50 protein-coding genes (2 of these 50 only partly in view) are annotated in these 57,671 nt (G+C 53.6%); 14 read left to right on the forward strand and 36 right to left on the reverse strand.

The genetic code is table 11. The features are described 5' to 3' along the window. From glgC to asd, 4 genes are all read right to left on the reverse strand, one after another. On the reverse strand, positions 1-1,272 hold the 5' portion of the coding sequence (glgC, locus tag KUE00_RS17160) for a glucose-1-phosphate adenylyltransferase (protein WP_246761201.1). It extends 18 nt beyond the left edge of the window; 1,272 of the gene's 1,290 nt are visible here — the first part of the coding sequence; its start codon is at positions 1,270-1,272; its stop codon lies off the left edge, out of view. A 12-nt stretch (positions 1,273-1,284) separates the two neighbouring features. Continuing rightward, positions 1,285-3,270 carry a glycogen debranching protein GlgX gene (gene glgX, locus KUE00_RS17165; protein WP_246761203.1) on the reverse strand — a complete coding sequence of 662 codons (1,986 nt, stop codon included), beginning with the start codon at positions 3,268-3,270 and terminating at the stop codon, positions 1,285-1,287. Next, a complete protein-coding gene (gene glgB / locus KUE00_RS17170) occupies positions 3,267-5,453 on the reverse strand; it encodes a 1,4-alpha-glucan branching enzyme (protein ID WP_246761205.1) in 2,187 nt (728 codons plus the stop codon). The genes glgX and glgB overlap by 4 nt, the downstream gene beginning before the upstream one ends. A gap of 502 nt (positions 5,454-5,955) precedes the next feature. Beyond that, the gene (asd, locus tag KUE00_RS17175; RefSeq protein ID WP_246761206.1) at positions 5,956-7,065 is read right to left on the reverse strand and encodes an aspartate-semialdehyde dehydrogenase; all 1,110 of its coding nucleotides are present in this window, start codon (positions 7,063-7,065) and stop codon (positions 5,956-5,958) included. A gap of 257 nt (positions 7,066-7,322) precedes the next feature. On the opposite strand from asd, the gene KUE00_RS17180 reads away from it, so the two are divergent. Together KUE00_RS17180 and KUE00_RS17185 are read left to right on the forward strand one after the other, a co-directional pair. Further along, entirely contained in the window at positions 7,323-7,916 is a 594-nt protein-coding gene (locus KUE00_RS17180; protein WP_246761207.1) for a YhgN family NAAT transporter, read from the forward strand. Between the two features lie 12 nt (positions 7,917-7,928). Beyond that, on the forward strand, positions 7,929-8,933 hold the full coding sequence (locus KUE00_RS17185; protein ID WP_246761208.1) for a helix-turn-helix domain-containing protein: 1,005 nt from the start codon (positions 7,929-7,931) through the stop codon (positions 8,931-8,933). On the opposite strand, the gene KUE00_RS17190 is transcribed toward KUE00_RS17185, so the two are convergent. The 6 genes from KUE00_RS17190 to KUE00_RS17215 form a co-directional block, all read right to left on the reverse strand. Further along, on the reverse strand, positions 8,845-9,924 hold the full coding sequence (locus tag KUE00_RS17190) for an alpha/beta hydrolase family protein (protein ID WP_246761209.1): 1,080 nt from the start codon (positions 9,922-9,924) through the stop codon (positions 8,845-8,847). The two genes, KUE00_RS17185 and KUE00_RS17190, sit on opposite strands and share 89 nt — an antisense overlap. A gap of 181 nt (positions 9,925-10,105) precedes the next feature. Continuing rightward, positions 10,106-11,446, reverse strand: coding sequence for a gluconate transporter (gene gntU, locus KUE00_RS17195; RefSeq protein WP_246761210.1), 1,341 nt, complete (start codon positions 11,444-11,446; stop codon positions 10,106-10,108). 10 nt (positions 11,447-11,456) lie between these two features. Next, positions 11,457-11,990, reverse strand: coding sequence for a gluconokinase (gene gntK, locus KUE00_RS17200; RefSeq protein ID WP_246761211.1), 534 nt, complete (start codon positions 11,988-11,990; stop codon positions 11,457-11,459). A 348-nt stretch (positions 11,991-12,338) separates the two neighbouring features. Further along, positions 12,339-13,334: a gluconate operon transcriptional repressor GntR gene (gntR, locus tag KUE00_RS17205; RefSeq protein ID WP_246761212.1), complete on the reverse strand. Its 996-nt coding sequence runs from the start codon at positions 13,332-13,334 to the stop codon at positions 12,339-12,341. A 94-nt stretch (positions 13,335-13,428) separates the two neighbouring features. After that, entirely contained in the window at positions 13,429-14,124 is a 696-nt protein-coding gene (locus KUE00_RS17210) for a pirin family protein (RefSeq protein ID WP_246761213.1), read from the reverse strand. An 845-nt stretch (positions 14,125-14,969) separates the two neighbouring features. After that, positions 14,970-15,737 carry a Fic family protein gene (locus KUE00_RS17215; protein WP_246761214.1) on the reverse strand — a complete coding sequence of 256 codons (768 nt, stop codon included), beginning with the start codon at positions 15,735-15,737 and terminating at the stop codon, positions 14,970-14,972. Positions 15,738-15,951: 214 nt separating this feature from the next. Between KUE00_RS17215 and KUE00_RS17220 the strand changes: the two genes are divergently transcribed. Beyond that, entirely contained in the window at positions 15,952-16,449 is a 498-nt protein-coding gene (locus KUE00_RS17220; protein WP_246761215.1) for a GNAT family N-acetyltransferase, read from the forward strand. A gap of 45 nt (positions 16,450-16,494) precedes the next feature. Here the strand turns inward: KUE00_RS17220 and ggt are convergent, their stop codons facing one another. Beyond that, on the reverse strand, positions 16,495-18,237 hold the full coding sequence (gene ggt, locus KUE00_RS17225; protein ID WP_246761216.1) for a gamma-glutamyltransferase: 1,743 nt from the start codon (positions 18,235-18,237) through the stop codon (positions 16,495-16,497). Between the two features lie 156 nt (positions 18,238-18,393). On the opposite strand from ggt, the gene KUE00_RS17230 reads away from it, so the two are divergent. Further along, entirely contained in the window at positions 18,394-18,684 is a 291-nt protein-coding gene (locus tag KUE00_RS17230) for a DUF2756 domain-containing protein (protein WP_246761217.1), read from the forward strand. A 192-nt stretch (positions 18,685-18,876) separates the two neighbouring features. Here the strand turns inward: KUE00_RS17230 and ugpQ are convergent, their stop codons facing one another. From ugpQ to KUE00_RS17290, 12 genes are all read right to left on the reverse strand, one after another. After that, positions 18,877-19,650, reverse strand: a complete 774-nt coding sequence (ugpQ, locus tag KUE00_RS17235; RefSeq protein ID WP_246761218.1) for a glycerophosphodiester phosphodiesterase — start codon at positions 19,648-19,650, stop codon at positions 18,877-18,879. Continuing rightward, entirely contained in the window at positions 19,647-20,714 is a 1,068-nt protein-coding gene (locus tag KUE00_RS17240; protein ID WP_246761219.1) for a sn-glycerol-3-phosphate import ATP-binding protein UgpC, read from the reverse strand. Before KUE00_RS17240 ends, ugpQ begins: the two co-directional genes overlap by 4 nt. A 1-nt stretch (position 20,715) precedes the next feature. Beyond that, positions 20,716-21,564 (reverse strand): sn-glycerol-3-phosphate ABC transporter permease UgpE, encoded by an 849-nt coding sequence (ugpE, locus tag KUE00_RS17245; protein ID WP_246761220.1) that lies wholly within the window; start codon positions 21,562-21,564, stop codon positions 20,716-20,718. Beyond that, positions 21,561-22,448 (reverse strand): sn-glycerol-3-phosphate ABC transporter permease UgpA, encoded by an 888-nt coding sequence (ugpA, locus tag KUE00_RS17250; protein WP_246761221.1) that lies wholly within the window; start codon positions 22,446-22,448, stop codon positions 21,561-21,563. The genes ugpE and ugpA overlap by 4 nt, the downstream gene beginning before the upstream one ends. Positions 22,449-22,537: 89 nt before the next feature. Next, on the reverse strand, positions 22,538-23,857 hold the full coding sequence (gene ugpB, locus KUE00_RS17255) for a sn-glycerol-3-phosphate ABC transporter substrate-binding protein UgpB (RefSeq protein WP_246761222.1): 1,320 nt from the start codon (positions 23,855-23,857) through the stop codon (positions 22,538-22,540). 240 nt (positions 23,858-24,097) lie between these two features. Then, positions 24,098-24,511, reverse strand: coding sequence for a lysozyme inhibitor LprI family protein (locus KUE00_RS17260; protein ID WP_246761223.1), 414 nt, complete (start codon positions 24,509-24,511; stop codon positions 24,098-24,100). Then, positions 24,508-25,116 carry a pesticin C-terminus-like muramidase gene (locus KUE00_RS17265; RefSeq protein ID WP_246761224.1) on the reverse strand — a complete coding sequence of 203 codons (609 nt, stop codon included), beginning with the start codon at positions 25,114-25,116 and terminating at the stop codon, positions 24,508-24,510. Before KUE00_RS17265 ends, KUE00_RS17260 begins: the two co-directional genes overlap by 4 nt. A gap of 235 nt (positions 25,117-25,351) precedes the next feature. Then, positions 25,352-26,059: a high-affinity branched-chain amino acid ABC transporter ATP-binding protein LivF gene (gene livF, locus KUE00_RS17270; RefSeq protein WP_246761225.1), complete on the reverse strand. Its 708-nt coding sequence runs from the start codon at positions 26,057-26,059 to the stop codon at positions 25,352-25,354. 1 nt (position 26,060) lies between these two features. Continuing rightward, positions 26,061-26,825: a high-affinity branched-chain amino acid ABC transporter ATP-binding protein LivG gene (livG, locus tag KUE00_RS17275; protein ID WP_246761226.1), complete on the reverse strand. Its 765-nt coding sequence runs from the start codon at positions 26,823-26,825 to the stop codon at positions 26,061-26,063. Then, complete coding sequence (locus tag KUE00_RS17280; RefSeq protein ID WP_246761227.1) at positions 26,822-28,093, reverse strand: high-affinity branched-chain amino acid ABC transporter permease LivM; 1,272 nt, start codon at positions 28,091-28,093, stop codon at positions 26,822-26,824. The genes livG and KUE00_RS17280 overlap by 4 nt, the downstream gene beginning before the upstream one ends. After that, the gene (livH, locus tag KUE00_RS17285; protein WP_246761228.1) at positions 28,090-29,016 is read right to left on the reverse strand and encodes a high-affinity branched-chain amino acid ABC transporter permease LivH; all 927 of its coding nucleotides are present in this window, start codon (positions 29,014-29,016) and stop codon (positions 28,090-28,092) included. Before livH ends, KUE00_RS17280 begins: the two co-directional genes overlap by 4 nt. A 51-nt stretch (positions 29,017-29,067) precedes the next feature. Next, on the reverse strand, positions 29,068-30,180 hold the full coding sequence (locus tag KUE00_RS17290; RefSeq protein ID WP_246761229.1) for a branched-chain amino acid ABC transporter substrate-binding protein: 1,113 nt from the start codon (positions 30,178-30,180) through the stop codon (positions 29,068-29,070). 379 nt (positions 30,181-30,559) lie between these two features. Here KUE00_RS17290 and panM point away from each other — a divergent pair, with 379 nt between their 5' ends. Next, positions 30,560-30,955 (forward strand): aspartate 1-decarboxylase autocleavage activator PanM, encoded by a 396-nt coding sequence (gene panM, locus KUE00_RS17295; protein ID WP_246761230.1) that lies wholly within the window; start codon positions 30,560-30,562, stop codon positions 30,953-30,955. Positions 30,956-31,010: 55 nt separating this feature from the next. On the opposite strand, the gene rpoH is transcribed toward panM, so the two are convergent. The 4 genes from rpoH to ftsY all read right to left on the reverse strand — a co-directional run bounded on the left by rpoH (position 31,011) and on the right by ftsY (position 35,400). After that, positions 31,011-31,865: an RNA polymerase sigma factor RpoH gene (gene rpoH, locus KUE00_RS17300; protein ID WP_246761231.1), complete on the reverse strand. Its 855-nt coding sequence runs from the start codon at positions 31,863-31,865 to the stop codon at positions 31,011-31,013. A 262-nt stretch (positions 31,866-32,127) separates the two neighbouring features. Beyond that, positions 32,128-33,111: a permease-like cell division protein FtsX gene (gene ftsX / locus KUE00_RS17305; protein ID WP_246761232.1), complete on the reverse strand. Its 984-nt coding sequence runs from the start codon at positions 33,109-33,111 to the stop codon at positions 32,128-32,130. After that, positions 33,101-33,769 carry a cell division ATP-binding protein FtsE gene (gene ftsE / locus KUE00_RS17310; RefSeq protein ID WP_246761233.1) on the reverse strand — a complete coding sequence of 223 codons (669 nt, stop codon included), beginning with the start codon at positions 33,767-33,769 and terminating at the stop codon, positions 33,101-33,103. Before ftsE ends, ftsX begins: the two co-directional genes overlap by 11 nt. A 5-nt stretch (positions 33,770-33,774) precedes the next feature. Next, positions 33,775-35,400 (reverse strand): signal recognition particle-docking protein FtsY, encoded by a 1,626-nt coding sequence (gene ftsY / locus KUE00_RS17315; RefSeq protein ID WP_246761234.1) that lies wholly within the window; start codon positions 35,398-35,400, stop codon positions 33,775-33,777. Between the two features lie 165 nt (positions 35,401-35,565). Here ftsY and rsmD point away from each other — a divergent pair, with 165 nt between their 5' ends. Together rsmD and KUE00_RS17325 are read left to right on the forward strand one after the other, a co-directional pair. Next, the gene (rsmD, locus tag KUE00_RS17320) at positions 35,566-36,171 is read left to right on the forward strand and encodes a 16S rRNA (guanine(966)-N(2))-methyltransferase (RefSeq protein WP_246761235.1); all 606 of its coding nucleotides are present in this window, start codon (positions 35,566-35,568) and stop codon (positions 36,169-36,171) included. Next, entirely contained in the window at positions 36,161-36,430 is a 270-nt protein-coding gene (locus tag KUE00_RS17325) for a DUF1145 family protein (protein WP_246761236.1), read from the forward strand. Before rsmD ends, KUE00_RS17325 begins: the two co-directional genes overlap by 11 nt. Before the next feature lie 35 nt (positions 36,431-36,465). On the opposite strand, the gene KUE00_RS17330 is transcribed toward KUE00_RS17325, so the two are convergent. Next, positions 36,466-36,816 (reverse strand): DUF2500 domain-containing protein, encoded by a 351-nt coding sequence (locus tag KUE00_RS17330; protein WP_246761237.1) that lies wholly within the window; start codon positions 36,814-36,816, stop codon positions 36,466-36,468. A gap of 144 nt (positions 36,817-36,960) precedes the next feature. On the opposite strand from KUE00_RS17330, the gene KUE00_RS17335 reads away from it, so the two are divergent. Both KUE00_RS17335 and KUE00_RS17340 read left to right on the forward strand, forming a co-directional pair. After that, positions 36,961-37,587 carry a lysoplasmalogenase gene (locus KUE00_RS17335; protein WP_246761238.1) on the forward strand — a complete coding sequence of 209 codons (627 nt, stop codon included), beginning with the start codon at positions 36,961-36,963 and terminating at the stop codon, positions 37,585-37,587. Positions 37,588-37,670: 83 nt separating this feature from the next. Beyond that, positions 37,671-39,917: a zinc/cadmium/mercury/lead-transporting ATPase gene (locus KUE00_RS17340; protein WP_246761239.1), complete on the forward strand. Its 2,247-nt coding sequence runs from the start codon at positions 37,671-37,673 to the stop codon at positions 39,915-39,917. A 292-nt stretch (positions 39,918-40,209) separates the two neighbouring features. Here the strand turns inward: KUE00_RS17340 and tusA are convergent, their stop codons facing one another. Further along, on the reverse strand, positions 40,210-40,452 hold the full coding sequence (tusA, locus tag KUE00_RS17345; RefSeq protein ID WP_246761240.1) for a sulfurtransferase TusA: 243 nt from the start codon (positions 40,450-40,452) through the stop codon (positions 40,210-40,212). 196 nt (positions 40,453-40,648) lie between these two features. On the opposite strand from tusA, the gene KUE00_RS17350 reads away from it, so the two are divergent. Next, positions 40,649-41,314, forward strand: coding sequence for a 7-cyano-7-deazaguanine/7-aminomethyl-7-deazaguanine transporter (locus KUE00_RS17350; protein ID WP_246761272.1), 666 nt, complete (start codon positions 40,649-40,651; stop codon positions 41,312-41,314). A gap of 88 nt (positions 41,315-41,402) precedes the next feature. Continuing rightward, positions 41,403-41,960 carry a DcrB family lipoprotein gene (locus KUE00_RS17355; protein WP_246761241.1) on the forward strand — a complete coding sequence of 186 codons (558 nt, stop codon included), beginning with the start codon at positions 41,403-41,405 and terminating at the stop codon, positions 41,958-41,960. A gap of 125 nt (positions 41,961-42,085) precedes the next feature. Here the strand turns inward: KUE00_RS17355 and iolE are convergent, their stop codons facing one another. The 4 genes from iolE to iolD form a co-directional block, all read right to left on the reverse strand. Further along, positions 42,086-42,982, reverse strand: coding sequence for a myo-inosose-2 dehydratase (iolE, locus tag KUE00_RS17360; RefSeq protein WP_246761242.1), 897 nt, complete (start codon positions 42,980-42,982; stop codon positions 42,086-42,088). Between the two features lie 103 nt (positions 42,983-43,085). Further along, positions 43,086-43,970, reverse strand: a complete 885-nt coding sequence (locus KUE00_RS17365) for a sugar phosphate isomerase/epimerase family protein (protein ID WP_246761243.1) — start codon at positions 43,968-43,970, stop codon at positions 43,086-43,088. 58 nt (positions 43,971-44,028) lie between these two features. Further along, complete coding sequence (iolG, locus tag KUE00_RS17370) at positions 44,029-45,042, reverse strand: bifunctional inositol 2-dehydrogenase/D-chiro-inositol 1-dehydrogenase (RefSeq protein ID WP_246761244.1); 1,014 nt, start codon at positions 45,040-45,042, stop codon at positions 44,029-44,031. Positions 45,043-45,118: 76 nt separating this feature from the next. Beyond that, a complete protein-coding gene (gene iolD / locus KUE00_RS17375; RefSeq protein ID WP_246761245.1) occupies positions 45,119-47,059 on the reverse strand; it encodes a 3D-(3,5/4)-trihydroxycyclohexane-1,2-dione acylhydrolase (decyclizing) in 1,941 nt (646 codons plus the stop codon). A 529-nt stretch (positions 47,060-47,588) separates the two neighbouring features. On the opposite strand from iolD, the gene KUE00_RS17380 reads away from it, so the two are divergent. Continuing rightward, positions 47,589-49,508: a bifunctional 5-dehydro-2-deoxygluconokinase/5-dehydro-2-deoxyphosphogluconate aldolase gene (locus KUE00_RS17380; RefSeq protein WP_246761246.1), complete on the forward strand. Its 1,920-nt coding sequence runs from the start codon at positions 47,589-47,591 to the stop codon at positions 49,506-49,508. A gap of 253 nt (positions 49,509-49,761) precedes the next feature. Further along, complete coding sequence (locus KUE00_RS17385; RefSeq protein ID WP_246761247.1) at positions 49,762-50,601, forward strand: MurR/RpiR family transcriptional regulator; 840 nt, start codon at positions 49,762-49,764, stop codon at positions 50,599-50,601. 65 nt (positions 50,602-50,666) lie between these two features. Here KUE00_RS17385 and fdhF read toward each other — a convergent pair whose 3' ends face one another. Genes fdhF through KUE00_RS17400 form a run of 3 tightly spaced genes read right to left on the reverse strand, consistent with a single transcriptional unit; the run spans position 50,667 to position 55,256 of the window. Further along, positions 50,667-52,817, reverse strand: a complete 2,151-nt coding sequence (gene fdhF, locus KUE00_RS17390) for a formate dehydrogenase subunit alpha (protein WP_246761248.1) — start codon at positions 52,815-52,817, stop codon at positions 50,667-50,669. Continuing rightward, positions 52,810-53,334, reverse strand: a complete 525-nt coding sequence (locus tag KUE00_RS17395; protein ID WP_246761249.1) for a 4Fe-4S dicluster domain-containing protein — start codon at positions 53,332-53,334, stop codon at positions 52,810-52,812. Before KUE00_RS17395 ends, fdhF begins: the two co-directional genes overlap by 8 nt. After that, the gene (locus tag KUE00_RS17400) at positions 53,331-55,256 is read right to left on the reverse strand and encodes an FAD-dependent oxidoreductase (RefSeq protein ID WP_246761250.1); all 1,926 of its coding nucleotides are present in this window, start codon (positions 55,254-55,256) and stop codon (positions 53,331-53,333) included. The genes KUE00_RS17395 and KUE00_RS17400 overlap by 4 nt, the downstream gene beginning before the upstream one ends. Before the next feature lie 368 nt (positions 55,257-55,624). Here KUE00_RS17400 and KUE00_RS17405 point away from each other — a divergent pair, with 368 nt between their 5' ends. After that, positions 55,625-57,671 carry the 5' portion of a molybdopterin cofactor-binding domain-containing protein gene (locus tag KUE00_RS17405; RefSeq protein ID WP_246761251.1) on the forward strand. 1,184 nt of this gene lie beyond the right edge of the window, so only the first 2,047 of its 3,231 coding nucleotides appear in the window; it begins with the start codon at positions 55,625-55,627; its stop codon lies beyond the right edge, outside the window.

Here is a 57,671-nt window from a genome sequence, read left to right on the forward strand (position 1 = left end):
CTTTGCCAGCATGGTACGAGTGACCAGCACAATGCCTTCTTCCGAACGGTAAAAACGACGCGCATCATCATCCGGGTTCTCGCCGATTACCGTTCCTTCGGGCAGTTCGCAGGCACGATCTATCACGCAGCGGCGCAGGCGACAGGAGCGCCCCACTACCACGTCCGGCGACAGCACAGAGGATTCGATATTGCAGAAAGAATTGATTCGAACGCGAGAAAACAGCACAGAATTCACAACTACCGAGCCAGAAATAATGCAGCCGCCCGACACTAAGGAATTCATCGTCATGCCATGGCTACCTGACCTGTCCTGCACAAATTTTGCCGGCGGCAGCGGCTCCATATGCGTACGGATAGGCCAGTTACGGTCGTACATATCCAGTTCCGGCGTCACCGACGCCAGATCGAGATTCGCTTTCCAGTAGGCTTCCAGCGTACCGACGTCGCGCCAGTAAGGCGGCGCGTTATCGTCGCTTTGCACGCAGGAAACGCTAAAGGAGTGCGCCAGAGCTTCGCCGGTGGCGACAATCTTTGGCAGGATGTCTTTGCCGAAATCGTGGTTAGATTCCGGAATTTTTAAATCGTCTTCCAGCAGCTGATAGAGATAGTCGGCATTAAAGGTATAAATGCCCATGCTGGCCAGCGCCTGGGTGTCATCGCCCGGCATCGACGGCGGATCGGCCGGTTTTTCCAGGAAATCTACCACCTTGTTTTCAGCGTTGACGGCCATTACGCCGAACGCGCTGGCCTCTTCAATCGGCACAGGCAAACAGGCGATGGTACATTTTGCGCCGTTTTCAACGTGGTCCAGCAGCATGCGCGAGTAGTCCATCTTGTAGATATGGTCGCCCGCCAGGATCACGATATATTTCGCCTGATAGCGGCGGATAATATCGAGGTTTTGCGTAACGGCATCCGCCGTGCCCCGATACCAGTGTTCCGTAGAGAGACGCTGCTGGGCGGGCAGCAGATCGACAAACTCGTTCATCTCCTCGTTTAGAAATGACCAGCCGCGCTGGATATGCTGCACCAGCGTGTGCGACTGATACTGCGTGATCACCGCGATCCGCCGGATCCCGGAGTTCAGGCAGTTCGACAGGGCAAAATCGATGATGCGAAATTTCCCGCCGAAGTGGACGGCTGGCTTGGCGCGTTTCGCGGTGAGATCTTTTAACCGCGTGCCGCGTCCGCCCGCCAGGATCAGGGCTACAGTTTGCGACGGCAATTGTCTTGCCAACATCAGAGGGTCGTTCTTATCTAAAGTGGCCATGCCTGACTCCTGTTATGGTTGTTCCTGGAACACGCACACGCCGTGTGCGGCGCCATGCCAGACAGTTAACAGAATCGGGTTATCATCCCCGGCGAAGGGCGGAACAGCATGCCAGCGCCCCGGTGGCAGTTTGATATCGCACACTTCTTCGGTGGCGTTAAGCGTAACCAGCCAGTTATGCGACAGCCTGATCTGGAGTCGGCGCACGCCCTGCCGCCAGTCACTGGCGGTCATCGGCTTGCCTTCCGGCCCCAGCCACTCCACGTTGCCGTCGCCTGGCTGCCACCAGCGATCCGCCTGTAGCGCCGGAATGCGCTTGCGCAGATGGATTAAGGCGGCAGTAAAATTGAACAATCCACTGTTGTTGTTTTCCCAGTCGAGCCAGGTCAGCTCGTTATCCTGACAGTAAGCGTTGTTGTTGCCGTGCTGGCTATGGCCGTGCTCGTCACCCGCCAGCAGCATCGGCGTGCCCTGCGAGAGCAGCAGCGTGGTCAACAGCGCATGCACGCTGCGTAGCCGATGCTCCGCCACCAGCAGCGGCGCGTTCAGTCCTTCCACGCCGTGGTTGTAACTGTAGTTGCTATTGTGGCCATCGCGATTATCTTCACCGTTGGCTTCGTTATGCTTGTTGTTAAAGCAAACCAGATCGGTAAGCGTAAAACCGTCGTGCGCGGTAATCAGATTGATAGTGGCGGAGGGCAGTCGGCCTTCCTGCATAAAGATGTCGCTGGAAGCCGCAAAGCGCGTGGCAAAATGGCCGTTGCTGATATCGCCGTGCAGCCAGTAACGCCGCATCGCGTCACGATACTGGTCGTTCCATTCGGCAAAAGGCGCGGGAAAATTGCCGACCTGATAGCCATCCGGGCCGATGTCCCAGGGTTCTGCAATCAGTTTGCACTTTGAAAGCAGCGGGTCTTCCTGTAGCACTTCAAAGAATGATGCGTGCGGATAATATTCCGGCGTGCGGCCCAGTACCGTCGCCAGGTCAAAACGAAAACCATCAACGTGGCAGACTTCGACCCAATAGCGCAGACACTCCAGCGTCCAGTTCATAACGTTGGGATGGCTGATATTCAACGTATTGCCGCAGCCGGTCCAGTTTTCGTATTTGCCCTGCTCGTCTACCCAATAGAAGCTTTTGTTATCCACGCCGCGCTTGTTAAGCGTAGGCCCGTTTTCATCCAGCTCGGCGGTATGGTTAAACACCACGTCCAGAATCACTTCGATCCCTGCCGCGTGCAGCGCTTTTACCGCCTGCTGAAACTCATCGCGCGGATGCAGGCTGTCGACGCCGGACGCATAGCGCGAATCCAGCGCATAGGTTGCCAGCGGGTTATAGCCCCAGTAATTGGTTAACCCGAGCCGTAACAGCCTGGGTTCATGCGCAAAGCAGGCAACCGGCAGCAGTTCCAGCGTCGTAATACCAAGGCGCTTGAAATAATCGATCATCACAGGATGGCCGAGTGCGGCATAGGTGCCGCGCAGCTCCGGTGGAATGCCGGGGTGCCGCCTGGTCAGGCCGCGCACGTGGGCTTCATAAATCACCGTGGAGCCCCACGGTACGCGCGGCGGCTGGTCATCTTCCCAGTCAAAATCGTCCGCCAGCACCACGCTTTTCGGCGCGATGGCGGCGCTGTCCGACGTATCCATCTCTTTTACGCCACACTGGAAACGCGGATCGTCCGTTACTTCGCCCACCACCTCGCGAGCGCAGGGATCGATCAGTAGCTTATGTGGATTAAAGCGATGCCCGGCTTCCGGCTGCCACGGCCCGTAGACGCGGTAACCATAGTGCTGCCCTTCTTTGATGGCGGGCAGATAGCCGTGCCAGATATCGCCAGTTCGCGCCGGAAGCTCAATGCGCGTTTCGTGGCCTTTATCGTCAAATAAACAGAGTTCGACCCGCTCGGCATGCTGGGAAAACAGCGTAAAATTGACGCCTTTACCGTCGTACGTCGCGCCCGAAGGCGTTGGCTTACCGGACTGCACTGAACTCATGAAGCCTCCCTGACCAGCCAGACCGTCGCTAACGGTGGCAAAGTCATACTGACTGAGTGTTCACGGTTATGGCTTGGCAGCGCCTCGCTTTCAATCACGCCCAGGTTGCCCACGTTGCTGCCGTGGTACCAGGCCGAATCGGTGTTCAGCACTTCCCGCCAACTGCCCGGCTGCGTCACGCCGAAACGATAATCGTGACGCGGCACCGGAGTGAAGTTACTGGCGACGATCAGCTCATTGCCTTCACGATCGCGACGAACAAAAACAAACACGGAGTTTTCAAAATCGTCCACCACCAGCCACTCAAAGCCCATCGGATCGAAATCGAGCTGGTAGAGCGGCGCGTGACTGCGATAGGTGTGGTTAAGATCCTTCACCAGACGCTGCACACCGTGGTGCCAGCCGCCTTCCTCTTCCAGCAGGTGCCAGTCGAGGCTGATGTCGTGGTTCCACTCTTTGCCCTGAGCGAATTCATTGCCCATAAACAGCAGTTTTTTGCCGGGGAAGCCAAACATCCAGCCGTAATAAGCGCGCAGGTTGGCAAATTTCTGCCAGGTATCGCCAGGCATGCGATCCAGAATCGAGCGCTTGCCGTGCACCACTTCGTCATGCGACAGCGGCAGCACAAAGTTTTCGGTCGAGTTATACAGCATGCCGAACGTCAGGTTGTTGTGGTGATGCTTGCGGTAAACCGGGTCAACCTGCATATAGTTGAGCGTGTCGTGCATCCAGCCCAGATTCCACTTGTACCAGAAGCCCAGACCGCCGGTTTCCGCTGGACGAGAAACACCGGGGAAATCGGTGGACTCTTCCGCTACGGTGACGGTGCCAGGTGCGGCGTTACCCAGCGTACGGTTGGTATAGCGCAGGAAGGCGATGGCCTCCAGATTTTCACGGCCGCCAAAATGGTTTGGGATCCACTCGCCTTCTGCACGGCTGTAGTCGCGATAAATCATGGAGGCGACGGCATCCACGCGCAGGCCGTCAATGCCAAAACGCTCAATCCAGTACAGCGCGTTGCCGGTCAGATAGTTGCTGACCTCACGACGGCCAAAGTTATAGATCAGCGTATTCCAGTCCTGGTGAAAACCTTCGCGCGGATCGCCGTGCTCATAAAGCTCGGTGCCGTCAAATTTGGCCAGGCCAAAATCATCGGAAGGAAAATGGCCGGGAACCCAGTCCAGCAGCACGTTTAATCCGGCCTGATGCGCCACGGCGATAAAGTTGCGGAACTCGTCGCGCGTGCCGAAGCGGCGGGTTGGCGCATACATGCCAGTGGGCTGGTAGCCCCAGCTGCCGTCAAACGGATGCTCGTTAATCGGCATCAGTTCAAGGTGGGTAAAGCCCATCTCTTTGGCATAGGGCACCAGCTGCTCGGCCAGCTCTTTGTAGCTTAGCCAGTAATTGTTATCGGTGTGGCGACGCCATGAGCCAAGGTGCACTTCATAAATGGAGATGGGCGCGTCGAAATCATTCGCGCGCTGGCGCTCTTCGGGCATGGTAGTTTTGGGCGGAATGCCGCAGATCATGGAGGCGCTGTCCGGCCGCATTTGCGCTTCAAAAGCGTAAGGGTCGGACTTCAGCCGCAGCTGGCCCTGCGCGTCGATAATTTCATATTTATAGAGCTGCCCATGAACCGCGCCAGGAACGAACAGCTCCCAAACGCCGCTTTCCTGGCGCAGCCGCATAGGATGGCGACGTCCATCCCAAAAGTTAAAGTCGCCCACCACCGAGACGCGGCGAGCGTTAGGTGCCCAGACGGAAAAGCGCGTGCCGATAACGCCGTCAATCACGTCTGAATGCGCGCCCATGGTTTCATAAGGGCGCAGATGCGTACCTTCTGCCAGCAGCCAGCTGTCCAGTTCTTTCAGCAATGGCCCAAAGCGATAGGCGTCATCAATTAAATTCTGCTGTCCGTGCCAGGTGACGGCCAGCTGATAGCGAAACATGTTTTTGCGACGAGGGATCACACCCTGGAAAAAGCCACGTGAATCAATGCATTCCAGCTGGCCGCACTTGCGTCCGGTGCTGGTTTCAATTACCCATACTTCAGTAGCATCCGGCAGCAGCGCGCATACCGTCAGACCTTGTTTGGTCTTATGCATGCCAAGAAGCGAAAAAGGGTCTGCGTAATGGCCGGAAATTAACGCGTTAATTAACCGGCGATCCGTAAGCTCCGACATGACTGTACCTGTAATGTATGGCAGGCGATCCTTTTTTAGAAAAAAATGAATGCACTGCTCTTCATTGAGCCAAAAACACGCTGTCGGGTGTAGCCATCCAGTGGGAAAGATCCGCCGCAGCGTGCGACAACTTCAGTTAGATACTCAAAACACGATTGCGCAGGAAAGCTGCTCCGGCATTCTGCGATCGGCCGATACAGCTAAGCATAGCCAGGGCGCAACTAAAGCCCGCACCGAATGCAGAAAAATATTGCTTTGAGATCAAACTTTCACAGATTGACAAACTGAAAAGCAGCCCGGCGGGGGAAAACAGGCGGAAAAAAGCGTTGAGTGATTGATTATCTGACGGACTTTACGGGTTTACGGAAGTGAAAAATCAGGTTTGACGAAGAAAATAGCGCGGGGAGATCGATAAACGGTGGCGGTTGATAAAGCCAGGTCTGGCAGAAAAGTTGGCAATAAAAGCCCGGCGCAATGTCTCCATCACGTCGGGCTAACTTATTTAGTCCACCAGCAGACGCAGCATACGGCGCAGCGGCTCGGCAGCACCCCACAGCAGCTGATCGCCAACCGTGAAGGCGGAAAGATATTCCGGCCCCATGTTCAGCTTGCGCAGACGGCCAACCGGCGTTTTCAGCGTGCCGGTAACGGCCGCTGGCGTCAGTTCACGCATGGTCAGCTCGCGGTCATTTGGCACCACGGTAGCCCATTCGTTATGGGCAGACAGCAGCTGTTCGATTTCCGCCAGCGGCACGTCTTTTTTCAGCTTAAGGGTAAACGCCTGGCTGTGGCAGCGCAGCGCGCCGACGCGGACGCACAGGCCATCAACCGGAATGGTTTGCGCCGTTTGCAGAATTTTGTTGGTTTCCGCCTGGCCTTTCCACTCTTCGCGGCTCTGACCGTTTTCCAGCTGCTTGTCGATCCACGGAATCAAACTGCCCGCCAGCGGAACGCCGAAGTTATCGGTCGGCAGAACGCCATTACGGCTCATTTCGGTAACTTTACGTTCGATGTCCAGAATAGCGGAAGCCGGGTTTTGCAGCTCTTTTGCGACGTGATCGTGCAGCATGCCCATCTGCGTCAGCAGTTCACGCATGTGGCGCGCGCCGCCGCCGGAAGCCGCCTGATAGGTAGCAACCGATGCCCATTCCACCAGATCGTGCGCAAACAGACCGCCCAAAGACATCAGCATCAGGCTAACGGTACAGTTACCGCCCGCGAAGGTTTTAATGCCTTTATCCAGACCCTGGCGAATAACCTGGTGGTTAACCGGATCGAGAATAATCAGCGCATCGTCCTGCATGCGCAGCGTAGAGGCCGCATCAATCCAGTAACCCTGCCAGCCCGCCGCGCGCAGCTTTGGATAGATCTCACTGGTGTAGTCACCGCCCTGACAGGTGATAATGATATCGAGCGCTTTTAGCGCCTCCAGATCGTACGCGTTCTGCAGCAGCCCCGGCGACTGGCTACCGAACTGCGGCGCGGCCTGGCCATGCTGAGAAGTAGAGAAAAACACCGGGCGAATGACGTCAAAATCGCGTTCTTCCATCATGCGCTGCATCAGCACGGAACCCACCATACCGCGCCAGCCAATAAGTCCTGTTGATTTCATGTTGCACCTGTTTCAGGCTGGTTCACTCATTTATACCGTTCTGACAGAGAAATATGTCGGATACGGCACCCGGCAGAAGGCAAACCGTCTGTGATTTATCGCCTGACCTGTTAGAGTGAAAGTGATAAGAAAGAAATATGGCTATCACCTTACAAAATGCTGGAAAAGTGGCAAGTAAATTAAATCGATTAGTCCCGCTTTTTTAGCAGTAATGCTTATAACAGGCGGCAAAATCCGCGGAGCGATGAGAACAAACGATGACAGAGATGATTTCGGTAACCGTATTATTGCTGCTTATTATGGACCCATTGGGCAATTTGCCGATTTTTATGTCGGTTTTGAAGCATCTGGAGCCGAAACGTCGTCGCGCGGTGCTGATTCGTGAAATGCTGATCGCGCTGGGGATCATGCTGCTGTTTTTATTCGCCGGTGAAAAAATTCTCGCCTTTTTAAACCTGCGCACGGAAACCGTTTCGATTTCCGGCGGCATTATCCTGTTTTTGATCGCCATCAAGATGATTTTCCCTTCACACGAGAGCAGCAGTAGCGGTCTGCCCGCAGGTGAAGAACCCTTTCTGGTGCCGTTAGCTATTCCCCTGGTGGCTGGCCCTTCACTGCTGGCGACGCTGATGCTGTTATCCCATCAGTATCCCGACCAGATTGGTCATCTGGCCGGGGCATTACTGATAGCCTGGGGCGTAACGGTTACTATCCTGCTGCTGTCAGGTCTGTTTTTGCGGCTGCTGGGCGAAAAAGGCGTTAACGCGCTGGAACGGCTGATGGGATTGATTTTGATCATGCTGGCGACGCAGATGTTTCTGGACGGCATCCGCGCTTATATGAAGTTTTAACTGGAAAATTTTATGCCCGCTATTCCACTGCCTTTTATCACTTTTATCGTGATTTTAATGCTGATAATAAAGCTTATTTTCCGCCAGGATACCCGCTATCGTACTGCCGTTTATTTTCTTTTCGCCTGTGCGCTGCTTATGCTGGTATCGGGTTTGCGCTGGAGTTACGCGCTGCCTTTTCACGTGATGCAACCTTTGCTGGCTTTGCTTCTTCCACCTTTTGCCTGGCATTGCTTTGCGGAATTGACCGACCGGAGCGGCAAGCGTAACAAATTACTGGCAGCGATTGCCGCGATGACAATGCTTTGCCTGCTTTGGCCTGCGGCAATAGATGTCGCCCTATGCATTTTTTATGCGGTATACGGCTGTGCGCTCATTCGACTGGCGAGAAGCGGACCGGATGTTTTCAGCCTGGCGCGATTAAACGAAGCGAAAGCGGCCAGGCTGATGGCCTTTTGTTCTGGCTGCCTGCTCTGCTTTTCCGCCTCGGTTGATTTAATCGTTGCTCTCGATTTCAGTTTCTTTTCCGGACACAATGCAGCAACAATCGTTGCGACCGCACAGTGTCTGCTCCTGCTACCTCTTTGCCTGGCCGTTGCTTTTACCAGCAAAGCACCAGCGCCCGTTTTATCTTTGCCAGAAAGTACAGACGATACGGTTCAGTTAAATCTGGTTTGCGAAAAGCTTGAAAGGCTAATGCAGGAAAAAGAGTTTTTCCTGGATGCCGACCTTACGCTGAATAAGCTGGCGCGGAAGTCTGGCATTCCGGCACGTCAGATTTCCCGTGCCGTTAATCAGACCCGAAGCCGTAATGTTTCACAATGGGTGAATGGTTTTCGCGTAGCCAGGGCGCAGGACCTGTTAAGCGACAGTAACCTCCCTGTCACCCAGGTGATGCTGGAGGCCGGTTTTATCACCAAGTCCAATTTTAACCGTGAGTTTCTACGGCTAACCGGCCTTTCCCCCTCTGACTACCGTTGCCGTGAAGCGCCAGCGAATGCAACAAAAAGCCGCTAATTTCTTTTAACAGGCGCTGATGTATTTCCATCCTGCTCACCCTCCCACCATCGCGGCAGACAACTCCTTCACCCGGTTCAGCTGCTTCTATCATTGCTTCCGCGCCTGGTTTACACAGCTGCATAAAACTAAAGTGAGTGGTATACGGGACCTTCTCGTAGCGCCGCCATTTTTCAGGCAGGCGAGCAGCGACATAGCCCGACTCCATTTCCGCTGGCAGGCCGCCCAAATCCGTTTCCGCTCCCAGCAAAAGTACGGGTACTTTTATCCGTGCAAGGCTTGCCGTCGTCAGGCCACGCAATAACCCACCATCCAGTGCCACAACTGCTTTAATACGGTTGTCCTGCCAGCTTTTAGCCAACAGCTTATCGGTGCCAGGTAAATTAATACCCAGCTGTTCGAGAAGCTTACAGCTGGAAAAATCTGCATGCCGTAGACAGTCAGCAGTAAACTGCCGCGAGCTAAACTTTGCACCTGCCAGTTCCAGTACAGTCCAGCCGCCGAGCGAATGACCTACCGCCGCAATACGCTTAGCATCCACATTACCTGCTAATAAAGGGTCGTTAATCAAAGCGTCAATTATTTGCGTTAGCGCTTTAGGTCTTTGCCAGAGTTGGCGGGCATTATCAGGAGTAAGATCGGAGGTAGTAGTACCGGGATGATTTGGCGCCGCGACAATAAACCCGCGTTCGGCCAGCGCTTCAGCCAGCCATGCGAGGTTTTTCCAGCTGCCGCCGTAACCGTGAGAAAAAATCAGTAACGGATGTTTCCCTTCTTCCGGCCTTGCATTGCGTTGCACCACGCTCCCTGTAAATGCCGCATTCTCGCCGATTTTTTCCAGTTTCCCTGCTGAGCCTGGTGGATACCAGAGCGCGACATTTAGCGCGGATAAGCCAGCCCGGTTAACTGTAATTTCACGAAAGCCGCTCTTCGCCAGCACAGGTAAACTGACCATCCATCCCAGTAAAAAATAAATCAGAAATCGATACATTGCTCATCTCCAGTATTTAATCAGGAGGTTGATTATCGATATGTGAGGAAAGAATACGTCCTGGAACAGGATCGAGGTCTTGTTTTTAAAGGTTTTTATGAAAATAAGGGATTGGGGGGAAAGGAAGAGAACAATGTTGGCCAGGACAAATAAAACTGGCGGGCGTATTGCCCGCCAGTCCCTAAGAAAGCAGCTCGAACGCGATCATCCCTACGATAGCGCCCGTAGTGCCCAGAATGGTTTCCATCATCGTCCAGGTTTTTAGCGTCTGGCCTTCCGTTGCGCCGGTAAAGCGGCCAAACAGCCAGAAGCCCGCGTCGTTAACGTGGCTGAAAATGATAGAGCCACCCGCAATACAGATAGACAGGGCGGCCATCTGCGCGCCGGAATAATGCAGCGGCTCAATCACCGGCATAATCAGGCCGACCGCCGTCAGACAGGCTACCGTCGCCGACCCCTGAATGATGCGCACCGCACCAGCCAGAATAAAACAGGCCAGTGCAACCGGTAAGCCCGCGCCGGTCAGCGCATGCCCCAGCGCCGGGCCAACGCCGGAATCCACCAGCACCTGTTTAAAGACGCCGCCCGCACCAATGACCAGCAGGATAATGCCCGCAGGCTGTAAGGCGCTGCCGCAAATCTGCATCACTCGCTCTTTGTCCATGCCCTGACGGTAGGCCAGGCCATAAATAGCCAGCAGACAGGCGAGCAGAATGGCGATAAACGGATGGCCGATAAATTCCAGCCATTCATACAGCGTGGTGCCTTCGGTCACAAAGCGCGCGCCAATAGTTTTTAGCCCAACCAGAATCAGCGGGAACAGGATCAGCGAGAGGCTGAAGCCAAACGAAGGCATTTTGCTTTCGTCAAACTCCGGATGGCTGGTTTCCGTCGGTAGCGTAAACACCACGCGGCGGCTGATAAAGTTACCGAAAAGCGGCCCGGCAATCAGCATACTCGGGATCGCGGCGCACACGCCCAGCAAAATCATCCAGCCGAAATCAACATGCATCTGTGAAGCCAGCAGCATCGGTGCCGGGCCAGGCAGCAAAAATGCAGCGGCGGCGGCCACACCAGCAAACAGCGGGATCACCAGCTTGACCAGGTTATCCCCGGTTCGGCGCGCGACGGCAAAAGCGATGCTGATCAGCAGAACCACAGCAACTTCAAAGAACAGCGGTAGCGCACAAATGAGTCCGGCAATGCCCATCGCATAGTGCGCGCGGCTTTCGCCAAACGTTTTAAGCATTTTGACGGCTATCTGATCGACAGCGCCGGTTTCATGCAGAATTTTGCCAAACATCGCGCCCAGCGCGACCACGATAGCCAGAAAGCCCAGCGTGCCGCCCATGCCTTTCTGCATGGTGGCGGCAATATCTTCAAGCCGCATGCCGGAAAAAATGCCGGCCCCAACGGAAACTAACATCAAGGCTAAAAAAGCATGCATACGCGCTTTCATAACCAGAAACAGCAGCAGCAAAACAGAGCCTGCGGCGGTTAATACCAGTGTTGCAGTAGCCATTACATCCCACTTAGTTTTTTAGCGCACCTTCGATGGTGGCAATAGTGGCAGCCACAACCTCATCTAGCGTTTGATTAATGTCCACGACTAATACATCGCGCTCGTCTTCGCCTGGTTCCTCTAACGTTGCAAACTGCGTTACCAGCATTTGTGGTTTAAAGAAGTGGCCTTTACGCGCGCGCAGACGAGATTCGATAGTGTCAAAATCGCCCTTGAGGTAAACAAAAGAGAGGTTGTCATTACCTTCGCGCAGGATGTCGCGATAGCTCTGCTTCAGCGAAGAGCAGACAATCAGCGAGACCTGGTTGGTCCGCTGCATAGCAAAAGCGGCGTCGTTAATCGCCTTCAACCACGGCTGCCTGTCCTGATCGTTCAGCGCATGGCCTTCCGCCATTTTCTGGATGTTGCTACGCGGATGCAGGAAATCGCCATCCAGGAAAGCGGCCTTAAGATGATAAGCCACGGCATTGGCTACGGCAGATTTACCGCTGCCTGAAACGCCCATCAACACAAAAACATGATTGGACGAAGGGGATTTGTTCATTGTTTTACTCCGGCAAAGATGTCTGGGCCTGGCCCGTCAGTTGTTAGCGTCCTGTTGTTATCGGTAACATTGTCTGGACGCCCGTGAAGTATGGCAACAGATGCGCAGGAAAAAGCTGGTAAATGTGAGATGGTTCAAAAAAATGACAGTTTCAGAGTGTTTGCGGCACAAAGCGACAAAAAGCCTGCTCAACGAGGGCTGAAAAGCTGAAGTGCGTCCGAGATGAGGCGCGCCTACCGCGCCATAAATGACGCGGCTCGAATGACTATGAAGGATATTTTAGGGGTCTGAAGAGCAGACCATGCCGGGCGCGTCAGCAGATTGTTAATGACCAGTCGCCGCCAACAATCAGATGCTGCCACCTTCTGAAATAGTAAAACCCAGGTCGATTTGCTGCGTTCCTGTTTGCTCGCCACGAATACGTGCCAGCAGTAGCGAGGCCGAAACCTGTCCCATTTTTTCACGCGGCGTTAATACCGTAGCCAGCTCTGGCGTGACAACCTGGGTAATATCGTGGCCGTGAAAACCAGCAATGGCGATATCTTCCGGCACGCGAAGCCCCTGCCGCTGACATTCAAACATGGCACCCACCGCAAGGTCATCATTAGTACAAAAGAGGCTGTCCGTATCCGGATAACGTGCTTGCGCTTCTTTGAGCAGCAGGCCGCCCATCGAAAACGAAGAAGGTTCTTCCATCATAATACTGCGCGGCGCCAGGTTTGCCTCACGCATCGCCTTTTCATAGCCTTCGTGTTTTAACAGCGTGCGCTCATCCAGCCTTGCGCCAAGGTAGACCGTGCGGCGATGGCCTTTTTTCAAAATGGCATGCGTCATCTGCCGCGCCGCTTCGACGTTATCGAAGCCGACGGCCAGATCCAGACAGGGAGAAACGCAGTCCATCATTTCCAACACCGGGATGCCCGCCGTTTCTATCATGCGCAGGCTTGCTGGCGTATGGGTTCGTTCGGTCAGGATAAGCCCGTCAATGTTCCAGCCCAGCAGCGAACGCATCTGCAATTCTTCTTTCTCTGCGCTATAGCCGAAGTGCCCGAGCATCGTCTGGTAACCTGCCGCATCGGTAACGGTTTCGATGCCGCGCAGTACATCGGCAAAAACCTGGTTGGTCAACGAAGGAAGCAGCACGCCAATCGCCCGACTGGTGGCGTTAGATAAAATGTCCGGCGCGCGGTTAGGGATGTAGCCCAGCTCGTCCAGCGCCTCGGCAATGCGGCTCTGCAAAGCGACAGAAACCTGATCGGGATTGCGCAGATAGCGGCTAACGGTCATTTTGGTAATGCCTACACGATCGGCAACGTCCTGTAATACCGGCCTTTTTTTCTTCATTTTTTTCAGGTAGTCAGAGGGTAAGTTAGCTGAGTGTAACAAAAATGGCAGGAAAACGGTGAGGGGCGCGGAAGACCGCGCCCAAAGTGTGAACTTAAACCGGCGGCAGATCGAACAACAGGATTTCGGCGTCGCTGTCGGCTTTAATACTCAATGCCGCTTCATCCCAGATAGCGAAGGCGTCGCTGGTGCCTGCTTTTTCACCGTTGATGGCGACATCACCTTTTACGACCTGAATCCAGATACGGCGATTTGATTCAACTTTAACCGTATCCTGTTCGCCCTGTTTCAGGACCCAGCGAGAAAGGGTCATATCCTGATAAACTTTCAGCGAACCTTCCCGTGCGTCCGGTGATAACACCAGCTGCCGGCCCTGCACATCGGCAAAACGGCGCTGATCGTAACGCGGCGTAATACCGGTTTTTTCCGGGATAATCCAGATCTGGTACAGATGCAGCGGTACATCTTTGCTGGCGTTATATTCTGAATGGCGCACGCCGGTACCGGCACTCATAATCTGGAACTCGCCCGCCGGAATCTGCTCTTTGTTACCCATGCTGTCCTGATGCTCAACGGTACCGGAAAGCACATAGGTCAAAATTTCCATATCTTTATGGGGATGGGTACCAAACCCCTGGCCTGCGTCGATCACATCTTCGTTAATCACTCGCAGCGCCGAAAAGCCCATAAAGTTGGCGTCGTAGTAGTTAGCGAAGGAGAACGTGTGCCAGCTGTCCAGCCAGCCGTGGTTAGCGTGACCGCGCTCTTCTGCTTTGCGTAAATAAATCATATTCAATCCTCCTCAACGTTTTCAGCTAGTCTGAACCTGCACCGGGCGGGAAGATAGCGGAGAAAATTGTCTCCTCTGTTCAAATTATTCGACTAATTTGCAGCACAATATTCAGATTCTTTGCGTGAGCGACGGCGTACGATTGTCGCGAAAAGAGTTACTGAAGAAGTTACGGATGGCAGGAAAAAACAAGGCGTGGGGTGGGCTACAAAACTGTCTCTTGCTGGATGACAGGCAAAAAAAAGCCAGCACCCGAGCTGGCTAAAAATATTGGAAGCAATGTGAGCAATGTCGTGCCTTCCCGACCGGCCCGTGAAGTCCGTATCGAAAACGCATGACAATAATAATCATTATCATTCGCACTTGTAAAGTTTTTCCTGCGCTTTTTCCCGCTTGCTTTTCTGGCTGAATCCCCTGATTTTAGAAAGGTTTTTTTTCAATCAGAGCAGACGGTACCCTTACCCTTCCAGCAAAAGATTAACGTATGCTTGATATAAAAATGTTTTTCCTCTGGTTCGCCCTGTTGTCTCAACGAGGATCCCAGCTTTTACCAATGCTTTGACAGCCGCATTTGCGGTAGGAAAGGTAACGCCAAGCTCTGCCTGCGCACGTTCCACACTTACTTTAGGCATTGTGGGCAGTAATTCAAAAAGCCGAAATGCCTGCAATGTAACCGGCTCAGCATATAATATCTTTTTGCGATCTCTGGCGATTAAAGAGGCAATTTGAACAATACTGCGCTGCGCTTCTTCTGCAGCGGCCTCAACCCCTTTCAGGAAAAAAACAACCCAGGATTCCCAGTCACCGGAGTCACGAAGCCGGGAAAGGCGGCGATAGTACTCTGTCTAATGCGCTTTCAGGTAACCCGACATATATAAAAGCGGCTCTGGGAGAAGCTGCCATTCTTCAAGCAGCATAGCTATTAACAACCGCCCTATACGACCATTCCCATCAAGAAATGGGTGAATGGTTTCAAACTGGGCGTGTATCAGGGCAATACGTACCAGTGGAGGTAAACCAGATTGCTTATCATGGATATAGAGTTCGAGGTCGCTGAGCAGGTTTATCACCTCTTCGGGTGGTGGAGGGACGTAAGCAGCATTTCCCGGGCGAGTTCCTCCAACCCAGTTTTGTGTAGTACGAACAGCTCCCGGTTGTTTACTTGCGCCACGTACCCCTTTTAATAAAATTTTATGAGCTTCAGTGAGCAGTCGAACAGAGACGGGGAGTCCTACAGGTGAATGAATTTGCTCTCTGATAAATTTAAAAGCCTGCAAGTAGTTAGTGACTTCTTCAACATCATCAGCATTGGCTACAGTAAGTCCGGCTTCGTTATCAAAAACGTCATTTAATGTTGCCTGAGTCCCTTCCAGTTGAGAAGTTAACAAGGCTTCCCTGCGTATCGCGCTATAAATCAGCCATTCGCCTGACATGACCAATCCCGTCATCCCCGATAATAGGGCTATCGCCAGCTCTGCCCGATGATTGAGAGCACGGTATGAATCAACCGCAAGTTCAGGCGAACCGGGCGGCAATGCAAAAGGAATAAACGCTTTTACATTTTCGTTGTAACTATGCGTGATGACATATCGACCTGAAATCCTTTGCTCCATGTAAAACTCCTTTCTTAGGCCATTTTTATTAAAGCGTCCTTTAATAAGACACCGTTTTATTAAAACAATCTTTAATTAGTCTCCTTTCATTCTACGCCTGACGGGTTTTGTAAATAATACGCTCTTTTAGCCTGCTTTCTATGCCGCTTTTCCCGCTTGCTTTTCTGGCTGAATCCCCTGATTTTGGAAAGGAAATAACCAAAAGGAGCAAGAGATGAGTGAGATAGTGATAAGACACGCCGCCGTTGAGGATGCCGCCGCGCTGTATCGTATTCTTAGCCAGCCGGAAACCTATACCGATACGCTCCAAATCCCTCATCCTTCGCTTCATTTGCTTCAGGAACGCCTGCAAAAACTTCAGCCCGGCATGCAGCGTCTGGTGGCCTGTATCGATGAGCAGGTCGTCGGTGAGTTATACCTGGAAGTCAACGGCCGTGCCCGTCGGCGTCATACGGCTACTTTTGGACTGTGCGTTGACTGCCACTATCGTGGCCGCGGTGTGGCCTCGGCTTTGATGCAGGAGATGGTCAGCCTGTGCGATAACTGGCTGGGCGTGGAGCGCATTGAGCTAACGGTATTTGCCGACAACGATGTTGCCGTCAGGCTTTATCAACGATTTGGGTTTACTACGGAGGGCGTTGCGCGTCGCTTTGCTATCCGGAATGGTGAGCAGGTTGATGCGCTTTATATGGCGCGGCTGAGAGAAAAATAAAACGATCATAAGGGCGATAGCCACTATCGCCCTTATGGTGAGCTGTTAGTAGCCCGCGGTTAAATCATCGATAGATCGCGGGTCGGATGCACCATACAGCGTACCGTCCGGACCAATCATAATGCTTTGCGTACTGCCCATCGCTGGCAGAACTTTAACGTGCTGGCCTTTGTCACCCAGCAGCTTCAGCGTATCCGGGCTGAAGCCTTTTTCTACGCGCAGCTGATCCGGTAGCCACTGATGATGAAAGCGTGGCGCGTTGGTTGCTTCCGCGACGTTCATGCCAAAGTCGATGCTGTTGACCACCATTTGCAGCACGGTAGTAATAATCCGGCTACCGCCCGGGCTGCCAGTGACCAGCCAGGTTTTGCCATCTTTCGCCACGATAGTTGGCGACATAGACGATAATGGCCGCTTGTAAGGCTGTACCGCATTGGCCTCGCCGCCTACCAGGCCATAAATATTTGGCGTGCCCGGCTTGGCAGAAAAGTCGTCCATCTCGTTATTCAGCAGAATGCCGCTCTTCCCCGCCACGATGCCACTACCGAAGTAGGTGTTCAGCGTATAGGTTACGGCTACCGCATTGCCCTGCTTATCCACCACGGAAAAATGGGTAGTCTGATTACTTTCATAAGGCGCAAGCTTGCCGGGCTTAATTTCTGTTGAAGGGCGAGCCTTATTAACATCAATCTGCTGCGCCAGCGATTTTGCATAGGCCTTATTGGTTAAAGCCTGCCACGGCACCTTCACAAAATCGGGGTCGCCCAAATATTCAGAACGATCGGCATAGGCGTATTTTTCCGCCTCTGCCATCACCTGCATGGCATCGGCGCTGCCGAAGCCCATTTTCGCCAGGTCGAAGTTTTCCAGAATATTCAGGATTTCTACAATATGAATGCCGCCTGAAGAGGGTGGCGGCATTGAAAAGACTTCATAACCGCGATAGGTGCCGCTAATTGGTTTGCGCTCCACGGCTTTATAGTTTGCCAGATCCGCTTTGCCAATCAGGCCGCCGTTCTGTGTCATTTCCGCGGCAATCTGGTCGGCAATTTCACCTTTATAGAAGGCGTCCGGGCCAAGGGTAGCGATCAGCCTCAGACTATGGGCAAGATTATGCTGCACCAGCTTTTCGCCGCGCGCATAAGGCTGGCCATCCGGCTTATAAAAAATAGCCTTGCTGTTGGGATGATTAACCAGCACTTCTTTACCATAAACCTTCAGGTCGTCGGCCAGCGCTTCGTTGACCACAATGCCTTTTTCCGCCAGTTTAATGGCGGGCGCTATCAGCTGCGCAAGCGGCAGCGTGCCGTACTCCTGGCGGGCTAAGGCAAAGCCCGCAACGGTGCCGGGAACGCCCGAAGCCAGATGAGAGGTAAGCGATTTTTTACTGTCTGCGTTGCCCTGAGCGTCCAGGAACATGTCGCGGCTGGCCTTAATCGGTGCCATTTCCCGAAAATCGATAGCGGTAGTACGGCCCGAGGCGGTACGGATCAGCATAAAGCCGCCGCCGCCAAGATTGCCGGCCTGCGGATGCGTTACCGCCAGCGCGTAGCCAACCGCGATTGCCGCATCGACGGCGTTACCGCCCTGCTTCAGCACGTCCACGCCTACCTGCGTAGCCAGCGCATCCACAGAAGCAACCATACCATGCTGCGCCGTTTCCGGATGGAAAGTATCCGCGCTCACGCCATAAGAGACTGGCGGCGCAGTTGTTGCTGCCGTTGCGCTTTGGCAAAGAAACAACGCCGTTACCAGCGCTGCTGCCAGCTTTGTCCTGCTTTGTCCCATAGTAACCTCTTATTAGTATTATTTACGTTTGTTTACCGACTCTAACTATGCACAAAATAAGCAGAAAGGCGAGACATCATGCAAATTCAGAACGGGCCTCAGGCTGAAAGGGAGCGGCTGGCATACAATGAAGTAACAGTAATAGGGAGGTGTCAGATGAAATGGTTAATCGTTTGTGTCGCGCTGTTGCCGCTTGGCAGCATGGCGCAGGTAATAAACAATACGGATCCAAACCAGCCGGGCTACAACCCCAGCTCGCAGCGCATGCAGTCACAAATGCAGACGCAACAAACGCAGCAGCAGAGGAAATTGCAGCAGGATCAGCAGCAGCAGAGCCAGCAGCTACAGCGCAAAGTGCAGGAGCAACGCGACAGCGCTTCGCAACGCGTGTTGCAGACGCAGCCTGGTGCAACCACCGCGCCACCGGTTCAGCAGAACAATAATTAAAAGTTTCTGAGACAGAGAACGCTGGCAAAGCGCAGTCGGTAAACGCTTTGCCACCAGCCACAAATGATGATGTTTGCCAGCTCAGATCCTGAAAGCTTGCCGCAGACGCCGCCTCGCTGGTTGGCACCTACGGCATTGCTTTTATAAAGCGCGGCATCGCCAGTCCGTGTAAAACGTTTAACGCTCTGAACGTTAGTCTGGAGCCTGGACGCCAGCCGAAGATGTAGCAAAGTCGGCACTTAACAGATCGATACGATCGGTACAGATAGCATCAACCCCCCAGCTCAGTAATGCTCTGGCCCGCTCGGGCTGGTTAACCGTATAAACCAGAATCCGTAGCCCCGCCGCTTTTAGCGCCGCCACCCTCTCCTGATTTAATACTTTATGATTGAAATGCACAGATATGCAGTCAAGGCTCTCGGTCATCTGCTGCCAGTCATCATGCCATTCATGCAATAGCAGCCCGCGCGGCAGTTCCGGTACGGCCTGCATCGCCGCCGCCAGCGCATCGTAAGAGAATGATGACAGCAAAGGCGCGGTCTGGTTTTGCCAAAGCTCGCGAGCCGCCAGCGCCACGACGCGTCCGGTTTCCGCTTCCAGCCCCGTAGTGGGCTTGATCTCAATATTAGCCATCATGTTGTAGGAAGCGCAGCGCTCCGCAACCTGTGACAGCAGCGGCAGTCGCTCACCGGCAAAATCGTTACCGAACCAGCCGCCGACATCCAGCTGTAGCAGCTTCTCCCACGGCAGCTGTCCGGCGATGCCCCAACCGTTGCTGGTTCTGTCCAGCGTATCGTCGTGCAGCAAAAAGATTTCGCCGTCCAGCGACAGCTTAACGTCAAACTCAATCATTTTATGGCCCAGCCGCGCGCCGGTATCAATACCGGCGAGGGTGTTTTCCGGAGCCAGCTTGCCGCCGCCGCGATGGGCGACGATAGCGGGATAAGGCCAGGTTTTAGCAGTCATTCGAGCCGTTGTCCGTTGTGAGTGTCAAAGAAGTGTAGCGATTCTGGCGGTAAATGCAGCCACAGCAGGCTACCGATGGCCGGACGCTGGACGTGGGGTAAACGCACAACCATATTACTGTTGCCCCATTTGCCGTGGGCGAGATTATCTGCGCCCAACATCTCCAGCGTTTCTACCGCCAGCGCCAGCCCGCTTTGCCTGTCGGCTAACCTGATATGCTCTGGCCGGATCCCTACCGTCAACTGGCGGCCTGCCCACTGTGGTTTAGCCTGCGGTAGCGGTACGGTGCTTGCCGCCAGCAGCAGCTGTGAACCATCCGGACCGATCTCTCCTTCCAGCAGATTCATGGCGGGCGCGCCAATAAAGCTGGCCACAAAACGCGTGGCGGGCCGTTCGTAGATCTCAACCGGCGTGCCTAGCTGCTCCAGGACGCCTTTATTCATCACCATCACGCGCTGTGCCAGCGTCATCGCCTCAACCTGGTCGTGCGTCACGTACAGGCTGGTGGTTTGCAGGCGACGATGCAGCTGCTGTAGCTCAAGCCGCATCTGTACCCGCAGCCGCGCATCAAGATTGGATAAAGGCTCGTCAAACAGAAAAACCGCTGGTTCACGCACGATAGCACGCCCCATCGCCACACGTTGACGCTGGCCGCCGGAAAGCTCGCGCGGACGACGGTGTAGCAGCGCTTCCAGCTCCAGACTTTTGGCCGCCTCCAGAACGTGCTGACGAATATGCTCTTTACCCATACCGCGGATTTTCAGCCCGTAAGCCATATTCTGCTCAACGCTCATATGTGGGTAGAGCGCATAGTTTTGAAACACCATCGCGATGCCGCGATCTTTCGGTTCCAGGTTGGTTACGCGTTCGCTGTCGATATAGATATCGCCGCTGCTTACCTGCTCCAGCCCGGCCACCATACGCAGCAGTGTTGATTTGCCACAGCCGGAAGGCCCTACCATCACCATAAATTCGCCGTCGCGGATATCAACGTCCAGCGGCTGGATAATCTGGTTTTTGCCGTCATAAGATTTGGTGACGGCCTGAAATTTTACGCCTGCCATGCTATTTCTCGCTCTCTACCAGCCCGCGAACAAAAGCGCGCTGCATCACTAAAACAATCATTACCGGTGGGATCATGGTCAGCAGCATGGCCGCCATGACCAGGTTCCACTGCGTGGGGGTGCCGTCACCGGTACCAATCATGCTGCGGATACCCGCTACGGCTGTGCCTAAATCAATATCGTTGATAATCAGCAACGGCCAGAGGTACTGGTTCCAGCCGTAAATAAAGGTGATGACAAACAGCGCGGCCAGATTCGTTTTTGACAGCGGCAGCACGATGTCCCAAAAGAAGCGCATCGGTCCCGCGCCGTCAATGCGTGCTGCTTCGATCAGCTCATCCGGCAGGGTCATAAAAAACTGGCGAAACAGAAAGGTCGCGGTCGCGGAAGCCATCAGCGGCAACGTTAGCCCGCTATAGCTATCCAGCATGTGCAGGTTTGAAATGACTTCGACCGTCGGAAAGATACGCACTTCAACCGGCAGCATCAGCGTGATAAAAATCAGCCAGAAAAATAGCCCGCGCAGCGGAAAGCGGAACCACACCAGCGCAAAGGCGGACAGGATCGAGACCGAAATTTTCCCGATGGTAATCGCCAGCGCCATCAGCGTGCTATTGAACAACATCTTGCCGAAAGGCGCGGTATTTTGCGCCACGCCGTGCTGCCAGATAGCGCTGATATTGTCCCAAAGAGCATGACCGGGGATTAGCGGCATGGGCACCTGAAAGACTTCGCTGTTGCTTAACGTCGCGGCGACAAAAGCCACGTAAAGCGGAAAAAGCACGGTCAGCACGCCCAGCCCCAGCATGATATGGCTGAAAATGGTCAGCCCGCGTCGATTTTCAATCATTGGTAACGCACCCTTTTCTCGACATAGCGAAACTGAATCACCGTCAGCGCTATTACCAGCACCATCAGCACCACCGACTGGGCGGAAGAAGAAGAGAGATCCAGACCGGCAAAGCCTTCGCGATAAATTTTGTAGATAAGCGTGGTGGTCGACTGTACTGGCCCGCCGCCCGTTGCGGCATCGATAACCGGAAAGGTGTCAAAGAAGGCGTAAACCAGGTTGACTACCACCAGAAAGAATCCCACCGGCGTAATCAGCGGCAGCGAAATCTGGAAAAAACGACGTACCGGGCCAGCGCCATCAATAGCCGCCGCTTCGGTCAGCGATTTGGGGATAGACTGCAACGCCGCAAAGAAAAACAGGAAGTTGTAGCTCATCTGCTGCCAGACGGAAGCCAGTACTACCAGCGTCATCGCCTGGCCGCTGTTTTGCGCATGGTTCCAGCTGTAGCCAAGCTGGCCAAGAAAATGCGTAATCAATCCCTGGCCGGGGCTAAACAGAAACATCCATAGCACCGCCGCGACCGCTGGCGCAACGGCATAGGGCAGCAGAAACAGCGTCTGATAGAAGCGCTTCATTCGCAGAACGTGATCGGTCAGCGCGGCAAAAAACAGCGACACTACCAGGCCAATTACCGTCACCAGTCCGCTAAAAATCAGCGTGGTTTTAAAGGAATCAAGGTAATACTCATCATCCAGCAGCCTGGTAAAGTTTTCCATGCCGACAAAAGTGCTGGATATACCGAAAGGATCGACGCGCTGTACCGAATACCATAAGGCTTCACCAGCGGGCCAGAGAAAGAAGATCAGCGTAATCAGCAGCTGCGGCAGCATCAGCAGATAAGGCAGCCAGCGTGAACGAAAAACAGGACGTGAAGAGGACATAAAAAGACTCTGAAAATGCGCCTGAAGGCAGCATAAGCGCCACCTGAAATGCAGCCGAACCGTTATTGCGGCACGGCTGCGCTACAGATTTATTGCTTAACGGTTTGCTCGAAACGTCTCAGCAGAAGGTTACCGCGAGTCACGGCGTTATCCAGCGCGGCCTGCGGGGTTTTCTTGCCGGTCCAGACGCCTTCCAGCTCTTCATCGATGATGGTGCGGATCTGCGGCATATTGCCCAGGCGCATCCCTTTGGTGAACGGCAACGGCGGCTTGTTCAGCATCTGGCGCGTGGCGATATCGGCACCCGGGTTTTTATCGTAAAAGCCCTGTTTGCGCGTCAGATCGTAGGCCACTGTGGTGACAGGCAGATAACCGGTTTTCTGATGCCATTCGGCAGCAATTTCCGGCTGCGCCAGGAACTGCATAAATTCCGCGACGCCTTTATAAGTGGCGGCATCTTTGCCCTTCATTACCCACAGGCTGGCCCCGCCGATCATGGCGTTTTGCGGCGCGTTTGGCACCGTATCATCATATGGCATCATGCCAACGCCATAATTGAATCTGGCATAATGGCGGATATCAGCCAGCGAGCCGGATGATGCCGTAGTGATGCCGCAGTCACCGTTATAAAATTTGGCAGTGGGTTCATCTTTGCGGCCGAAGTAGGTGAAATCACCTTTTTTATTCATCTCTTCCAGCATCTGGATATGGCGCACCTGAACTGGCTTATTGAATTCCAGTACGGCATCAGCGCCATCAAAGCCGTTGTTGTTAGTCGCGACCGGCAGAGCATGCCAGGCGCTAAAGTTTTCAATCTGAATCCAGCCCTGCCAGCCGCTGGCATAACCGCAGCTCATACCGGATTTACGCAACGCGGCGGCATCTTTTGCCAGCTCCTGCCAGGTTTTTGGCGGCTCATCCGGGTTCAGGCCCGCTTTTTTAAACGCGTCTTTATTGTAATAAAGCACTGGCGTAGAGCTGTTAAACGGTTGTGAAATCAGATGGCCCGTTTTCGAGTCGCTGTAATAACCGGAAACCGTCGGCACAAACTGTTTTTCGTCAAAAGGAATGCCCGCATTTTTAAAAACATCGTAGACCGGCACGATAGCATGAGAAGCCATCATCGTTGCCGTCCCGACTTCGTAAACCTGCAGAATGGCCGGGGCGCGGTTAGAGCGTACGGCGGCGATCCCGGCGGCAAGGCTTTGTTCGTAGTTGCCTTTATAGGTGGGTACGATCTTGTAATCAGGATGGGAGTCGTTAAAGCGCTGCGCGAGGGAGTTAACCTCCACGCCCAGCTCGCCTTCCATAGAGTGCCAGAACGGAATATCGGTGGCGGCCAGCGCCTGCCCGCTTAGGGTTAGCCCCAGTACAATGCTCAGTCTGGATAAACTTGAGAACAATGGCATATCGGTTTCCTGTACCCGGTGTCAAAAGGCGCAAAGCCGCGCGCGGTAAGTGGTCGGCAGGTAACATGACATGCAAAAATGAAGGAAAGATAACAGCTATATGACGGCCGGATGACAGACTAATGAGCGGCAGATGACAGGAAGATGACGGAAAACGTGTTTATAAAAGGCGTGCCTCATCGTGCTGGAAAATAGACACTCCCTGTCGACGCCTCAAAAAAATAAATTAAATAGAACAATTCATTTTAATTTGAAATTCATATAGTATGCGCTTTTCTTATTATAGTGTTGAGCCATACATAACTCATAGACAGACAAATATTCTTTTGAATACATTTCATTTAAAGATGCTTCAGCTGAACACTCGCTAATAATATACTTTCTCCATAATCGATCGCTTTCCTCAAGATTATTAATAAATTCATCAAAATTTTTCATGCCTTTCTTTTTATCAATTAACTTCATGTAAAAATCATCATAGGCTCTTTCATAATCACGCTTACTTAATTGAAAATTCAATGTACTTTTATTTTCATGCGAAGATTTTAAATTATTATTATAATCCGCCTCAGGATTACTCTTAACCATAGAGGAATCTGCGGTGCTATACTGTACAATGCTTAGCATTACCAATATTGCTATAAAAACCCTCATCCTTTCCCCTCCTTGATAAGATATCCTATGCGATTTCTTCCGATTTCATCTTTAGATAACTGCTGATTACTTTTGATAAACAGGATTACATCGTTTCTACTATTTTTTTCAAAATATTTAACTCGCCCTGGTTCTAATCGCCCCTGATAAAACATATCTACAAACACGTCTTTTAATGCCTGATTCAGGTTATCCCAGCTTACAGCCTCTTTTCCTTTCCTTCTGTAATAAAATCTTCTGGCCCTGTTAAGATAATCAGGATAGATAATTTCAAATAAATCTAGCTGCTGCTTTTCCGTTATATCGTTAATGACCCGCTCGTTATTTCTCACAAATTTTTCCGCCTGACAATATTTTAAACCAGCGCCATTTGCAATTTTTCTTGCGCTCTCAGGAGGTATTCCAGCCATTATCAGGATGCTGTAAGCTTCCGCTTTTGTACGGCTTCCCAAATCAAACCCCCGGCCAATCGTTACGCCGGAAGCATCTCTGGCACAGCCTGCGCTATTGCCAGGCCAGTGGATTTTTCTTGAATAATAGCGGCTGCCGGGGTAATTATCCCCTTCCGCGCGAAACGTCAGCAATCCTTCTTTGGGTTCGAGCATAGCCTCTCCTTTGGCTTATTTGTCATTCATTGACACTGGCGAAATAGTACGCCTTATTTTTATCCTGTCGCAATAATTTTATCGCATTTTATTTATAGTTTTTTGATTTCAGGAAGGAATAAAAAAGAGAGAACGGCAGACAGCGCTCAAAAGATAATAAAAATGTGCGGAATATTAAGCTAAGCTTTTTTAATGTAATACGTGGAATAAAGGGGCCAGAATCGGCCCCTTCAATTTAGCCGCCTAAATAAGCGCTGCGTACTGCTTCATTCGCCAGCAGCGCTGCGCCGCTGTCTTCCAGCACCACGTGGCCGTTTTCCAGCACGTAGCCGCGATCCGCCAGCTTCAGCGCCTGATTAGCATTTTGCTCCACCAGAAAGATGGTCATGCCTTCCTGACGTAGCTGTTCGATGGTATCGAAGATTTGCTGAATAATAATTGGCGCAAGACCCAGCGAAGGCTCGTCCAGCAGTAGCAAACGCGGCTGGCTCATTAGCGCACGGCCAATGGCCAACATCTGCTGCTCGCCGCCGGACATAGTGCCCGCACGCTGTACGCGCCGTTCATAGAGACGAGGGAAAAGCTCGTAGACACGCTTGATACGGCTTTGATACTGCTGCCGATCGGCAAAGAAACCGCCCATAGCCAGGTTCTCATCTACCGTCATGCGGGAAAAAACGCGGCGGCCTTCCGGCACGATAGCTATCGCCTCGCGCATAATGCGGGCGGTTTGCCAGTCGGTAATATCCCTGCCATCAAACAGCACTTTTCCTTGGCTTGCCCGCGGTTCTCCGCAGAGCGTACCCAGAATAGTGGTTTTGCCCGCACCGTTCGCACCGATTAGCGTGACGATTTCACCCTGTTCAATATGCAGGCTGACATTGTGCAGCGCCTGGATTTTACCGTAGTGTGTGCTGACGTTTTCAAGAGAGAGCATTGGCATTTTATGCTTCCCCCAGATAAGCGCGGATAACATCCGGATTGTTGCGGATTTCTTCCGGCGTACCGTTCGCCAGTGGCGTACCCTGGTTGACCACGTAGATGCGGTCGGAAATGCCCATTACCAGTTTCATATCGTGTTCAATCAACAGTACCGAGACCTTGTGCTCGCTTCTGAGCTCGGCGATCAGCTCGTCCAGCTCCAGCGTCTCTTTTGGGTTCAGGCCCGCCGCTGGTTCATCCAGCATCAGGATTTCTGGCCGCGTAACCATACAGCGGGCGATTTCCAGACGGCGCTGCTGACCATAAGCCAGGTTGCCCGCCTGACGATTGGCCAGCGTCAGGAGGCCAACGCGATCCAGCCAGCTGGCAGCCCTGTCCAGCGCCTCGCTTTCTGCTTTACGAAACGCAGGCGTCTTCAGCAGTCCGGCGAAAACGCCACTTTTCAGATGCTGATGCTGCGCCACCAGCAGGTTTTCGATTACCGTCATTTCCCGGAACAGGCGAACGTGCTGGAAGGTGCGTACTATGCCCATCCGGGCAATTTGCTGGCCGGCTAAACCTGCCAGCTCACGGTCACCAAGCATGATGCTGCCGCCTGTTGGACGATAAAAGCCGGTCAGGCAGTTGAAAACCGTTGTTTTTCCGGCGCCGTTTGGGCCAATCAGCGAAACGATCTCCTGCTCACGCAGTTCCAGCGCCACGTTATTGACCGCGAGCAGGCCGCCAAAGCGCATCATCAGGCCGTTTACGGCTAACAGAGGCTTCATGGCTGCTCTCCTTTATCCACATTTTTCAGCTTCAGGTGCGGGCGCTGCATCGGCAGCAGGCCCTGTGGTCGCCAGATCATCATCAGCACCATCAGGCCACCGAGCACCAGCATGCTGTACTCGTTCAGGTCGCGCATGAGCTCGCGAGAAACCACCAGCAGCACGGCCGCCAGGATAACCGCGAACTGCGAGCCCATGCCACCCAGCACAACGATAGCCAGCACAAAGGCCGATTCAGCAAAGGTGAAGGATTCCGGGCTGACAAAACCCTGGCGCGCCGCAAACAAACTACCGGCGAAACCGGCAAAAGCGGCGCTAATAGTGAAGGCGGTCAGCTTGATGCGCGTCGGGCTCAGGCCCAGCGAACGACAGGCGATTTCATCTTCGCGCAGCGCTTCCCATGCACGGCCAAGCGGCATCCTCAGCAGTCGGTTAATGACAAACAGTGTTATCACGACCAGCAGCAGCGCCACCATGTAAAGAAAGATAATGCGATCGCTGGGATCGTATTTCAGGTTAAAGAAGTGGTGGAAGGTATCCCAGCCGCCGTCACGCACGCTGCGGTTAAACTCCAGGCCAAAAAATGATGGCTTGGGGATCTGGCTGATGCCGTTCGGGCCGCCGGTAATTTCCGTGTTATTCAACAGCAGAATACGGACGATTTCGCCAAAGCCCAGCGTCACGATAGCCAGATAGTCACCGCGCAGGCGTAGCACCGGGAAACCAAGCAGCAGGCCGAACAGCGCGGCCACGATGCCCGCCAGCGGCAGACATTCCCAAAAACCCAGGCCGAAATAGTGGTTAAGCAGCGCGAAGGTATAAGCGCCGATAGCGTAAAAACCGCCATAGCCCAGCACCAGCAGGCCAGAAAGTCCAACGACCACGTTCAGGCCAAGACCCAGCATTACGTAGATCAACGTTAGCGTCGCGATATCGACAGTGCCGCGCGATACCAGGAAAGGCCAGATGGCCGCAGCGACAATCAGCAGCAGCAGAAACAGCTTTTGCTTTGGCGTGGAGCCGTCAATACCGGGCAACACCAGCGTCGGGCCAGAAATGCTTTTCAGTCCGCGCTGAAAAACAGGACGTAAAAGCTGGAAGAAGAACACCACCACACAGCCGATGATGATCCAGTTCCAGCGCACGCTGCCCGCGTTGTTGACGACCAGATGCGTTCCGTCCAGATTCAGCCGCATGCCCATAAAGAAGGCGGCCAGAACCAGCAGCATAACCGCTGAAATAAAGGCGTTAACAAGGCTGGATTTCATACTTTCTCCACCTCCGGACGCCCTAAAATACCGGTTGGCATGACCAGCAGCACCACAATCAGCAGCGCAAATGAGACCACGTCTTTGTATTCAGTGCTCAGATAAGCGGAAGTCAGCGCCTCGGCAATGCCCAAAATCAAACCGCCCAGCATGGCTCCGGGAATGCTACCGATGCCGCCCAACACCGCTGCGGTAAAGGCCTTCATTCCTGCCATGAAACCGATATAAGGATTGATCACGCCATAAAACTGGCCCAGCAATACGCCCGCAACCGCGGCCATCGCAGCGCCAATAACGAAGGTTAGCGAAATAACGCGGTCGGTATTGATACCCAGCAGGCTGGCCATCTTTAAATCTTCCGCGCAGGCGCGGCAGGCCCGTCCCATACGTGAATAGCGGATAAACAGCGTTAAGGCGAGCATGGCAACAAAGGTCACGCTCCAGATAACAATCTGCATAGTGGAAATGGTGGCGGCAAAACCGTTGCTGACGCCCAGCGTCCACCGGCCCGTTATCAGGCTCGGCAATGCTAAATCGCGCGAGCCCTGAGTCAGGCTGACGTAATTTTGCAGAAAGATAGACATGCCGATGGCGGAAATCAGTGCGATCAATCTTTTGGAAGAGCGTACGGGTTTGTAGGCGACGCGCTCAATGCTCCAGCCATAAGCGCTGGCGATAACGATAGCGACGATAAAACCCGCGCCAATCAGCAGCCAGCTGGCGTCAATGCCCATCATCATTAGCGCAGCGATAACGATAAAAGAAACGTAGCTGCCAATCATATACACCTCGCCGTGGGCGAAGTTGATCATGCCAATGATGCCGTAAACCATCGTGTAGCCAATGGCAATCAGCGCATAGGTGCTACCCAACGTGACGCCGTTGAACATTTGCTGCAGAAAATAGAGAAACTGCTCAGACATAGATTACCCTTAACACATCCGCGAGCGGGAACGACGCTCGCGGAAACAGTCTTATTTTACGGCGGTAGAAGAGCCGTCGGCATGCCAGGTGAAGATACCGAACTCAAAACCTTTCAGATCGCCTTTGGTATCCCAGCTCAGATCGCCCATTACCGTTGGTACTGGCGCGCCCTCTTTCAGGTTTTTTACAATCTCTTCCGGCTCGGCGCTTTTACTGCGCTCCATGCCGGTGGTCAGAGCCTGTAGCGCGGCATAGGTCGTCCAGACAAACGGCCCGGTTGGATCCAGTTTTTTCGCCTTCAGCGCATCAACAACAGGTTTGTTGGCAGGTACCTGATCGTAACGTTTTGGCAGCGTGACCAGCATGCCTTCAGAAGCCGCGCCAGCAATATTAGAGAGCGAAGCGTTACCCACGCCTTCTGGCCCCATAAAGCCAGTTTTCAGGCCAGCCGCGCGCGACTGACGCAGGATCTGTCCCATTTCCGGGTAGTAACCGCCAAAATAGACGAAATCGACGTTCTCTTTTTTCAGGCGCGCTACCAGCGTGGAGAAATCTTTGTCGCCTGCGGTAATGCCTTCAAACATCACTACGTTGCCGCCCGATTTTTTCAGGCTGTCCTGCACGGAACGCGCCAGCCCTTCACCGTACTGCTGTTTGTCATGAATAACGGCGATGCGCTGCGGTTTGATTTTCTCAAGGATATATTTCGCCGCCGTCGGCCCCTGATCAGAATCCAGACCGGTCGTACGCATAATCATTTTGTAGCCGCGGGTGGTCAGATCGGCATTGGTTGCTGCGGGCGTGATCATCAGCACGCCTTCATCTTCATAAATATCGGAAGCGGGCTGGGTGGAAGAAGAGCAGAGATGCCCAATAACGTAACGGATACCGTCGTTAATCACTTTGTTAGCGACGGCGACAGCCTGCTTCGGATCGCAGGCGTCATCGTACTGAACGCCCACCAGCTTGTTACCGTTAACGCCACCTTTTGCGTTGATATCGGCAATGGCCTGCTTCGCGCCGGTGAATTCCATATCGCCATATTGCGCTACCGGGCCAGACATGGCGCCAACAATAGCGACCTTGATATCTTCTGCCGTGGCGGCATGGCTGAGTGCCAGTGCCATACAGCCTGCCAAAAACGCGCTACCTTTCATTTTCATCCTGACTACCCCATCAGTTGTGTTTGTTTTTTATACTGCCGACCGATAACCGCTGTAAGAATAACGGCTTAGCGATCAATGCGGCCCTTTTAAGGAATAAGGCTTTAAATTTCAGGTTATTAAACAGGAATATTCTTCTGTAAATCAACTGACATAATGTGATATAGCCGCCACAATCAGCATGAATCACTGGTACGAACACGGGTTATTCTGTCGCCAGCCAGCGGGTTATTCTGTGTTCAGCGCGCTTTCTCAGCGTTTTACTTTTAACTTTAATCCTCCCCCTGACAGATTGCTTTGTTTTTATACAAAAAAAGTTTCACGTCCTTCCGTGTATAATTTCGCTACAATATGCCTTTGCAGCGGCACGGAAATTTTTATGAAACTGACCATTTTGCGGCTTCGGCATTTTTCTGCCCAGGATTGCCTGGATCTGGCTAAAATCTGGCCGGAGAGCCAGCCGGAAAAAATGCAGCTGGATGAACAGCATCAGCTCTATGCGGCAAAATTTAACGATCGGCTGTTGGCTGCCGTCACGGTGAGGCTGGAAGGGACGCGGGGCGAACTGGCGAATTTAATGGTGCGGGAAGTCACGCGACGTCGTGGCGTGGGTAGTTATCTGCTGGAAGAAGTGCTGGCGCAAAATCCCGACGTGACAAGCTGGTGGATGGCGGATTTGGCAAGTGAAGATCGCGCTGGGCTGGCGAGATTTATGCAGCAGCAGGGTTTTACTGCTCAACCGGGCGGCTGGGTTTATCGGCACAAGCCAGGCTGAGCAGGCCATAAACAGAAAAGGCGCCCCGAAGGACGCCTTTTCTTATTGCAGCGGATTATGCTTCGATAGCTACCCGCAGCTTTTTCATCGCATTTTTTTCCAGCTGACGTACGCGCTCTGCCGAAACGCCGTATTTATCCGCCAGCTCCTGCAGCGTGGTTTTGTTGTCATCATCCAGCCAGCGGGCACGAATGATGTCCTGGCTGCGCTCGTCCAGGCCCTGCATGGCATCGCTGAGCTTATCTGCCGCGTGGTTATCCCAGTTATCTTCTTCAATGCCGTCGGCAAAGTCGGAAGATTTATCCTGCAGATAGAGCATTGGCGCCATTGAACGGCCTTCGCCTTCGTCTTCCGGTGCGGGATCAAAGGTCATGTCCTGAGCCGCCATACGCGACTCCATTTCCAGCACGTCTTTACTGGAAACGCCCAGTTCGCGCGCAACCATTTCTACTTCATCCTGATTAAACCAGCCCAGACGCTGCTTGGCCTTACGCAGGTTGAAGAACAGTTTGCGCTGCGCCTTGGTCGTCGCAACCTTAACGATACGCCAGTTACGCAAGACGTATTCATGGATTTCGGCCTTGATCCAGTGAACGGCGAAGGAAACCAGACGCACACCCACTTCCGGGTTAAAGCGTCGTACGGCCTTCATCAGGCCAATGTTACCTTCCTGAATCAAATCCGCCTGCGGCAGACCGTATCCGGAATAATTACGAGCGACATGAACAACAAAGCGCAGGTGAGACAGGATCAGCGTTTTGGCTGCTTCCAGATCGCCCTGGTAATGCAGCCGTTCAGCCAGCGCTTTTTCCTCTTCTGCCGTCAGCACAGGCCAGGCATTGGCCGCCCGGATGTAGGAATCCAGGTTGCCTAAAGGAGCAATAGCTAAAGTTTGCATTTCTTTGGTCATTCAAACCCTCTCTGTATTAAGCAATATTGCCGCACTTTTCCCTGAGCGGTTCACAAGACTACGTGAACAGCAGCGAGAAAGGAACGCAATCTGTGCTACTTCGACTACAAAGTTATCCACAAGTTCACTATTTGCTGTGCATAATATACACACATTTCTCGGGCAGGGGGAGCGGGGCAAAAAAGAAGTTTTCAGTCTACTTCCTCTGCGGCACAACGCTCATGCAACAGAGGAAGAGTATACCAAAAATCGTGAAAAGGGGTTACTGCGGCGTAAAACGACGTAAATGTTGTACCGTTGCCAGCCAGGCGGCTACCCAGCCAATCATCGCTGAAATCAGCAGCAGCAGCAGGCTTTCATCCCATGCCAGGCCGCGCAGGCTGAAGGTGGTACCAAATACCGCAGCAACCTGAGTCACAACGGATTCCAGGCGGAAAACCAGTACCTCAGAAAGCACCAGCGACAGCAGTGCGCCGCAAAAACCGAGTAGCGCGCCGCCGTACAGGAAAGGCCGCAGGATAAAACCGTCCGTTGCACCAATCAGTTTCTGCACGTTGATGGTATCGCGCCGGGCAAAAATGCTGAGCCGCACGCTGTTACCAATAACCAGAAACACCGCGACAATCATCAGGATACCAATCATGGTCGCGACCTGACCCACCAGCCCCGCCAGCGCCGCCAGCCTTGCAAACCAGCTGTCATCCATTTTCACTTCGTCTACGCCCTGCACTTTCGTTACGCGATCGCGCAGGTTGTTCATGGTATCGGAATTTTGAAAATCGATTTTTGGCGTGACGATAGCTACCGCCGGCAGTGGATTTTGCTCCAGCATATCCATCGCGCCGCCGAAGCCAGACCAGTTACGGAACTCGCCCAGCGCCTCTTCGCGCGACAGATAGTTGACCTTATCTACGCCCTCTTCTTTTTTCAGCTGAGCGACCACATTTTCCGCCGCATCGTCATCCAGCGTTTTGCTCAGATAAACCGTCAGCTGCGGTGCCGGATACCACTGCTGCGCCGCGCTGCTGACGTTTTTCCAGACCATAAAGCAGACGCTCGGCAAAGTTAGCGAGATGGCGATAACCATAACCGTTAACAGCGTTGCCAAAGGCTGACGCAGCAGATCGGAAAGCGTCCCGCGCAGCGCATAGCGCCACTGCTCCTGCCAGCCGCCCTTCAGCGCTTTGCTTTTAGACGGTCTGGCGGCTTTTGGTGCCGCCGGGCGCGGATTGCGTTTATTCGCCATAGTTGCCTCCGTGCAGACGTCCCTGATTCAGCGTCATTAAACGATAGTTGCGGCGGGCAATAAGCGCCCGATCGTGGGTTGCCATCAGTACGGTCACGCCAACGCGGTTAAACTCTTCAAACAGGCGCAGGATATCTTCCGACAGCGCGTCGTCCAGGTTACCGGTTGGCTCATCGGCCAGCAGTACAGCAGGCTTGTTCACTACCGCACGGGCAATCCCCACGCGCTGCTGCTCACCGCCCGACAGCTGAACAGGAAAGCTTTTCGCCTTATCGAGCAGGCCGACCTTATCCAGCGCGGCGGAAACACGACGGCGAATATCCTCGCCGCTGGCCCCCGCAATAATCAGCGGGATAGCCACGTTGTCATACACCGTTCGGTCCATCAACAGATGGTGATCCTGAAAAATCATGCCAATCTGACGACGTAAGAAAGGCACTTCGCGGCTTTTTAAACGGCTGATATCGTGTCCGCTAAACCAGATATGACCCGCGCTGGGGCGCTCTATGCCGCATATCAGTTTTAACAGCGTGCTTTTCCCTGCGCCGGAATGACCGGTCAGAAACGCCATTTCTCCCTGTTGCAGATGAAAATCTACCCCTTGCAGCGCCTGCCGACCGCCGAGATAAGCCTTACTGACTTCTTCAAAGCGAATCATCCTAATTAGTCCTCTCGGGCGAATAGTGCCTCTATAAAATCGTCCGCCTTGAACGATCGTAAATCTTCAATGCCTTCCCCTACGCCGATGTAGCGAATAGGGATACCAAACTGATCGGCGACCGAGAAGATCACGCCGCCTTTGGCGGTGCCGTCCAGCTTGGTTAGCGTAATGCCTGTCAGGCCAACCGCCTCATGGAACAGCTTAGTCTGGCTGATAGCGTTCTGACCGGTGCTGGCGTCAATAGTCAGCATCACTTCATGCGGTGCCTGCTCATCCAGCTTTTTCATGACGCGAGTAATCTTTTTCAGCTCTTCCATCAGGTGCGATTTATTCTGCAGACGGCCTGCCGTATCGGCAATCAGCACGTCAACGCCGCGCGCTTTCGCCGCCTGAATCGCATCAAAGATAACCGAAGCAGAATCTGCACCGGTATGCTGCGCAACAACCGGAATATTGTTGCGCTGACCCCACACCTGTAGCTGCTCAACGGCCGCAGCGCGGAAGGTGTCGCCCGCCGCCAACATGACGGATTTGCCTTCCGCCTGATACTGACGAGCCAGTTTACCGATGGTGGTGGTTTTACCCACGCCGTTTACGCCGACCATCAGGATAACGAAAGGCGTTTTGCCGGTTACATCCAGCGGCGCGTCAACCTTCGCCAGAATCTCGGACATTTCCTGCTTGAGCAGGCCATACAGCGCTTCGGCATCGCGCAACTGTTTGCGGTTTGCCTGCGCGGTCAGGTTTGCGATAATGCGACGCGTGGTTTCAACGCCAACATCCGCAATCAGCAGCTGCTCTTCCAGCTCTTCAAACAGCTCGTCATCGATTTTTTTACCGCGAAACAGGCTGACAAAGCCGGAACCGAGGTTTTGACGGGTTTTCACCAGGCTGCGCTTCAGGCGGGCGAAAAAGCCTTCTTTGGTCGGACGCGCCTGCTCTTCAACAAGATGAGCCTGCTCTTCCGAGGCGTTCGCCTGTTCGACCTTGACCAGCGCGGCGGCAACGGATTCTTCTTCTTCAATGACCGTTAGTTCAGCGTCAGAAGCGCCAGCGGCGAGCGCGGCGGCTTCCAGCTCTTCTGGCGAAATTTCTTCCGGCAGCAGTTCTTCTTCCGGCTCCGGCTCCGCTGCGGCGATTTCTTCCGGCAGTAGTTCTTCTTCCGGCTCCGGCTTCGCTACGGCGATTTCTTCCGGCAGCGGTTCTTCTTCCGGCTCCGGCTTCGCTACGGCAATTTCTTTCGGCAGCGGTTCTTCTTCCGGCTCCGGCTTCGCTACGGCGATTTCTTCCGGCAGCAGTTCTTCTTCCGGCTCCGGCTTCGCTGCGGCGATTTCTTCCGGCTGCGGTTCTTCTTCCGGTTCCGGCTTCGCTGCGGCGATTTCTTCCGGCTCCGGCGCGACTTCTTTAACGGCTTCCGGCTCGACTTCTTTAACGGCTTCCGGCTCGACGTGAGCAACGGTTTTCGTTATCTCGACGATTTCATCAGCACGCTGTTCAGCTTCCGGAAGCGCAACGGGTTCCGCGGCCTCGCTCTGCTGCTCTGGCGTTTGGGCCTCTTCCTCAGGCGCTTTTTCTTCGCGTCCTAATCCCAGCCAGGAAAAAAAGCCACGTTTTTTATTTTTTGCCATGGTGCAACCCTACTCCTCGCGGGGGAAAAACAGTCAGGTCTCTGAAAATAATCTTAATCCCCTAGTCTAACACTTTCCTGCAGACGCAACACAGCACCCTTTTTACGTTTCCTGAGTCCAGATCGCGCGTTAAACTGTGCAACAAATTATGAAGAGTTAAGTCAGATGAATAAAAAACCTCGCGGCGGCAGCGCCGGACAGATCCGCATTATTGGCGGCCAGTGGCGCGGCAGAAAGCTTCCGGTGCCGGACAGCATCGGCCTACGCCCCACTACCGATCGCGTACGGGAAACCCTGTTTAACTGGCTGGCCGCCGATATCCAGGGCGCGCGTTGCCTGGACTGTTTTGCCGGTAGCGGCGCGCTGGGCCTGGAAGCGTTATCGCGCCATGCCGCCTCGGCTACGCTGCTTGAGCTGGAACGTCCCGTTGCCCAGCAGCTCGGAAAAAATCTGGCTACGCTGGGGGCCACCAGCGGTCGGGTAATCAACACCAATACGCTGCAGTATCTGGCGCAGGCGGGAGAGCCTCATCACCTGGTGTTTATCGATCCGCCATTTCGTAAAGGGCTGCTGGAAGAAACGCTGACGCTGCTGGAAACGCGAGGCTGGCTGGCAGAGGAAGCGCTGGTTTATGTAGAAAGCGAAGTGGAAAACGGCCTGCCGCCGGTTCCCGTCAACTGGCAGCTGCATCGCGAGAAAATTGCGGGCCAGGTCGCTTATCGCCTTTATATTCGTCGTGCCGTTAAAAAGGAACCCACCCATGCTGATTAATCTGGGCAGAGTGCTGATGGTTTGCGTCTGGGCATTTTTGCTGCTTAACGTGGTGCACCCTTACCCCGCGCCGCTAAAGTATTTTATTAACGTCGCGCTGTTTTTTATGGCGATTATGCACGGTTTGCAGCTGGTATTAATGCGTGCCACGCAGCCAAAGGAAGGGCCAAAGCTGAGCGGCGCAACGCAGGCAAAAATCTTCTTTTTTGGGGTGTTTGAGCTACTGGCCTGGCAGAAAAAGCAGTTGCCGAAACGGTAAACCTGCCGGTTAGCAAACTTTTCCGGCTGGCCCGTTCAGCGCAGCCGGAAAGAGATGAACCTTGTGCCCTGCACTCTTAGCTCACCTTTCTGCCCCCGTTCCAGCTGTTGATAGTCTTCGGCTTTTAGCACCAGCTTAAAGTCGCCCGCATCGTTAAGCGGATGAAACCAGGCTTCAAAACGCATCTCTTCTACCGGAATCGTTTCACGCTGGCGCGAGCGCAGCATGGATGTTGATATTTCCCGTTTATCCTTTACCTCAACCGGCATGCTGCGTACGGGCAAAGCATCGTTAACCGCCACTTCCTGACGCTGTTTAATAAATTGTCTGGTTGCCAGTACGGCAATCACGGCCAGCGTGATGAAAAAGAGCAGGGGTGGCCTCACGGTTATTCTCCTCTGATAAAGCCCGTTTGCAGGTACAGAGAAGAAGGATACAACCAGAAGCCTCCCATTGTCACATCGCGGCGACCTGGCCTAGACTCAATAAGGAATTGTGGATTTTTGCATCTAAAAACAAAGGGACACACTATGATTTGGTCGTTTCTGGCAGTGCTTTTTTCCGGCTGGCTATATGTGGACGCAACCTATCGCGGCCCGCAGTGGCAGCGCTGGGTCTTTAAACCGGTTACGCTTTTGCTGCTGCTCGCCTGGGCCTGGCAAGCGCCGGTGCTTAACGCCACGGATTATCTGATTCTGTTTGGTTTGCTGGCGACGCTGGCCGGCGATGCGCTGATGCTGTTGCCTAACCGCCGCATGCTTTACGCCATCGGCGCTTTTTTCCTTTCCCATCTGCTTTACACCATCTGCTTTGCCAGCCATATGACGCTGACCTTTTTCTGGCCGATTCCGCTGACGGTGCTGATCATTGGCGTGCTGCTTATCGCCACTATCTGGACGAAGCTGGCAGAGCTGCGCTGGCCGATTTGTACTTTTATTGGCATGACGCTACTGATGGTCTGGCTAACCACCGAACAGTATTTCTTCCGCCCAACGGACTACGCTTTTTCGCTGATGGTGGGTACTTCACTGCTGCTGCTGGCTAATATTGTCTGGCTGGTAAGCCACTATCGCCGCCGTTTTTCCGCGGACAGCGCGATTGTTGCCGCCTGCTACTTTGCCGGACACTTTATGATCGTTCGTTCGCTCTATCTGTAAATTACGCCTTGACTCTGGAGTCCACTCCAGAGTGTAAGATAACCTGGCGGGAGCGTTTCCCGTCAGGCTTATCTGGAGGCATTATGCATCAGCACACATCTTCCTGCCCTTGCGGGCAACGCCATGCGGCCGGTCAGCAAGGTTGTAGCAAATCCCCTTCTGCCCTGGGCAAAATCACCTCAATCAGCGCTATAAGCAGTGAGAAAGGCTGTTGTAGCGAGACAGGCTGCGCCTCACCGCCAGATGAAGAAAGCGACAGGCAAAGCGATAAGGCTGATTACAGCTGGCAGATTAGCGGCATGGATTGTCCCGCCTGCGCCAGAAAAATTGAGAATGCGGTTAACCAACTGCCTGGGATTACCCGGGCGCGCGTACTATTTTCTACAGAAAAACTGATTGTTTCGGCCCCCACGGATATCCGTCAGCAGGTTGAACAGGCCGTGGCCAGGGCAGGTTTTAAGCTGTCCTCCTCTTCTCAACCAGAAAGCGCTGGTTTCTGGCGGGAAAACGGTATGATACTGGCGCTGACCGGCTTGTTACTGACCAGCTGGCTGCTGCATCTGATAAATCCGCAGATGGGGAAAATCGCGTTTACCCTGACAACGCTGGCTGGCTGCTGGCCTGTTGCCCGAACCGCGCTGCGCCTGATGCGTAGCGGTACGCCTTTCGCTATCGAAACACTTATGACCGTCGCCGCTCTCGGTGCGCTTTTTATTGGCGCAACGGCAGAGGCGGCAATGGTATTGCTGCTGTTTATGCTTGGAGAACGGCTGGAAGCTTATGCCGCAAGCCGTGCCCGACGGGGCGTAACGGCGCTGATGGCATTAAAACCAGAAGAAGCGCTGCGCATCATAGAAAACGGCCGTGAGCAGGTGGCCGTCAATGTATTACAGCCCGGCGATATTATCGAAGTCAGTGCGGGCGGTCGCCTGCCAGCCGACGGAGCACTGGTCACGCCTTATGCCAGCTTTGATGAGAGCGCGCTGACAGGAGAATCCGTGCCCGTGGAGCGCCAGCAGGGCGAAACAATTGCTGCGGGCAGCCTGAGCGTCGATCGCCAGGTCAGGCTAAAAGTTCTCTCCCGGCCGGGCGAGAGCGCTATCGATCGTATTCTGCATTTAATTGAAGAAGCGGACGCCCATCGCGCGCCGGTTGAACGTTTTCTCGATCGCTTTAGCCGTATTTATACGCCGCTGGTGATGACCTTTGCGCTGCTGGTGGCGGTAGTACCACCGCTTTTTTCCGGCGACTGGCAAACCTGGATTTATAAAGGCCTGACGCTGCTGCTGATTGGTTGTCCATGCGCGCTGGTGATTTCTACACCTGCGGCAATTACTTCGGGTCTGGCCGCCGCTGCGCGTCGTGGCGTACTGATTAAAGGCGGCGCGGCGCTGGAGAGTCTGAACGGCATACGTATGCTGGCGTTTGATAAAACAGGTACGTTAACGATGGGCAAGCCGCAGGTCACAGAGATTGCCAGCTTTAACGCAGAAAGCGAAGCCGGGCTGTTAGCGAAAGCGGCGGCCGTCGAGCAGGGGTCTTCACATCCGCTGGCGAAAGCCGTGGTGCAGCTGGCAGAGTCCCGCCAGCTTGTTTTACCCGTGGCTACGGCGCAGCGTACCCTGGCAGGATACGGTATAGAAGCAGAAGTAAGTGGGCACATACTTTTGCTTTGTGCCGCAGGCAGAGTGGGAGATACGCTGACTGAAACGCAGCGGGCACGGGTAGAACGACTGGAATCTGCGGGCAATACCGTGGTGGCCATCATGCAGGATGGTCAGCCAGCAGGATTGATTGCGCTGCGTGATACGCTGCGTCCCGATGCCGCCGCGGCGCTGAACGAGCTAAGAGCGCTGAATATCGAGACAGTAATGCTGACTGGCGATAACCCGCGAGCCGCCGCCGCCATTGCTCAAGAGCTGGGCATGGCTTATCGCGCCGGTTTATTGCCTGCGGATAAGGTAGCGGCGGTACGCGAGCTTAGCCAACAGCACGCGGTAGCCATGGTGGGCGATGGTATTAATGACGCGCCTGCGATGAAAGCGGCAACGTTGGGGATTGCGATGGGCGGAGGAAGCGATGTCGCGCTGGAAACCGCCGATGCCGCTTTGACGCATAACAGGCTCAACGGGCTGGCTGCTATGCTCCGTCTGGCGCGCGCAACCCATGTTAATATTCGCCAGAATATTACGCTGGCGCTTGGGCTGAAAGGTCTGTTTCTGGTAACGACGCTGTGCGGCATTACGGGCCTGTGGCTGGCGGTACTGGCAGACTCTGGCGCAACCGCGCTGGTAACAGCCAATGCGCTGCGCTTGTTAAGTAAGCGCTAACTTATGCTTCAGGCGTTTGCGTTGTCAGCATCGCTTATAGCTTGCTGACGACGCTTTAGCCAACATGCATCCCTGACGGTGACGGCTGCCCGGTTAAATTTAGTTAAAAAGCAGTGGGTGACGGCTGCCCGGTTAAATTTAGCTAAAAAACAGGGGGTAACGGCTGCCCGGTTAAATTCAGCTAAAAAACAGTGGGTAACGGCTACCCGGTTAAATTCAGCCCAAAAGCAGTGGGTGACGCATCTGGCTTATCCAGCCCTGTCGGCTCTGTATGCGAAAGCTTAAGTTAGCCTCAGAGGCCTTTTTTCAGCAGATAGCGATAGGGCAACTCTTCAGTCGCCTGCGCCAGCAGCGTATGTTCCATAAAGCGACAAAATCCCGGAATATCACGCGTGGTTGCCGGGTCGTCAGCGATAATCAGCAGCGTTTCGCCATCCTGCATATGCCGCACGGCTTTGCGTACCATCATTACAGGTTCAGGGCAGCGCAGGCCCAGCGCGTCCAGGGTTTGATCGGGATTAGCGAACGGTTCCATATTATTCTCGTTCAGACAAAAAATTTTCCTCATTTTACCCCGCCGACGGGCATCTGCAAGCCGGGCCGACAACGTTATCGTTTGCGCTAAAATTAACCATTGCATTAGCAGTCTGTTTCGGTAAGATGCCGCGCAATCGCCCGGGCGATACAATTTTTTTGGGTTCCCTCACCCCAATGTTCAAAAAGGTTACATGATGATGAATTTCTCTTCTCATCAGCGCACACACGCGCTGATTTGGCTGTCGCTATTCCATTTGCTGGTTATCACTTCCAGTAACTATCTGGTGCAGCTGCCGATCTCTGTTTTTGGTCTGCATACCACATGGGGCGCCTTCAGCTTTCCGTTTATTTTTCTGGCAACCGATTTAACCGTGCGGATTTTTGGCGCGCCGCTGGCTCGCCGTATCATTTTTGCGGTAATGATCCCTGCCTTATTTGTTTCTTATGGCGTATCCGTGCTGTTTTATCAGGGCGAATGGCAGGGTCTGGCGGCGTTAGAAAGCGCTAACCTGTTTGTAGCGCGTATCGCCTGCGCCAGCTTTATGGCTTATGCCCTGGGGCAGATTCTGGACGTTCACGTCTTCAATCGCCTGCGCCAGCTGCCGCAATGGTGGATAGCGCCCGCCTCCGCCATGTTTTTAGGTAATATCAGCGATACGCTGGCCTTCTTCTTTATTGCCTTCTATAAAAGTCCCGATGCTTTTATGGCGCAAAACTGGGTAGAGATTGCGCTGGTGGATTACAGCTTTAAGGTGCTTATCTGTATGGTTTTCTTCCTGCCTGCCTACGGCGTGCTGCTCAACGCTACGTTAAAACGCTTAACGGAAAAATCCTCTGGCGCTCGGGTTAACTTCGGCTAGCCTGTAAGCACGCAGGTTGCTTTTACCTGCTGATTACTATTGTATAAGTGGCTGAACAGAGCAGACGACTAACGTAAAAGGGACAGTGATGCGTAACTTACTAAAATATGCCGGTATCGGGTTACTGGTGGTTGGACTGACCGCCTGCGACGGCAAAGATGATAAAGCCGCAGCCGATGATAATGGCGTTAGCAGCAGCCAGAGCAGCCAGACCGTTACCCTGATGGAAGGCAAGCTGAGCTTCTCGCTGCCGGCCGGTATGTCCGACCAGAGCGGCAAGCTGGGTACCCAGGCTAACAACATGCACGTTTACGCGGATTCTTCCGGACAGAAAGCGATTATCGTTATTGCGGGCGATACCACCACCGAGAGCCTGGAAGTGCTGGCGAAACGTCTGGAAGATCAGCAGCGTAACCGTGATGCACAGCTTCAGGTAGTGACTAACAAGTCAATTGAGCTGAAAGGCCAGCCGGCACAGCAGCTGGATACCGTTATTTCCGCCAAGGGCCAGTCTTCCTGGTCATCAGTGCTGCTGGCGAAAGTTGACGGCAAACTGTTGACCGTACAGATTACGCTACCGGCGGATAATCAGCAGAAGTCGCAGACCGAGGCAGAGAATATTATCAATACGGTCGTGCTGAAGTAAGCAACGGCCGTTTTATAAAAAAGCCCCTGCCATCCTGCGCCGCGCTCTGATTGTTGATAATTCGACGTTCAGGAGCGGCATGTTCCGGCAAGGGCTTTTTGCTTTAAACCGAGCTTAAAAGATTGTTACAGCCCCGCATGCTCGCGGATATATTTCCTGGCCTTTACGGCATATTCAAACGGGTTGGCCAGTGCCGGATCCTGTTCAGCTTCCACCACCATCCAGCCTTTATAGCCAGACTCGTCCAGCACTTTAAATACCGGTGCAAAATCGATGACGCCATCGCCGGGAACGGTAAAAGTGCCCTTCTTCACGCCATCCAGAAATGACAAACGCTGGCTTCTTACCTGAGATACCACGTCATCACGCACATCTTTTAAATGTACGTGGTTGATACGCGGCAAATACTTTTCAAGAATCGCCAGCATCCGGGCCTGGCTGCCTTCCGAATAGTAAGCATGGCCGGTATCAAACAGCAGATAAACGTCATCGTTGGTTAATGACATAAATTTGTCTATTTCCGCCGTGGTCTGAATAGCCGTGCCCATATGATGATGCAGACAAACCTGCATGCATTTTTCTGCCGCCAGCGCCGCCAGCTCGTTATAGCCTTCTGCCGTTAACCGCCACTCTTCTTCCGTAAAGTGGGGCTTTTCTTCCAGGACCGCTCGCGTGGTGCCCTGAATGCTTTTACTCTGCTCGGAGCAGCCAATCACCTTTGCTCCCATTGCGTGCAGGAAATCGCGGTGGTTAATAAATTCATCAATGGTTTTGGCCTTATCGCCGTTGGCAAAAAAGGTACTGAACCAGGCGTTGCATATCTGGATGCCGCGAATCTCCAGCATTGGTTTTAGGACGGCCGGATCGCGCGGGTATTTGCTGCCAACCTCGCTGCCGGTAAAGCCGGCCAGCGCCATTTCGCTGACAATTTGCTGGAAAGTATTTTCCGCGCCCAGTTCTGGCATATCGTCGTTGGTCCAGCCAATCGGGGCTATCGCCAGCTTCACGTTCTCTTTATTCATGGTGGTGCCTCAGCGGTCAGTCTGTAGATGGCGCGGGACGCTTTATTTGTCGACCTGAGCTTTCCGCGCTTCAGGTTTTCAGGACGGCTTTGCCGCCCTTTCTTTATCGGCTTAGCAGTTCGCGCTCAATCAGCTCACGAGTTTCCACGGCCTGGTACTTCATTTTTTCCGGATAGCCGAACAGCGAAGAGGCGATAATCGACTCGCCGCCGACCTTCCAGCTGCGGTTGGCAAAATCCATTTCACGCAGGGTCTGGAACAGCGTATCGAAATCGACCTCACCCTCGCCGACGCCGACGTGCTGATGGATAGTGGCATCCACGCCTGGCGGATTGACGATATAGCGGCAATGTTTGGTATGGTTCATGGTATCGGCAATCAGCACGTGAGAAAGATCGCCACCGGCATACTCCAGCATGCTTTTCACATCGCCTTTGCCTTTGTCGTAAAAGAAGGTGTGCGGCACGCTATAGAGATATTTGACGTTGTCGCTGCGGAAGGACTTCACCAGATCCGCGGTTTCATTGTTTTCTTCGCAAAAGTCCCATGGGTGCGACTGAATCTCAATACGAATGCCTTCGCGCTCAACGATTGGCAGCAGCTCTTCCATTGAGCGATAGAACATCTCTTCGCAGATTTCCGGCTCGTTAGGCGTACCGGAAAGCTCGGTGTTGATGACCTGCACCCCCGTTTCTACAGCAATTTCGATCATGCGTTTCCAGTTGCGCACCGCTGCCTGACGGCGAGCCTCATCCGGACCTGACCAGCGATACACGACGATATAAGAAGAAATCTCCAGCCCGGTTTCACGCAGCGCGTTTTTATATTCGGTAATGATTTCCCGACTGGCTTTAGGATGCTTATAAAAGGGATTGATCTGTGGATGCGGCGACTGCTCAATATATTTGTAGCCCCAATCTGCCACCTGGTGAACCATTTTGGTAATGCCCATGTCTTTGATGACATCGACGTCAAAGGCAATTTTCATCGGTTTCTCCCTGATAATCTGTGTAATAGCCTTCCTGCTGAAACAGGAAGGCCGTCGGCTATTTGCTGTAGAAAGCCGGGCGCGGCGGCAGCTCAACGGCTTCGATTGCGCCGCTTTCCTGCGCTTTCAGGCAGGCGTCGGCTGCCACGGAAGCGGCATAACCGTCCCATGCGGATGGGCCGTGCAGCTGGCCAGCCGTCACGTCGTTAATGAAGGCCTGTAGCTCAACGTCATAGGCATCGATAAAGCGATCTTTCCAGTCGGTGAGGATAGAGGTCGACAGCTTTGCCTCTTTACGCAGCTGTACGGAAGCCGGTTCTGGCAGCCTGGCAATACCGGTTTCGCCCACAACCTCACACTGGATGTCGTAGCCGTAAACGCAGTTAACGAAGATTTCGACGTCGATACGCGTGCCTTTCTGCGTTTCAAACAGCACAATTTGCGGATCGCGCAGCTTCGCATGGGTGTTTTTCGTATCGCAAGGGAAGACAACCTGCACGGTTTTGTAGTCATCCTCGGTGAGCCAGCGCAGTACGTCCAGCTCATGGATCAGCGTGCTGGTGATAGCCATATCGGTGGTATAGCTTTCCGGCACCGTTGGATTACGATGCGCGCAGTGCAGCATCAGCGGCTCGCCGATGTCGCCGTTGCTGATGACCTGCTTCAGCGCACGGTAGCCCGCATCGTAAGGACGCATAAAGCCAACCTGCACCAGGCGCTTGCCGTGAGCAATTTCCGCCTCGACAATGCGACGACAGCCTTCCGCGGTCAGCGCCAGGGGTTTTTCACAAAAAACCGGTTTGCCCGCCGCAACGGCTGCCAGCGTATATTCTTCGTGCGTCGGGTCCCAGGAGGTAATAATCAGCGCGTCCACATCGGAAGACTGAATAACGTCATGCCCGTTGGCATAAACTTCCGCATCCAGACCCAGGCGACTCACCACGCCTTTGGCTCCTTCGATATTAATATCGGAGACGGCGACCACCTTCGTACCCTGCAACACCTTACTGCAGCGACGAATATGTTCCTGACCGATAGCACCGGTTCCGATTACGCCAAGTTTCAGTGTCATAGCTACTCCGTTCAAATGTAGGGTAAGGGGAGTCCTCCGGGCTGGAAAACCAGTCCGGTTGAGGCCACAAAAGTAATTAGTATTTACGCGCCTGGTCGATATGCTCGTTTAGCATCCGAGCGACGGCATTTACGCGTTCAGACTGCGAAACCTGCGCGCCGCCGACGTGCCACCAGCTGAAGTATTTATGCACCATCGTTTTTGGCAGCACTTTGATATCTATCAGCGTGGAGACAGGCGACTGACGTGCCTCTTCCAGCGCCTGCTTTAGCTGCGCCAGCGTGGTAACGCGCCAGGTTTTGCAGCCGTAGCCAGCGGCGATAGCGGCAAAATCCACCGGCACGAAGCCGCCGTCCAGCTTGCCGCCCTCGGCATTACGAAAACGAAACTCGGTGGTAAAGCTGTCCATCCCGTGTTCCATTTGCAGATTGTTAATACAGCCGTTAGTCATATTGTCGAACAGCAGCACGTTGATTTTGGCGTTCTCCTGAACAGAGGTAACCAGCTCAGAGTGCAGCATCATAAAAGAGCCGTCGCCAACCAGCGTATAGACCTCGCGATGCGGCTCGGCCAGCTTGACGCCCAGCGAGGCGTTAACCTCGTAGCCCATACAGGAATAGCCATATTCGACGTGATAGCTGTTGTAATCCTTGTTGCGCCATACGCGCTGTAAATCGCCCGGCAGGCTGCCCGCTGCGGCAACAATCACCGCGTCCTTTGGGAGATTTTCATTTAGCGTACCCAGCACGCTACTTTGCGTGAGAAAAGAATCGGTCAGCCGGTTAAACTCGGCGAAAACTGCTTCACGATCCAGATGATCGTCTATTTCCGGAATAAAGCCGTCATGGCTGTAGACCGCCTGATAAACGCGCTGTGTTTCCTTAAGCAGCTTGCTCTGCGCCTGCGAGATTTTTTCTCCCCAGCCGCTGGTAAAACCCTGAACGGTCAGCCTGTCGTTTAGTGTGGTCAGCGCTTCGCGCGCGTCGGCCACCAGCTGTACGCCGTCCAGCTTGTAGGCATCGAAGCTGCTGACGTTGATATTGAGGTAGCTGACGTCCGGATTGTGGAAAATCCATTTTGAAGCGGTAGTGAAATCGGTGTAGCGCGTGCCGATACCGATGACCAGATCGGCCTCTTTCGCCAGCAAATTAGCCGCCAGGCAGCCGGTTTCGCCTACGCCACCCACGTTAAGCGGATGATCGGAAACAATCGTACCTTTTCCAGCCTGCGTTTCGGCAAAAGGGATCTGGTAACGCTCGGCGAACTGACGCAGCGCCTCGCCCGCTTCGGAATATTTTACGCCGCCACCGCAAATGATTAGCGGCTTGCTTTTACCGGCAATCAGCTTCAGTGCGGCGGCCAGCTGGGCTTCGGTCGGCAGTCGACGATCCAGCAGATGCACGCGCTTCTGGAAGAAATAGTCGGGATAGTCCCAGGCTTCGCCCTGCACGTCCTGCGGCAGAGAAATGGTTACGGCACCCGTTTCTGCGGGATCCGTCAGCACACGCATCGCGTTGATGCAGGCGGTCATCAGCTGTTCCGGACGGCTTACGCGATCCCAGTATTTACTCACCGCGCGAAAGGCGTCGTTAGTGCTGATACTAAGATCGTAGCTTTGTTCGATCTGTTGTAGTACCGGATCGGGCTGGCGAGTGGCAAAGACGTCACCCGGCAGCAGTAATAAAGGTATACGGTTAGCGGAAGCGGTGCCCGCGGCCGTAATCATATTGGCCGCGCCTGGCCCGACGGAAGAGGTACAGGCGATAATCTCACGGCGCAGCTTTTGTCTGGCATAGCCAATGGCGGCATGCGCCATGCCCTGCTCGTTACGGCCCTGATGGACTACCAGATCGCCGCTGTCCTGCTCCAGTGCCTGGCCCAACCCCAGTACGTTACCGTGGCCGAAAATAGCAAAAATCCCTTTCACGAATTTGGTTTCAACGCCATCTACCGACAGATACTGGTTGTCCAGAAATCTGACCAGAGCCTGTGCCGTGGTTAATCTGATCTTGCCCATTTGCTCTTCCTTAACGGTACGGCGACAGGTCTGTAACCTGCCGCGCTTCGTCTGAGTGGCCACCACCGCGGTAACGGCCAAAAATGAAACGTGAGGCGATTATAAACAAATATTTTTTTCACTAAACCACATTACAGAAGAAACATTTCATTTTGCGAGAGAGATCAAATTATGTCGTTAAACCCCCGTCATACAGGCGATCCAGGCCGCAATTTTTACCTGGCGCTTATCTGAAGGTATTTTTCAAAATAATTATCATTGTTTTCATCGCGTTTAGCCTTTTTCAGAGGGCGTGCAAAGCCCATTTACTGCTTCGCCATACCGCTCGCATCGCTTTTCCGGCCGGGCACACTAGCGGCTGGTGGCCAGAGTTTTAGCCACTTCACATTTTTGGGGTAATAGTTTCATTTCATGTTGAAGTTGAAATATTTATTCTCCATACTGATTTTCACCCCGTTCCGGACGGCAAAAATTGTTCAGAAGGATCCGCTGCGACAGCTCGGCTGGCCTATCACAGAAGGAAAACAAAATGAGTACACAACAAAAGCGGCTTGATGTGATCTGTATCGGGCGCATTGCCGTTGACCTCTACGGTCAGCAAATCGGTGCCCGCCTGGAAGATATGAGCACCTTTGCCAAATATCTTGGCGGTTCATCTGGCAATGTCGCTTACGGCACGGCAATTCAGGGGCTGAAATCTGCGATGCTGGCCCGCGTTGGCGACGAGCATATGGGACGTTTTCTTCGCGAAGAGCTACAGCGGGTAGGCGCCAATACCGACTGCCTGATCACGGATAAAACGCGTCTGACGGGGCTGGTGATCCTTGGAATTAAAGACCAGGATACTTTCCCCCTGGTTTTTTATCGCGACAACTGTGCGGATATGGGCCTGACGCCGGATGACATTAAAGAAGATTTTATTGCCTCCTCAAGAGCCGTCGCGGTAACCGGTACCCATTTATCTCATCCTGATACTCGTGCGGCCGTACTTAAAGCGCTGGATATTGCCCGCCGTCACGGCCTGCGCACCGCGCTTGATATCGATTATCGTCCGGTGCTGTGGGGATTAACCTCGCTGGGCGATGGTGAAACGCGTTTTATAGAGTCAAAACACGTGACCCAGCAGCTACAGGAAGTGCTGCACTATTTCGATTTAATAGTAGGTACTGAAGAAGAGTTTCATATCGCAGGCGGCAGCACCGATACGCTGACCGCGCTGAAAAACGTGCGCCAGGCAACAAAAGCCACGCTGGTTTGCAAGCGCGGCGCGCTGGGCTGCGTGGTGCTGGAAGATGAAATCCCGGAAAGCTGGGAACAGACAAAGCTGCAAAGCGGCGTGCGGGTGGAAGTGCTAAACGTGCTTGGCGCTGGCGATGCCTTTATGTCCGGCCTGCTGCGCGGCTGGCTGAACGATGAAGGTTGGGAGCAGGCCTGCCGTTACGCCAATGCCTGCGGCGCGCTGGTGGTTTCGCGTCACGGCTGTGCGCCTGCCATGCCGACCAAAGCCGAACTGGACGACTTTCTCAGCCGGGACAATGACGTTAAGCGGCCCGATCTGGACAGCCGTCTGAATCATCTGCATCGGGTTACAACGCGTAAGCAGCAGTGGCCAGAGCTGTGCGTCTTTGCTTTTGACCACCGCAAGCAGCTGGTCGATATGGCGAATGAAGCAGGCATTGATACTGCCCGTCTGCCGGAACTGAAACAGCTACTGCTGCGTGCTGCACAGGAAGCCTCGACAGAGGCAGGCCTGGATCACCGCAGCGGCATCCTGGCCGATACGACGTTTGGGCAACCTGCGTTAAACGCCATTACCGGCAAAGGCTGGTGGATTGGTCGCCCGATAGAAATGCCCAGTTCCAGACCGCTACGCCTGGAGCACGGCAATATTGGCTCACAGCTGGTCGACTGGCCCCAGGAGCACGTCGTAAAATGTCTGGTCTTTTATCATCCGCACGACAGCGCCGAGCTGCGTAAAGAGCAGGATGAGCTAATCCTTGACGTCTGGAAAGGCTGTAATAAAACCGGACATGAGCTGTTGCTGGAGGTCATTCTGCCGGAAAGTAATCCGGATAAGAAAGAGTCCTACTATGTAGATATGCTGAGCCATTTTTACTCACTGGGCATCCAGCCGGACTGGTGGAAACTGCCGCCGCTGAGCCACGAAAGCTGGCAGGCAATTAGCGGACTGATTGAACAGCAGGACCCGCACTGCCGCGGCATCCTGATTCTGGGCCTGGACGCGCCAGAAGAAAAGCTTAAGGCCGGTTTTGCCGCCGCCGCTCAGTCTCCGTGGGTAAAAGGATTCGCCGTTGGCCGCACTATCTTTGGCCAGCCGTCACGCCAGTGGCTGCAGGGCGAGCTGGACGATCGGGCATTGATTGCCGAAGTGAAAGGCAACTACTTACGCCTGATTGACTACTGGCGCGAAGTTCGCCCTGCAAAGTAACGCTTTTCCATTAACCCACTTGCCAGCTGTTTTCCTGACGGCTGGCGGTGTGGTTATTTTCGCTTATTTGCTGCTTCCGGCCCGCTAAAAACGTGAATGTCAGTAAAGTCGCGTCGATCTTGTTTAATCTGTGATTCAATTCATATCCCGATGAAATAGATCCGCTGGATTTCGTTAGCAAGTGAAATTTTTTGTTCATCTGATAGAATAACCACCAGAAGAACATGACTAAAATTTTAGCGAGCCTGATTGAATGACTATTACCTCAACACAGCTTTCCTTGTTACAGGATGATATCCGCCGTCGCTATGACACCTTAAGCAAGCGCCTGAAACAGGTGGCGCGCTATATTCTTGACAACAGCAACAGCATCGCTTTTGACACCGTTGCGTCAATTGCCCAGCAGGCTGACGTACCGCCTTCCACGCTGATCCGCTTTTCTAACGCCTTTGGTTTTAGTGGCTTTAATGAAATGAAACAGGTTTTTCGTCAGCACCTGATGGAAGAGACCGTTAACTATACCGAGCGCGCCCGGCTTTTTCGCCAGACGTCAACGGATGAAGCCGCCGCCCCACCTGAAAACCCTGCTGAAATTCTTAACGTTTTTACGATGGTAAACTCGCAGGCTTTACAGCAGCTGGCGATGCAGACCAATCCGGAACAGCTAAATAAAGCAGTTGAGCTGCTGGCGCAGGCAGAAAATATCTACGTTATTGGCCTGCGGCGTTCGTTCAGCGTCGCTTCTTACCTGACCTATGCGCTCCGTCATCTGGAACGACGCGCCTTTTTGATAGACGGCCTTGGCGGCATGTTCACCGAACAGCTCAGCATGGTGAATCCCAAAGACGTAGTCATTGCCATCAGCTACTCACCTTACGCTCGCGAAGCGATTGAGCTGGTCGAGCTGGGTGCCAAACGCGGTGCGCACCAGATCGCCATTACCGACAGTCAGGTTAGCCCGCTGGCGGCCTTCAGCGACGTCTGCTTTGTGGTGCGTGAAGCCCAGGTTGATGGCTTCCGCTCACAGGTTGCTTCGCTGTGCCTGGCGCAGACGCTGGCCGTCTCTCTGGCGTTGAACAACGTTCAGGCCTGATTTAACCGTTGCGGGCGTTGATGGCTGCAAGGTCAACAATACCCGCACTGGCAAACCCGAACGTGTTATGCCAGCGGCTCTGCCGTTTTCGCCAGACGATTTTTCAACTGCTGATAGCTTTCTGCTACCTGCTGTTCCGCCCATTCGGCATCGGCAATTTTTTCTACTCTGACGGCGCAATGTTTAAACTCTGGCGTTTTGGCTATTGGATCGAGATGGTCAATAGTCAGCTCGTTGCAGGCCCCAATCCACCATTGATAGGTCATGTACACCGCTCCACGATTAATTCTTTCGCTTACCTCAGCACGGCTGATCACCCTGCCGCGTCGTGAGGCTACCCACACCAGTTCGCCATCGCTGATATTTAGCTGTCGCGCATCCACGGTATTGATCTGCACCTTTCCTGGTTCATCCGCCTGGGCCGTGAGCGCATGACAGTTGCCCGTCATGGAACGACAGCTGTAATGTCCGACTTCCCTGACCGTACAGAGCACCAGCGGCCATTGGCTGTCAGTCGGCTCAACAGGCGGTCGCCAGTCACAGGCAAACAGCTGTCCCTTACCGGAAGGCCGTGAAAAATGATTGCCTTCATAGAGCCAGGGCGTACCCGGATGGGACTCTTCGGGACAAGGCCACTGCACGTAGCCAAACCCGGCCATTTTTTCCCATGTCACGCCAGTGTAGAGTGGACACAGCACGCGCAGCTCGTTCCAGATTGTCTCGTTATTGGCGTAGCGCATGGGATAACCCATCTCCTGCGCTACCCTGCTGATAATCTCCCAGTCTGGCAGCACATCCCCCTGCGGCTCAACCGCTTTGTAAAATCGTTGAAAGCCCCGGTCGGCGCTGGTGTATACCCCTTCATGCTCGCCCCAGCTGGTGGCCGGTAATAAGACATCGGCCAGCTCTGCCGTTTTCGTCATAAAAATGTCCTGCACGATAACCAGCTCCAGCTTAGCCATTGCCTGACGCATTAGCCCCAAATCCGGTTCGGTTTGCAGTGGGTCTTCACCCATAATCCAGTAAGCGTGTAGCTTGCCCTCAAGCGCCAGATGGGGCACGTCAGTGATGGCATGACCCGGTTTATCGCTGAGCGACGCGACGCCCCATGCAGCGGCAAACTTCTCCCGCGCTGCTTTGTCGGTTACGGGCTGATAACCCGGGAAAAGGTTCGGTAGCGCGCCCATATCGCAGGCGCCCTGCACGTTGTTCTGACCTCTTACCGGACCGACGCCGACGCCCGGACGGCCAAAATTACCGGTGGCCAGCGCCAGGCTGGCAAGCCCTTTCACCACATCAACACCTTGCCCCCACTGGGTTACCCCCATTCCCCATAAAATGGTGGCGTTGCGGGCACCGGCGTACATACGTGCGGCCTGACGGATCAGCGTTGGCGCCAGCCCGGTAATCTCCTGCACGGCTTCCGGCGAATAACGCTTAACCACTTCGCTCCAGGCCTCGAGTCCCTCAACATGCTGGTCGATATAGTTTTTATTCCATAAACGCTCTTCAATCAAAACATGGGCAAAAGCGTTCACCAGCGCCATATTGCTGCCGTTTTTCAACGGCAGGAACAGGTCAGCCAGCCTGGCGCTTTCTATATAGCGGGGATCGCAGACGATGATTTTCGCGCCTTTCTCTTTGGCATTAATAATGCGCCGGGCAACAATCGGATGAGAATCCGCAGCGTTATAGCCAAAAATCAGCAGGCAGTCGCTTTCTTCAATATCCTTCATTGAGTTGCTCATCGCGCCATTGCCCAACGTGGCCTGTAAACCTGCAACAGATGGCCCGTGGCAGACCCGTGCGCAGCAATCGATATTGTTGCTTCCCAATACGGCACGTACAAACTTCTGCATTACATAGTTCGTTTCATTCCCCGGCCCTCGTGAAGAACCCGTCACCATAATGCTTTCCGGGCCAGAACGGGCCTTGATTTTTTTCAGGCGGGAACTGACAAAAGCGATGGCTTCCTGCCAGCTGACTTTCTCAAAAGGCCCGCCTCGCTTGCGGCGAATGGCGGGGTGCTGCAAGCGCGGCGTCAGGAGCCGGGTATTGTTCAAAAACTCCCAGCCGAAGTAGCCTTTCAGGCAAAGCCGGGCTTCATTAGTTACGCCCTGCGCGCCCTCTGCACCCACGATTTTTCCCTCCTCAACGTGCAGGAAAATCTTGCAGCCACAGCCGCAATAAGGACAAACAACAAGTTTTTTATCCATGCGTTGTTACCTCCGGTACAAATGCGCCGCTCAGTTGGCCTTCCCTTGCGGCACGCTGCTGTTTTTGTCGATACTGCTGCTCCAGCACGTTGTCAGTCATCAGTGAAAGCGCGTTGGTAGGACAAACGTTTACGCAGGCTGGCCCGTTAGCCTGCTCACGACAAAGGTCACATTTAATAATTTGGGGAAGGGCCTGCGCCTGGTTAACGATTTCAATCGCGCCAAACGGACAGGCTATAACGCAGCTTTTACAGTCAATACAGCGTTCACTGACAGCCTCTACCTGATGGTCGCCTTTATGCAGGGCAGCCACGGGGCAGACTGCTATACAAGGCGCGTTGTCACACTGGCGGCACATAACGGGCACGCTAATCTTTGCTGATTTAACAACGTTTAGCCGGGGGAAATAGTGCTGGACCGACAGTAGAGACGCGCCCGCATGTCCTGCGGCGCAGGCAACTTCGCAGGTATGGCAACCGATACATTTGTCCGCCAGCGCCACGATAAAATTGTTCATGCACTCAGCTCCTTATGTGCCTGTCCAAACATGGCCAGCATTTCACGTGCGCTGCGCCGACCTTCCGCCATCGCCGTAACCACCAAATCCGCGCCGTGTACGGCATCTCCGGCGGCAAATACTTTTGGATTATGTGTCTGGGTTATGCGTCCCGAGCTGCCGGTTTGAATAAGGCCCTTTCTGTCAAAACGGATACCCTGACCAGCCAGCCAGGGCATTTCATGTGGCTGGAATCCAAAGGCCAGAATCAGCGCATCCGCCTTCAGCACAAATTCTGAACCGATAACCGGTTCAGGTCTGCGCCGCCCGTCAGGGCCTGGCTTACCGGGCTCCGTACGGATCATGCCAACGCCATTAAAACGTCCAGCTTTATCCAGCTCAATACACTGGGGCAGCAGGTTAAACATGAACTCCACGCCTTCTTCGCGTGCGTTAATAACCTCTTTTTTAGAGCCCGGCATGCTTTGCTCATCACGCCGGTAGGCGCAGATCACCTGTTTTGCCTGTTGCCGGATGGCAGTACGGACACAGTCCATTGCCGTATCACCTCCACCCAGCACCACTACTTTTTTGCCCTGCAGCGAGACGTAAGGGTTCTGCTTATCTTCTTTCAGCCCCATGACCTGGCGTGTATTGGCAGTCAGGTAAGGAAGCGCCTGAATAATGCCGGGCGCTTCTTCATGCGTCAGCCCCGCCTGCATCAGTCCGTAAGTGCCCACGCCCAGGAAAACGGCATCGTAATCGGCCAGCAGTCTGGAAAAAGGAATATCGCGCCCAATTTCACTGTTAAGATGAAAGTGAATGCCCATTTCGCTGAAGATAGTGCGGCGGGTTGCCATCACTTTTTTATCCAGCTTAAAGGAGGGGATACCAAAGGTGAGCAAGCCACCAATTTCAGGATGGCGATCGTAAACATCCACTTTAATGCCGTGACGAATCAGGATATCCGCACATCCCAGTCCGGCAGGCCCGGCCCCTATAACAGCAACTTTTTCCCGACGAGCTTTGCTCTTCTGCAAGGCCGGACGCCAGCCCTGTTTTAACGCCTCGTCGGTGATATAGCGTTCAATGTTACCAATCGAAACGGCGCCCGCTCGCCCGTTAAGCGTGCAGGCCCCTTCACACAGACGATCTTGCGGACAGACTCGCCCGCAAATTTCTGGCAGGCTACTGCTCTGACTGCAAAGCTCTGCCGCTTCAATAAGTCGGCCCTCGCCCGCCAGCCGAATAAAGTCGGGAATGGCGTTATGTAATGGACAGGTCCAGTTGCACCAGGCTTTTTGCGCGCAATAGAGGCAGCGATCGGTTTCATAAGCTGCCTGACGCTCGGAAAGATTGTGGTAAATCTCGTCAAAATCTTTTTTCCGTTCTTCTGCCGCACGCTTACGTGCGCCCATACGCGAAGGTTTATCCAGCACTTTTACAGCGCGCCCTGATACCAGGGCAGGCTTTTTTATTCCTTCAACGCTGGCGCCCTGGCGAAAATACCGCAGCTGCGTTAATGCTTTTTCATCCATTAACTGCAGCGCCTGTGTCGGGCATGAAGATACACAGGCCGGCACGCCTTTTTCTGTTTGCTGGCACAGATCGCATTTCATCATCACATCTGAGCAAGCCGCTGGCTCAATGGCACCAAATGGGCAGGCCAGCAGACAATTTTTACAGCCTATACACTTTTCTTCGCTGAGCTGAACGCTTTCCTGGCTAAAGGTCAGTGCCCGTGTCGGACAGCTGGCGACACAGGGTGCGTTATTACATTGCCGACAGGTGACCGGCACCAGGCCGCTGATAAGGTGAATACGTGGGCGAAACAGTTCATGCACGCTGGGCCAGCCGCCATCGCCATGCGCTACAGCACAGGCTATTTCGCAGACATGGCAGTTGATACATTCACCGGGATTAACAGTAACAAACCGGTTCATTTTCTCTCCTTTTACCGCACGGAATCCCTTTCACTGTTCGGAGCAATGCAAAAAATGGGCTGGTTTGCCCTGTGGGCTGATTAAAACGCAGATTTTGTGAGACAGGACGCAATTACCTGGCGGAAGCGCAATCGGCTGGCGATCTTCACAGAAAAGGCGATAACGAGGCGAGAAATGACGTCTCATTTTGAGAACAAAAAACGCAAATTGAAAAAGAACAGTGAGGCATTTTTCTGCGTAAGTGTTTTTCCCAGCTTTTTTTTCACCATTCACCACGACTTTATCAATAAAGGCTTTTTTCTACCCATCCTGGCATATCGCTTGCTTAGCGCTGGCACAGTGAAATGCTTCAGGGAGGGCAAATTCCGGTGAAAACATATTTAGTTGGCAGTGAAGTGCCGCGCGTTGATGGTCTGGCTAAGGTCAGGGGCGTTGCCCAATACGGCGATGATATCGTGTTAAAAAATATGCTTTATGGCGTTTGCCGTTACGCCGATATCGCTGCAGGACAAATCGCCTCGCTGGATTTAACAGAGGCGGAGCAGCTACCTGGGGTAGTGAAGATTGCAACCTGGAAGGATATTCCCGGCCAGCCCTATATTGGCGTAGTCATTCCGGACTATCCCCCAATTGCCGACCGTGAAATTGCCTTTCGCGGTGACGTTATCGCCGTTATTGCGGCAGAAAGTTACGAGATTGCCTGCCAGGCGGCCGATAAAATTCGCGTTACCTATATTCCCTGGACGCCGGTAACGTCGGTCAGGGAAGCAATCAGTCCTGGCGCAAGATTAATTCACAGTAGTCAGAAGAATAATATTATTAATCATCACCATACGATAAAGGGCGATATTGAAGCCGGTTTCGCTGCATCCAGCCATATTTTTGAGCGGGATTTTGAAGTGGGCTTTCAGGAACACGCTTATATAGAGCCGGAATCGATTACCGTCGGCTATGACGATAACGAACAGATTGTGACTATTTATGGCTCAATACAAAACGCGCACCGCGTGCGGGGAATGGTAGCGCGGTATCTGGATTTGCCACAGGCAAAAGTTAACGTAAAACGTTCCGTGCTTGGCGGCTCTTTCGGGGGCAAGGACGATATTATCGATCATTTAGCCTGCCGCGCGGCGCTGCTGGCTGTCCTGACCTCGCGTCCGGTAAAAATGACCTACAACCGCGAACAATCCATGCGGGAAAGCTACAAGCGCCACCCCTATCAAATGCATTATAAAATTGGCCTGGATGATGAGGCACGCATCCAGGCAATTAAGATCGATATTCTGGCCGATGGTGGCAGCTATGCCGGACAAACGCCCTTCGTTACCTGGCGCAGTTCGGTACAGGCAGCCGGACCATACAATATTCCCAACGTCCGCGTCGATATTACCGGCGTCTATACCAATAACAACTACACCTCTGCCTATCGCGGATTTGGTGCGCCGCAGGTCATTTTCGCCAACGAATCATTAATGGACGAAGTGGCAGAAAAAATGGGGCTGTCGCCTGTTGAGCTACGGCTAAGAAACGTTTTAAAGCAAAACGATACCAGCATAGCTGGGCAGGTTTTCAGCGAGCATAACGTCTCCGCGCAGGAGGTCTTGCAGAAAGCCATTGATAAAACCGGGTTCATTGCTAAACGAGAACAGTATCGCCAGCTTAACAGCCAGGGCGGCCCAATCAAATATGGCATCGGCCTGGCGCTCAGCCATCGCGGCTGCTCGCTGGGAGCGGAGGGTCTGGATGCGTCTTCAGCATTGATTCAGGTTAATGCCGACGGCAGCCTTAATATTTCCACCTCCGTATCTGAGAACGGTCAGGGCCTGCAAACAACCATGTCGCTGATTGCGGCAGAAGCCTTTGGTCTCGGGCTGGATCGCATCCACTTTACCGATCCGGCCACGTCAATGATTGCCGATGGCGGCTCAACGGTAGCGTCGCGCGGCACGTTGATGGGTGGCCAGGCCATTCTGGATGCGGCCAATAAGATCAAACACGACATGGCCAAAGCGGTTGCTGTAGAGCTGAAGGCGACAAGCGTTGATGATTTAGTCTGGGAAAATGGACGGGTTTTTAACCGCACCTGCCCCTGGAAACGGCTGGATTTTCAGCAGGTGGTGGAGATGACCAAAGCGACCGGCGCAAATCTTTCCGCTTACGGCTGGCATGTTGCGCCGGATATTTACTGGGATGAAGAGAAAGGGTGCGGTAACCCCTATTTCACCTGGGTTTACGGCTGTCAGATTGCCGATATCGCTATAGATACACGCACTGGCAAAATCACCTTTAACAATGCTACGGCGGTGCATGACGTTGGCAAAGTAATCAATAAGGTAGGGTTTGAAGGCCAGGTGTACGGCGGTCTGGTTCAGGGAATGATCGGCTACGCCATGCTGGAAGAATTCAATATTGAAC

Source organism: Erwinia phyllosphaerae, from assembly GCF_019132875.1.
GTDB classification, from domain to species: Bacteria; Pseudomonadota; Gammaproteobacteria; order Enterobacterales; family Enterobacteriaceae; genus Erwinia; species Erwinia phyllosphaerae.

Bases quoted from the DNA above. Each gene is read 5' to 3' on its own strand.
- KUE00_RS17385 (WP_246761247.1), top strand. From the start codon at position 49,762: ATGACTATTACCTCAACACAGCTTTCCTTGTTACAGGATGATATCCGC.
- livH (WP_246761228.1), bottom strand. From the start codon at position 29,016: ATGTCTGAGCAGTTTCTCTATTTTCTGCAGCAAATGTTCAACGGCGTC.
- livF (WP_246761225.1), bottom strand. From the start codon at position 26,059: ATGCCAATGCTCTCTCTTGAAAACGTCAGCACACACTACGGTAAAATC.
- iolD (WP_246761245.1), bottom strand. From the start codon at position 47,059: ATGGGCAAGATCAGATTAACCACGGCACAGGCTCTGGTCAGATTTCTG.
- KUE00_RS17220 (WP_246761215.1), top strand. From the start codon at position 15,952: ATGAGTGAGATAGTGATAAGACACGCCGCCGTTGAGGATGCCGCCGCG.
- KUE00_RS17400 (WP_246761250.1), bottom strand. From the start codon at position 55,256: ATGAACCGGTTTGTTACTGTTAATCCCGGTGAATGTATCAACTGCCAT.
- gntR (WP_246761212.1), bottom strand. From the start codon at position 13,334: ATGAAGAAAAAAAGGCCGGTATTACAGGACGTTGCCGATCGTGTAGGC.
- KUE00_RS17265 (WP_246761224.1), bottom strand. From the start codon at position 25,116: ATGCTCGAACCCAAAGAAGGATTGCTGACGTTTCGCGCGGAAGGGGAT.
- KUE00_RS17350 (WP_246761272.1), top strand. From the start codon at position 40,649: ATGATGAATTTCTCTTCTCATCAGCGCACACACGCGCTGATTTGGCTG.
- KUE00_RS17280 (WP_246761227.1), bottom strand. From the start codon at position 28,093: ATGAAATCCAGCCTTGTTAACGCCTTTATTTCAGCGGTTATGCTGCTG.
- panM (WP_246761230.1), top strand. From the start codon at position 30,560: ATGAAACTGACCATTTTGCGGCTTCGGCATTTTTCTGCCCAGGATTGC.
- KUE00_RS17240 (WP_246761219.1), bottom strand. From the start codon at position 20,714: ATGGCAGGCGTAAAATTTCAGGCCGTCACCAAATCTTATGACGGCAAA.
- ggt (WP_246761216.1), bottom strand. From the start codon at position 18,237: ATGGGACAAAGCAGGACAAAGCTGGCAGCAGCGCTGGTAACGGCGTTG.
- KUE00_RS17190 (WP_246761209.1), bottom strand. From the start codon at position 9,924: ATGTATCGATTTCTGATTTATTTTTTACTGGGATGGATGGTCAGTTTA.
- KUE00_RS17215 (WP_246761214.1), bottom strand. From the start codon at position 15,737: ATGGAGCAAAGGATTTCAGGTCGATATGTCATCACGCATAGTTACAAC.
- KUE00_RS17325 (WP_246761236.1), top strand. From the start codon at position 36,161: ATGCTGATTAATCTGGGCAGAGTGCTGATGGTTTGCGTCTGGGCATTT.
- fdhF (WP_246761248.1), bottom strand. From the start codon at position 52,817: ATGGATAAAAAACTTGTTGTTTGTCCTTATTGCGGCTGTGGCTGCAAG.
- ftsE (WP_246761233.1), bottom strand. From the start codon at position 33,769: ATGATTCGCTTTGAAGAAGTCAGTAAGGCTTATCTCGGCGGTCGGCAG.
- ftsX (WP_246761232.1), bottom strand. From the start codon at position 33,111: ATGGCGAATAAACGCAATCCGCGCCCGGCGGCACCAAAAGCCGCCAGA.
- ugpE (WP_246761220.1), bottom strand. From the start codon at position 21,564: ATGATTGAAAATCGACGCGGGCTGACCATTTTCAGCCATATCATGCTG.
- KUE00_RS17365 (WP_246761243.1), bottom strand. From the start codon at position 43,970: ATGAAAATTGCCTTTGACGTCGATGTCATCAAAGACATGGGCATTACC.
- rpoH (WP_246761231.1), bottom strand. From the start codon at position 31,865: ATGACCAAAGAAATGCAAACTTTAGCTATTGCTCCTTTAGGCAACCTG.
- KUE00_RS17230 (WP_246761217.1), top strand. From the start codon at position 18,394: ATGAAATGGTTAATCGTTTGTGTCGCGCTGTTGCCGCTTGGCAGCATG.
- tusA (WP_246761240.1), bottom strand. From the start codon at position 40,452: ATGGAACCGTTCGCTAATCCCGATCAAACCCTGGACGCGCTGGGCCTG.
- KUE00_RS17260 (WP_246761223.1), bottom strand. From the start codon at position 24,511: ATGAGGGTTTTTATAGCAATATTGGTAATGCTAAGCATTGTACAGTAT.
- KUE00_RS17340 (WP_246761239.1), top strand. From the start codon at position 37,671: ATGCATCAGCACACATCTTCCTGCCCTTGCGGGCAACGCCATGCGGCC.
- glgB (WP_246761205.1), bottom strand. From the start codon at position 5,453: ATGTCGGAGCTTACGGATCGCCGGTTAATTAACGCGTTAATTTCCGGC.
- rsmD (WP_246761235.1), top strand. From the start codon at position 35,566: ATGAATAAAAAACCTCGCGGCGGCAGCGCCGGACAGATCCGCATTATT.
- iolE (WP_246761242.1), bottom strand. From the start codon at position 42,982: ATGAATAAAGAGAACGTGAAGCTGGCGATAGCCCCGATTGGCTGGACC.
- KUE00_RS17210 (WP_246761213.1), bottom strand. From the start codon at position 14,124: ATGATTTATTTACGCAAAGCAGAAGAGCGCGGTCACGCTAACCACGGC.
- KUE00_RS17185 (WP_246761208.1), top strand. From the start codon at position 7,929: ATGCCCGCTATTCCACTGCCTTTTATCACTTTTATCGTGATTTTAATG.
- KUE00_RS17290 (WP_246761229.1), bottom strand. From the start codon at position 30,180: ATGAAAATGAAAGGTAGCGCGTTTTTGGCAGGCTGTATGGCACTGGCA.
- ugpA (WP_246761221.1), bottom strand. From the start codon at position 22,448: ATGTCCTCTTCACGTCCTGTTTTTCGTTCACGCTGGCTGCCTTATCTG.
- KUE00_RS17395 (WP_246761249.1), bottom strand. From the start codon at position 53,334: ATGAACAATTTTATCGTGGCGCTGGCGGACAAATGTATCGGTTGCCAT.
- ugpQ (WP_246761218.1), bottom strand. From the start codon at position 19,650: ATGACTGCTAAAACCTGGCCTTATCCCGCTATCGTCGCCCATCGCGGC.
- livG (WP_246761226.1), bottom strand. From the start codon at position 26,825: ATGAAGCCTCTGTTAGCCGTAAACGGCCTGATGATGCGCTTTGGCGGC.
- glgX (WP_246761203.1), bottom strand. From the start codon at position 3,270: ATGAGTTCAGTGCAGTCCGGTAAGCCAACGCCTTCGGGCGCGACGTAC.
- ugpB (WP_246761222.1), bottom strand. From the start codon at position 23,857: ATGCCATTGTTCTCAAGTTTATCCAGACTGAGCATTGTACTGGGGCTA.
- KUE00_RS17180 (WP_246761207.1), top strand. From the start codon at position 7,323: ATGACAGAGATGATTTCGGTAACCGTATTATTGCTGCTTATTATGGAC.
- gntK (WP_246761211.1), bottom strand. From the start codon at position 11,990: ATGAACAAATCCCCTTCGTCCAATCATGTTTTTGTGTTGATGGGCGTT.
- gntU (WP_246761210.1), bottom strand. From the start codon at position 11,446: ATGGCTACTGCAACACTGGTATTAACCGCCGCAGGCTCTGTTTTGCTG.
- ftsY (WP_246761234.1), bottom strand. From the start codon at position 35,400: ATGGCAAAAAATAAAAAACGTGGCTTTTTTTCCTGGCTGGGATTAGGA.
- iolG (WP_246761244.1), bottom strand. From the start codon at position 45,042: ATGACACTGAAACTTGGCGTAATCGGAACCGGTGCTATCGGTCAGGAA.
- KUE00_RS17380 (WP_246761246.1), top strand. From the start codon at position 47,589: ATGAGTACACAACAAAAGCGGCTTGATGTGATCTGTATCGGGCGCATT.
- asd (WP_246761206.1), bottom strand. From the start codon at position 7,065: ATGAAATCAACAGGACTTATTGGCTGGCGCGGTATGGTGGGTTCCGTG.
- KUE00_RS17335 (WP_246761238.1), top strand. From the start codon at position 36,961: ATGATTTGGTCGTTTCTGGCAGTGCTTTTTTCCGGCTGGCTATATGTG.
- KUE00_RS17355 (WP_246761241.1), top strand. From the start codon at position 41,403: ATGCGTAACTTACTAAAATATGCCGGTATCGGGTTACTGGTGGTTGGA.